This window comes from Mesorhizobium sp. CA14, from assembly GCF_020165195.1.
GTDB lineage: Bacteria > Pseudomonadota > Alphaproteobacteria > Rhizobiales > Rhizobiaceae > Mesorhizobium.
In genome coordinates this window covers 1-55,120 of record NZ_JAIUHR010000019.1, presented here as the reverse complement: position 1 = coordinate 55,120, position 55,120 = coordinate 1, and the positions used below count along the sequence as shown (strand labels likewise).

Genomic DNA, 55,120 nt, shown 5'->3' with positions numbered 1-55,120 from the left:
GCATCGACCGCCGCTTCCGTGGTCACCATCCCGGGCGAGAGCCTGAGCGTCGTGCCGCGGGCGTCGCAATAGAGCCGCTCGTTGCGCAGGGCTGCGATGATCCTCGCCGGTTCCACGCCTTGCGGCAGGCCGAGCATGACGCTGCCGCCGCGCTCACCAGCATCGAGCGGCGAACGCAGCGTCCAGCCATTGTCGAGCGCCGCGCCGATGATGCGCTCGACGAGCGCGGTGTTCTGCGCGCGGACGGCGTCGATGCCGGTCTTCTCCACCCATTCCAGTCCGGGCAGCGAGGCGATGCTGGCGAGGATCGCCGGCGTGCCATGGTCGAAGCGGCGCGCATCGTCTGCATAAGCGAAGGCATCGAGATCCCAGGAGAATGGGTTCGGCTGACTGAACCAGCCGCGCAGCTCCGGCCGGCAGGTCGCAAGCAATTCCGGCGCGACCTGCAACATGCCGGCGCCGGAGGAACCGCACAGCCATTTCAGCGAAGTCGAGACGACGAAATCGACCGGCGTGGCGGCAACCGAAAACGGCGCCACGCCAATGCCTTGCGTGACATCGACCCCGACGATGCTGCCCATGGCGCGGCCATGCGCGGCGAGCCGCCCGACATCGCAGCGATGCGAGGCCGTCGAGGTGACGAAGGTGATGAGCGCGAGCCCGACATCGTCCTGCCAGCGGTCAATGAAATCCTCGTCGCGCACCCAGCTCTCGCCCGGCCGCAGCGGTACGGTATCGAGCGCGAAGCCGAAGCGCTCGGCAAGGCCCGCAAGCAGGAAATGCAGGCTTGGGAAGCAATCGCCGGCAACCAGCAGACGCTTTCCCCCGAGGCGCTCGGCCGGCAGGCCGCCGATCAGGCTATAGAGCGCGGCCGTAACATTCTCGGCGGTGGTCAACGTGCCCTTCGGCGCCTCGATCAGCCGCGTCCAGGCATCGATGAAGCGCTGGCGTGCGGCCAGCGCGGCCGGCCATTGGCCGTCATCCTCTGCCGACCAGACCCCGGAAAATTCCGCCAGAGCGGCGGCCATTTGCTCGGCCTTGCCGGAGAAAGTGCCGATCGAATGATAGAGAAAATAGCCGGACATTTGCTGTCTCTCGCTCCCTTGTGATCATGTGATCACAAAACCGGGCAGGGATCAATCGGCAGCAGGGAAGAAACGCGGGGCGGTGACCAGGAAATGCGCAGTAATCTTTGGTCCACGAGACGCCGCCAAATCGCTGCGAAGATGGCCGACGCGCCTCCGGTTCAGGGCGCCTTGCCGAAGGCGGCGAAATCCACAGCGCGGGGCTCGGGCACGTCAGGACAGATCGCGCGCAAGGTCGCCTGGGTTGCCGTGATGTCGGCCACCACCTCGTCGCGCGCACGGACGAAATCTTTGTCCTTGAGCGCGGCGATGATCGCGGCATGCCTGCCTGAAGGTTCCATGGTGCCGGCGCGCATCAGCGGCGCGACGTGATTGGACAGGAGCCGCATATAAGGGCCGAAGCGCAGCCACAACGTCTCGATCAGCTGGAACAGCACGTCGGAGCCGGAGGCGCGGTAGATGGTGAAGTGAAACTGCTGGTTCTTGGCAATCAACTCATAGATGCTGCCGTCGCGGCCGATCGCCTGCTGGTCATCGGTGACCTTTTGCAGCGAGGCGATGTCGGCCGTGGTCAGGCGCGGCCCGCCAAGCTCGGCGGCCAGCCCTTCGACGGCAAGCCGCGCCCGGCAGAGGTCGTCGAGCCGCGCCCGCGTCACCACCGGCACGCAGGCCGAGCCGTTCTGCGATATCTCCAGCGCGTTCTCCGCCGCGAGCCGGCGCAAGGCTTCGCGCACCGGCATGTTCGAGGTGCCGAAAGCCTCGGCCAGCGAAGCGATGGTCAGCACCTGCCCGGGATCGAAGCTGCCGACCATCAAGGCATGGCGAAGCTGCTGGTAGACGCCATCCTGGACGGTGATGCGTCCCGATACGGGTTCGAAGCCCAGAGCCACGCTTTTGCTTTCCTTGGGTGCCGGCAAAGTCTATGTGCGAATACATACCGCTATAGCGGATATGATCATCTGATCACAGATTGTGGCGGTAGCCAAGCGGCTGGGAAATGCCTCTCGTAATACAATCGCTGAGCCAAATTAGCATTTGCTTGGGCGTTGGCGCTGCCCCTCATTGCCCTGCCGGGCATTTCTCCCCGTATAGAGACGGGGAGAAAGACGCGGGCCGCCACCGCGGCGTTTACCCTGCGCCGCTGGCGATTGGCGAAATCGGCGACGACCCGGCCGCCCCTCACTCCGGAATAACCGCCATCGCCTGTATTTCCACTTTGGCTCGATCCTCGACCAGCGCCACCACCTGCATGGCGGCCATCGCCGGAAAATGCCGGCCGATGACGGCCCGGTAGGCGTCGCCAATCCCCTTCAGATTGGCAAGATATTCGGCCTTGTCGGTGAAATACCAGGTCATCGAGGTGATGTGCTGCGGTTCGCCGCCTGCTTCGGCCAGCACCGCGACGACATTGGCAAGCGTCTGGCGCACCTGGCCGACGAAGTCGTCGGTCTCGAACTTGCATTCGGCGTTCCAGCCGACTTGGCCGCCGATGAACACCAGTCGCCCATGCGCCGCGACGCCATTGGCGTAGCCGATCGGTTTGGCCCAGCCTTCCGGCTGCAAAATGGTGTGCATGTCTAGCTCCCCCCGGGTTCAAATGCGATCCGCAAGAGCCTCACGCCGCTCCCATGACCTGCCTGGCGATCACCACCTTCTGCACGTCCGAGGCGCCCTCATAAATGCGCAGCGCCCGGACCTCGCGATAGAGGCTCTCGACGATGTGGCCCTTGCGCACGCCGTCGCCGCCATGCAGCTGCACGGCCTTGTCGATCACCTCCTGCGCCTTGTCGGTGGCGAAGAGCTTCGCCATCGCCGCCTCGCGTGTGACCCGCGCCGCGCCCATGTCCTTGGTCCAGGCGGCGCGGTAGATGAGGAGCGCCGCGGCGTCGACATCCAGCGCCATGTCGGCGAGGTGACCCTGCACCATCTGCAGCTCCGCCATCGGCGCGCCGAACAGCTTCCGCTCGGCCGCGCGTTTGACGCTCTCGTCCAGCGCCCGCCGCGCGAAACCGAGGGCCGCGGCGCCCACCGTCGAGCGGAAGATATCGAGCACCGACATGGCGATGCGGAAACCATCGCCGGGCTTGCCGATCAGGCCGGAAGCCGGAACGCGCACATTGTCGAAGGACAGCCGCGCCAGCGGATGCGGGGCGATCACCTCGAGCCGCTCGGCGATGCCAAGGCCCTTGGCGTCGCCCGGTACAATAAAGGCGGAAATCCCCTTGGCGCCCGGCCCCTCGCCGGTGCGGGCGAAGGCGACATAGAGATCGGCGATGCCGCCATTGGAAATCCAGGTCTTTTCGCCGGAAAGCACATAATTGCCGCCGTCGCGGAGAGCGGTCATCTCCATATTGGCGACGTCCGATCCCGAGCGCGGCTCCGACAGCGCGAAGGCCGAGATCGCCTGGCCAGCCCGCGTCTTCTCCAGCCATCGCTGCTGGTCCGGCGTGCCGAACAGCGTGATCGCGCCGGTCCCCAGCCCCTGCATGGCGAAGGCGAAGTCGGCCAGCCCGTCATGGCGCGCCAGCGTCTCGCGCGTGATACAGAGCGTGCGCACATCGAGCGGCGCTGGGTTGGCCGGGTCGAGCGCCGTCGGCTTCAGCCAGCCGTCCCGGCCAAACATCGCCACGAGGTCGCGACAGGCGGCGTCGACGTCATGGTGGTCGACGGGGAGGTTTTTCGCGCACCAGGCGTCGAGATTTTCGGCGAGCGCGCGGTGGCGGTCTTCGAAAAAGGGCCACGAGAGGAAGGTGCGGTCAGGCATGCTTGCCTCCGCTATTCTCAAAGGTTTCCGCTCTACGGCGCCCCCCTCTGGCCTGCCGGCCATCTCCCCCTCTAGGGGGGAGATCGGCTGTCATCGCCGCTTTCGCCAATCGCCAACGTTGCAAGGTGGGAGCCGGCGCCAAAGCTGCCAATCTCCCCCCTAGAGGGGGAGATGGCCGGAAGGCCAGAGGGGGGCGCTGTCCCGCCAGCGTCTCCAACACCACATCCATCCCTAATCCCCCTCGAACACCGGCGTTTCCTTGGCCACGAACGCCTTGTATGCCCGTTCGAAATCGCCGGTCTGCATGCAGATCGCCTGCGCCTGCGCTTCCGCCTCGATCGCCTGGTCGAGGCCCATCGACCATTCCTGGTTGAGCTGCGTCTTGGTGATGCCGTGCGCGAAGGTCGGGCCGGAAACGATGCGCGCCGCCATGTCGAGCGCGTCCGCCTCGAGCGCCGCCGGCTCGACCAGGCGATTGTAGAACCCCCAGCGCTCGCCTTCGGCAGCACTCATGGTGCGGCCCGTGTAGAGCAGCTCGGCCGCGCGGCCCTGGCCGATGATGCGCGGCAGGATCGCGCAAGCGCCCATGTCGCAGCCGGCAAGCCCGACGCGGGTGAACAGGAAGGCGGTCTTTGCCTCCGGCGTGGCGATGCGGATATCGGAGGCCATGGCGATGATCGCGCCGGCGCCGACCGCCACGCCGTCGACGGCGGAAATGATCGGCTTGCCGCAATTCAGCATCGCCTTGACGAAGTCGCCGGTCATGCGCGTAAAGGCAAGCAGTTGCTTCATGTCCATCTTGACCAGCGGCCCGATAATGTCGTGGACATCGCCGCCCGAGCAGAAATTGCCGCCATTGGGCAGGAACATCACGGCGTCGACATCCTCGGCATAGACGAGCTCGCGAAACGTGTCGCGCAGCTCGGCATAGCTGTCGAAGGTGAGCGGGTTCTTGCGCTCCGGCCGGTCGAGCCGGATTTTCGCGATCTTGCCTTCGACCTCCCAGAGGAAGTGTTTTGGCTTGAGCTTGGCCATGGCGTTCATTCGCGTCCCTCCCAATTGCTGCGGAACGATTTCAGCATGCCGGTCAGCCGACGCGCCTCGTCCTCGCTGACGGTGCCGAGAAGCTCGCCGACCCAATTCTCATGCGCGGCGGCGATCGCGGCGAAGGATTTCGAGCCTTCTTCGGTCAGACGCACCATCGAGGTGCGGCGGTCGCCATTGCGGCGCGCGCGTGTCACCAATCCTTCCGAAACCAGCCGGTCAACGATGCCCGTCACATTGCCGTTCGAGACAAGCAGGAAACGGGACAGGTCGCTCATCAGCATGCCTTCGGGCGAGCGGTAAAGCGCTGCCATCACGTCGAAGCGCGGCAGCGTGGTGTCGAACTCCTTCTTCAGCCGCTCGCGCAACTCGGCCTCGATGGTGCGCGAGGCGCGCAGCAGGCGGATCCACAGCCGCAGCCTCTCCTTGCCCGGCCCGGTGGAGGTCGGCCCCGCTACCATGTCTCGCCCCCTGAGACCGAGATCGCCTGCCCGGTGATCGATTGCGCGGCGTCGCTGCACAGCCACAGCACCGCCGACGCGACTTCCTCCGGCTGGATGAAACGCCCCTGCGGATTCGTCGCAGCAAGACCTGCACGAGCTTCCTCCGCCGAGCGGCCGGTCTTCTCGACGATGCGCTGGACCGACTCCTCCAGCATGTCGGTTTCAACGAATCCGGGGCAGACTGCATTCACCGTCACGCCCGACTTGGCGGTCTCGGCGGCCAAGGCCCGCATCAGTCCGACGACGCCATGCTTGGCGGCGACGTAAGGCGCGACATAGGCGTAGCCCTTCAGGCCGGCGGTCGAAGCGACGAAGACGATGCGACCTGTCTTCCGCGCCAGCATTCCGGCCAGCGCCGGCTTCACAGTCAGAAAGACTCCCGTAAGATTGACGTCGAGCGTGCGCTGCCAGTCGGTCAGTGACGTCTTGTGCGCCGGCGCGCTGACTGCCATGCCGGCATTGGCAATAACGATGTCGAACGGTCCGCGCGCGGCTTCCGCCTTATCGTGGAGAGCCGTCATCTCGGCTTCATTCGTAACATCCGCAGCGACAGGGAAGATCCGGTCGCTTTCCTTCGCCACCTCTGCGAGTGCTGCTTCGCGTCGCCCGCAGATGGTGACGTTGACGCCGGCTTCCGCCAGCGCCAGCGCGATCCCACGGCCGACGCCTGTACCGCCGCCGGTGACGAGGGCATGCCTGCCGGCAATTTCGCGCGCGGCGCTCATACCTTCAGCCCCGCCGCTGCTTCGCGCTCGGCCAGCCGGTAGATCTGGTCGCGTCCGCGCAGATAGGGATCCGGCCATTTGACGCCGCGGTCGCCGAGCGTCACCCCCGCATGCAGCGTCCAGTAGGGATCGGTGAGATGCGGCCTGGCCAGTGCCACCAGATCGGCGCGGCCGGCCATCAGGATCGAGTTGGCATGGTCCGGCTCATAGATGTTGCCGACCGCCATCGTCGCCATACCGACCTCGTTGCGGATGCGGTCGGAAAACGGCGTCTGGAACATGCGGCCATAGACCGGCTTGGCGGCGATGGTGGTCTGCCCGGCTGATACGTCGCAGAGATCGATGCCGGCCTGATGCAGCAGCCTGGCGATTTCGACCGCGGCGGCCGGCGTCACCCCTTCGATGCCGACCCAGTCATTGGCCGATATGCGCATCGAGATCGGCTTCTCGGCCGGCCACACCGCGCGCACCGCATGGAAGATCTCCAGCGGATAGCGCATGCGGTTTTCCAGCGAGCCGCCATAGTCGTCGGTGCGGCGGTTGGTCAACGGCGTGATGAAGGCCGACAGCAGGTAGCCATGCGCGGCATGGATCTCCAGCATGTCGAAGCCGCAGCGCTCGGCCATCTCCGCCGAGGCGACGAACTGGTCGCGGACCATGTCCATGTCGGCGCGGTCCATTGCCTTCGGCACCTGGTTTTGCGGCGACCATGGCACGGCCGACGGCGCCATCACAGGCCAGTTGCCGGAAGGCAGCGGCTCGTCTGTTCCCTCCCAGCCGAGGCGGGTCGAACCCTTGGCGCCGGAATGGCCGATCTGGGCGCAGATCTTTGCCTCGGTCTCGGCATGGACAAAATCGACCAGCCGCTTCCAGGCAATCTCGTGTTCGGGCTTGTAGAAACCGGGGCATCCGGGCGTGATGCGCCCTTCCGGGCTGACGCAGGTCATCTCGATATAGACCAGCCCCGCGCCGCCCTTGGCGCGCTCGGCATAGTGGGCGAAATGCCAGTCGGTCGGGCAGCCGTCAACCGCCTTGTACTGCGCCATCGGCGAGACGACGATGCGGTTGGTGAGTGCCATGTCGCGCAGCTTGAAGGGCGCGAACATCGGCGCGCGGCGTAAGCTGTTGCCGCCGGCGCCGGCCTTGCGCTGGAACCATTCCTCGGCGCCCGCCAGCCATTCGGCGTCGCGCAGGCGAAGGTTCTCGTGGCTGATGCGCTGCGAGCGGGTCAGCAGCGAATAGTTGAACTGAATTGGATCCAACCCGAGATATCGTTCGACTTCCTCGAACCATTCGAGCGAATTGCGCGCCGCCGATTGCAGCTTCAGCACCTCGGTGCGCCGCGCATCCTCATATTTGCGGAAGGCCGCTTCGAGGTCGGGCTCTGACTCGACATAATCGGCAAGCGCCACCGCGCTCTCCAGCGCCAGCTTGGTGCCGGAGCCGATCGAGAAATGCGCTGAAGCCGCCGCATCGCCCATCAGCGCCAGGTTCTTGTACGACCAGCGCTCGCACAGCACGCGCGGGAAGTTGATCCAGGCCGAACCTCTGATGTGGTTGGCGTTGGTCATCAGCGGATGGCCGCCCAGATGCTTTGCAAAAATGCGCTCGCAGACCGCGATCGATTCCTGTTGCGTCATCTGGCCGAAGCCGAACGCAGCCCAGGTCCGCTCGCTGCATTCGACGATGAAGGTCGCGGTCTCGCTGTCGAACTGGTAGGCATGCGCCCACACCCAGCCATGCTCCGTCTTCTCGAAGATAAAGGTGAAGGCATCGTCGAATTTCTGCGTGGTGCCCAGCCACACGAACTTGCATTTGCGGGTGTCGATATCGGGCTTGAAGACATCGGCGAAGGCGGCCCGGGATTTCGAGTTCAGCCCATCCGCCGCGACCACCAGGTCATGCGTTTCCATGAACGGTTTGGGATCGGATATCTCGGTCTCGAACATCATCTTGATGCCGAGCTCGCGCGCTCGGCGCTGCAGCAGGACCAAGAGCCGCTTGCGGCCGATGCCGCAGAAGCCGTGGCCGGAGGAGACCGTGCGCACCCCGTCATGGATAACGGCGATGTCGTCCCAATAGGCGAAATGCTTCTTGATCCAGACGGCGCTGACCGGATCGTTCCTGGTCAGGTTCTCCAGCGTCTCCGCCGACAAGACCACGCCCCAGCCGAACGTGTCGTCCGGTCGGTTGCGCTCATAGACCGTCACCTCATGCGCGGCATCGCGCAGCTTGAGCGAAATGGCAAAATAGAGTCCGGCTGGTCCGCCGCCGAGAACCGCAACCTTCATGTCTTGCGAATCTCCTCTAGAGCAATTCCAGGAAAAGTGCGTAGCGGTTTCCGTCCGGAATTGCGTGAAACGCTCTAAGGCATCGGGAACGCCGGCAGGCCGGCGACCCCAAAGTCAGTATCGCGCTGGTCCGCAATTATTTCAAGCTTAAAGTTTTATAATTGAATGATCTCGGCCGGCCTGTCGCTTGGTCGGATACTCTCCAAAGCACGTCTCCTGCAGCCGGCCCTTCCCTCACCGGTCCAATCCGGCTCTTCACGCCCCGGGCGTCGGCCGCAGCCAGTCCGGATCGATTTCCGGCAGCGGAATGGCGGCGAGCAGGTCGCGCGTGTAAGTCTCCTTCGGATTGTCGAATAAGGCGTCGGTGGCGCTGGCCTCGACGATCCTGCCCTCGCGCATGACGATGACCTGCTGGCAGAGCCGCCGGATCACCGATAGGTCATGGCTGATGAAGGCGACCGTCAGCCCCATCTCGGCCGCCAGCTTTTCCAGCAGCGTCAGGATCTGCGCCTGCGTCGAGACGTCGAGGCCGGAGACGATCTCGTCGGCCAGCACGAATTTCGGCGAGAGCGCCAGGGCCCGTGCGATGCCGACGCGCTGGCGCTGGCCGCCCGACAATTCGTGGCGATAGCGGCTGGCAAAATTCTGCGGCAGGCCGACGCGCTGCAGCGCTTCCGCGACGCGTTCCTTCAGCCGGTCGCCAAGCCCGTTCTGTCGCAAGGATGCGGCGATGATGTTGAAGATCGTATGCCGCGGATTGAGCGACGACATCGGGTCCTGGAAGATCATCTGCAGGTCGCGGCGCAGCGGCCTGAGCTCGGCTTCCGAAAGACGGCTGATGTCGCGCCCCTCGAAGCCGATGAAACCCGCGCTAGGTTCGAGCAGCCGGACCAGCGCGCGCCCGAGCGTCGACTTGCCGGAACCGGATTCGCCGACGATGCCGGTCACCGATCCTTTGGGCAGGTCGAAGTCCAGCCCCATGAGGATTTCAGCCAGCGGCGCGCGGCCGATCAACGGCTTGCGCGTCATGTCGGGCAGCGCCACCTTCAGCCCGCGCACGGAAAACAGCGGCTCAGCCATGGCCGGGCCTCCAGTCCTTGTCGGCGGCGGCGATCTCCACGGCCAATCCGGCAAGCACGCTTTCGTCCACCGGCTTCAGCGAGGCGTACGGGTCGGTGTAGCGCGGTGTCGCCGCCATCAACGCGCGTGTATAGGGGTGTTGCGGTGCCGCAAACAGCGCCTCGGTCTCGGCTTCCTCGACCACCTTGCCGGCGTAGAGCACCGACACTTTCTGGCTGATCTTGGCGACCACGCCGAGGTCGTGGGTGACGAACAGGATCGCCGTGCCATGATCGCGCTGCAGTTGCGCGATGAGCCGCAGGATCTGCTTCTGCACCGTCACGTCCAGCGCCGTCGTCGGCTCGTCGGCGACAATCAATCGGGGCTCCGCCGCGAAAGCCGCCGCGATCAGCACACGTTGGCGCATGCCGCCGGACAATTCATGCGGATAACTTTTCAGCACGCGCTCGGGATCGCGGATCTGCACCTCGTCGAGCAGCTGCCTGATGCGCTGGTCCGCCCTCTCGCCGCTCCAGCCGAGGATGCGCACCAGCCGATCGGTCATCTGTGTGCCGATGCGGCGCGACGGGTTGAGCGCGGTGAGCGGATCCTGTGGGATCAGCGCCGTGCGCGCGCCGATCAGGGTTCGCCGAGCCTTCGGATCGAGGCGGCCGAGGTCCTCGCCCTCGATCAGCATCTCGCCTTCGACGATGCGCACGCTCTTCGGCAGCACGCCGAGCACCGCTTTGCCGATCATCGTCTTGCCCGCGCCGCTTTCGCCGACCAGCGCGCTGACCTCGCCCGGCTGGACGGCGAGCGACACGGAGCGCAGCACGCGCTGGCCGTTGGGCAGCACGGCGCTCAAGCGGCGGATGTCGAGGCACGCGCTCATCGCAGCACCGGATCGAAGCGCGCCTTCAGCGCCTCGCCGAACTGGCTGAAGGAAAGCACGGTGAGGATCAGCGTGATCAGCGGAAACACCAGCACCCACCAGGCCTGATGGATCGACAGCCGGCCCTCGGCGATGATGCTGCCCCAGGTCGGATCGTCGGTCGAGATCGACAGGTTGACGAAGGAGAGGATCGCCTCGACGATGACGGCGATGCCCATTTCGAGCGACAGCAGCGCCACCACCGACGGCAGCACATTGGGCAGCACTTCGCGCAGCATAATTCCCATGCGGCCATAGCCCGCGATGCGCGCGCTCTCGACATAGTCCATGCGTGCCTGGCTCATCGCTTCGGCCCGGATCACCCGGCAGAAGCGCGTCCAGTCGATGATCGCGATGGCGAGGATGACGGAGCTCAGGCCGGTACCCAGCACCGCGACCAGAAGGATCGCGAACAGCACCGGCGGGAAGGCCATCCAGACATCGACGATGCGCGAGATGATGCGGTCGGGCCAGCCGCCGAAATACCCGGCGATCAGGCCGAGCGCGGAGCCGAGCAGGCACGCGGACGTCGCCGCCGCGAAGGCGACGATGAAGGCGATGCGGCCGCCGAAGATCAGCCGCGACAACAGATCACGTCCAAGGCTGTCGGTGCCGAGCCAATAGCCGGGTTCGGCCCCGTCCAGCCAGAAGGGCGGCAGGCGTTCCAGCATCAAATCCTGCGCCAGCGGATCCTGCGGTGCGATCAATGGCGCGAATATGGCCGCGAGCAGCGCCAGCAGAAGCCAGCCACCGGCCAGCCAAAGCCTTGGGCTCAAACCTCGCCCGGCGACACTTGCCTCATCCATGGCGCAGCCTCGGATTGAGCAGCGCATACGTCATGTCGACGGCGAGGTTGATCAGCACGAAGAGCAGCGCGAAGACCAGCACGATGCCCTGGATCAGCGGCAGGTCGCGGTCGATGACGGCGTCGATCGCCATATTGCCGAGGCCTTCATAGGAGAACAGCCGCTCGACGATGACGGTGCCGCCGATGAGGAAGGTGAACTGCACGCCGACAAGCGTCAGCGTCGGCAGCACCGCGTTCTTCAGCGCCTCGCGCAGGATGACCTGCGTCTCGGAAAAACCCTTCACGCGCGCCAGCACGACATAGTCGAGGTCGAGCACCTCCTTCAGCGATTGTTTCAAGAGCTGTGCGATGATCGCCGCCAGCGGCAGCGCCAGCGCGACGGCCGGCATCAGCATATGTTTGAGCAGGTCCCAGGTGAGATCGAAGCGCAGCCTGAGAATGCTCTCGGCCAGATAGAACTGGGTGGCGAAGGGCAAATCGAGCTGCGGCGACACGCGGCCGGAAATGTCGAAGACGGGCACCAGCACGCCGAACAGCAGGATCAACACCAGGCCCCAGAGGAAATCGGGAATGGAGAGCGTCGCGCCGCTGGCGATGTCGATACCCGCTTCGACCGCCGAGCCGCGCGAGCGCGCGCCGAGAATCGCGGCGGTGACGCCGATCGCGATCGCCATCAGCAGCGCCACGGTGGCCAGCTCCAGCGTCGCCGGCAGCCGGTTGAAGACCAGGCCGAGCACGTCCTGGCGCAATGATATTGACGTGCCGAAATTCCCATGCAGCACGCCGCCGAACCAGATGAAGAATTGCTGCACGATGCTCTTGTCGAGTCCATAGAGCGCGCGCAGCCGCGCGATGTCGTCATTGCTGGCGCCGGGCGGCAGCATCATGGCGATCGGATCGCCGGGCGCCACGCGGATGACGACGAAAACGACGACGGCGACGCCGAACAACGTCACCAGCATCGTCAACAGACGAACGAAGAATCTTTGCAGCAGCATGCGGGCGTAATCACTCTAACGAACTCTCCCTCATCCGGCCGCTTCGCGGTCACCTTCTCGCCGGTGGGGAGAAGAGGCTGGCTCAGCCGTCGGCGACCTCTTCTCCCCTCGGGGAGAAGGTGGCCCGAAGGGCCGGATGAGGGGCCCTGCCGGGCGAAGACCGGCAGGGGGCAAGGCCGATAATCAGGCCGGGGTCATCAGCGCCGGCAGCAGCGCGCCGGACACATGCTGCACGACATTGACCTTCTTCGAATGCACGATCGGTTGCGCATATTGGATCAGCGGCAGCACATAGGCCTGCTCGGCGATGTATTTGTCGACCGCCTTCCAGCCGGCGATGCGCTTGGTCTCGTCCTTCTCGCCCCACAGCGGGTTAATCATGTCGATCAGGTCCTGGCTGTCCCACACCGAATGCGGGCTCGGGCCGTACATGGCAAAGCCGGTCGAGGTGGTCGGGTCGCCGATCGAGTTGCCCCAGTTGTAGAAGGCGGCCGGCGCCAGCTTGTCGGCGGCGCGCAGCTCGTAATGCTTGGCGATCTCGTAGACCTCGATATTGGCCTCGATGCCGACCTTGCGCCACATGCCGACGATCGCCTGGATCATCTCGTAGTCCTTGGGCTTGAAGCCCTTGGTGGTCTGGATCGTGAACTTGACCGGCTTCTTGGGCGAATAGCCGGAGGCGGCGAGCAACTCCTTGGCCTTCTCCGGATTGTGCTCGACTTTGATCGATGGATCGAAGGCCGTGTATTCCGGCGTCTCCAGCGTGGCGATCGGCTGGCCGTAGCCGCGCAGCAGCCGCTTGACCAGAAGCTCCTTGTCCACTGCCATAACGGCGGCCTGGCGGACGTTCTTGTCCAGCATCGCCTCGATGTCATTGAAGAAGATCATGCCGATGTCGGAAACATTCTTGATCGAGCCGGCCAGCCCGTCCTTGGCGATCAGTCGGTCATATTCCTCATAGGGGATTTCAAGCGTCACCTGCGAGGAGCCGGATTCGATCTCGGCGACGCGGCTTGCGGCGTCTGTGACGAACTTGATCGTCACATTCTCGAAGGCCGGCTTGTTGCCCCAATAATGCGGGTTGGCCTTCAGCCGCAGGAACGCATTGCGCTCGAACTTGTCGACCATATAGGGACCGGTGCCGATCGGCGCCTTCTCGAAGCCTTCCGCGCCGACCTTCTCGTAATAGGTCTTCGGCATGATGTAGCCGGTCAGGAACGACATCCACTTGAAATAGACCGGGTCGAACTGCACGACGTCGCCGGTGATCTTGTTGCCGTCGATCTTGAAGTTGTTCACGTTCTTCCAGACGAACTGGATCGGATTGCCGGTCTTCTCGTCGCCGGCCCGCTGCAGCGACCACACCACGTCCTCCGGTGTGAAGGGCGAGCCGTCATGCCATTTCACGCCGTCCCGTACCGTCATCGTCACCTTGGTGCGGTCGTCGTTCCAGCCCCATTCGGTGAGCAGGCCGGGCGTGAAGGAAAGGTCCGGCTTCTGTCCGATGATCTGGTCGAACACCGATTGATAAAGGCCCTGAATGGTCGGGTTGACGGCTGAGGGGCCGGCCGTCGGATCCCAGGAGGGCAGGTTGACGTTGTAGGCGATGGTGAGTTCGTCCGCCGCCTTTGCCGCCCCCGGCAGGCCAAACGTGGCGGCACTGAGCGCCGCTGCGCCGTACCCAAGCAAGTCACGTCTGTTGATGGTCATGGTCGTTCCCCTTGTTGGTTGTCATTTGTCCGCGCGGCCTTTTCATTCGGTGGTGGGCAACCGCGCCTTGTCCATCCCGGATTTCTTCGGCTCAACTTCCTCCCAGCTGTTGGGCGAGCATGTAGCCCGAGCCCGCGCCCGTGCCGGCGCCGGGCCATGTCGCGGCGCCGGTGAGGTAAAGATTCGAGACCGGCGTGTTCCAGCGCGCGAAGCCCCGCGCCGGGCGGAGGAGGAAATTCTGCGCCACGTGATGGCTGCCGCAGATCTGGTCGCCGCCGACGAGGTTCGGATTCTCGCGCTCGAGGTCGAGCGGCGAGAAGATCGCACGGCCGAGGATTTTTTTGCGCAATCCCGGCGCATAGCTCTCGATGATGTCGAGCACGCGCTCGGCATAGGCGTCCTTGACCGCATCCCAGTGCGCGGGCGCGATCTTGCCCGCGGCATCGCCAAAGATCTCCGCCGGCAGCATGCGCACCTGCACCCACAGCACATGCTTGCCTGGCGGCGCGCGCGACGGATCGACCGCCGTCGGCTGACCGACGACCAGCACCGGCTGGTCAGGCAGCAGCCCGGCGATCGCCTGCTGATAGACGCGCGACATGGCGTCGAGCGACGGCGCCAGATGCACATAGGCGAACTGGCGAAGCTCAGCGCCGGCGCTCCAGTCGGGCAGGTCGTCCAGCGCGATATGGATCATCATCGTGCCCGGCGCATACCGGAATGTCTTCATCGCCGCATCGAAGCCGGCGTCGCCAGAACCGTTGGGCAGCAGCCCGCCTGCCAGCGCCTTGGGCGCGACGCCGGCAATGACCGCCTTGCTTGCGGCATGGGTTTCGCCGGATGCCAGCCGCACGCCTGTCGCCTGCTCGCCGGCCACCGTGATCTCCGACACCTCCGCGCCTGTTATGATCTTACCGCCGGCCGCCTTGAGCATGCCGGCAAGCGCCCGGATGATGGTATCGGCGCCGCCTTTGCCGAGCACCATGCCGAAACTCTGATTGGCCATCGATTCCAGGTAAGGAAACACGGCGCCGCCGGCGATGTCGGGCGCGAAATCGAGATGCATGCCCCAGGCTGCGAGTGTCGTGCGTACATGCGGCGTCTCGAAATTTTGCTCGAGCCACGCGCGCGGCGATGATAGCAGCAATCGTCCCGTGTCGAGCGCGCCGGCCAGGCCCTTCTTGCGCCAGATATTCCATGCGCTGCCGGCCAGCGCCCTTGCGCTCATCGGCGAGCCCAGCAGGCGGAACAGATGCTCGGCCTCGCCTGGAAAGGCGCCGACCAGTCGGCGCCATGCGGCTGCATCCGCCGCCGAGAAGGCGGCCAGCCGCGACGCCGTCTTTTCCAGGTCGCTGCTGACGCCGAACCACTTTCCGTCCGGGAAGGCGCTGGCGAAGCAGTCGGCCACGGGCGCGAATTCCAGCCCGTGGCATTTCAATTCATTTGCATATTTCCGGTGGAAGGCGGAGCCGGCGAAGAGGCTCAAATTCATCGCGCCGAAATCGTGCCGGAAGCCGGGAAGCGTGTATTCGGCGGTCCGTACCGCGCCGCCGATTGACTCGCTGCGTTCGAAAACCGCTATTTTCCAGCCTTTGAGCGCTAAATGCGCGGCGCATGCCAGACTGTTATGGCCCGCTCCGACAAAGATGGCGTCGAACTCGCTCACGCCCCGCCCCAAAATGCTTTATGCTTAAAGATAATTGCAGATGCATATGTTTTCGTCTAGTAGGTATATTAAGGCCCGCAACGAGCCTTGATGATCATGGACAAGAGGGAACGAAAGACCATGGACACGCAGAAACTCCTCGGCGAGGTCGCCAGCCAGCTGCTTTCGGGAGGAATCAAGGTGGTCGACCTGACGGCGCCGCTCGGGCCGAACACGCCGTTGATCAAGCTGCCGCCGGAACTCGCTGTCGACACGCCGAAGGTCGAGATCCACGCGATCTCCAAATACGACAAGAACGGCCCGTGGTGGGCCTGGAACTGGCTGAAGCTCGGCGAGCATTCGGGCACGCATTTCGACGCGCCGCAGCACTGGATCACCGGCAAGGACTATCCGGACGGCGCCACCGACACAATTCCGGCGCAGAATTTCATCGGCCCGGTCAACGTCATCGACTGCTCGAAAGAAGCGGCGGCGGACCACGACTTCCTGCTCACCGTCGACCACATCAAGGCCTGGGAAGCCGAGCATGGCGCGATCAACCCCGGCGAGTGGGTGGTGATGCGCACCGACTGGTACAAGCGCAACGGCTCGGAAGCGGAGTTCCTCAATGCCAACGAGACCGGCCCGCATACGCCGGGACCGACGGCCGAGGCCATCCAATTCCTGATCGCCAAGGACATCAAAGGCTGGGGCTCGGAGACGATCGGCACCGATGCCGGCAAGGCCGGCGGCATGGAGCCGCCATTCCCGGCGCACACGCTGATGCACAAGGCCAACCGCTATGGCCTGGCCAGCCTCTGCAATCTCGACCAACTGCCCCCGAAAGGCGCGATCCTGATTGCCGCCCCGCTCAAGATAGAGCACGGCACCGGCAGCCCGATCCGCGCATTGGCGCTGGTGCCGGGCAAGTAAGGCGAGGTGGCGGTCTTCGGGAGAAGATCATGCTCGAGGGCAATGGAGTGATGGAGTCGAGGCGGCCGTTCTGTAGCGTTAGCACTCTACGGCGCCCCCCTCTGTCCTGCCGGACTGTCCGGCAGAACAGAGGGGGGCGCGAAGGAACGCGGCTTAGCCTGATTGGCCTCCCGTCATCCGGGGGCGCCCAATGACCGCCCCCGATCACATCATCGTCGGCAGCGGCATCAACGCCCTGGTCTGCGCGGCGATGCTTGGCGCCAAGGGCGCCAAGGTGCTCGTGCTCGAGCGCAACGACCGCATCGGCGGCTGTATGCGCACCGAGGAGATCACGGCGCCAGGCTTCGTCCATGACGTGATGGCCACGACCTTCGTGCTGTTCATCACCTCGCCGGCCTTTGCCGCGCTCGGCAAGGACCTTGCACGACATGGGCTGGAGTTCTGCCACATCGCCAACCCGACAGGCGTGCTCACGCCCGACGGCAGCCATGTCGTGCTCACCACCGACCGTGCCGCCAACATCGCGGCGCTCAACCGGATCGCCTCCGGCGACGGCGATCGCCACGGCACCGATGTCGGCGATATCGAGCGCAATGCGGGGCTGCTCTTCGGCCTGCTCGGCGGCGCGCTCTGGTCCTATACGACGACGAAGCTCATCGCCGGCGAGGCCTGGCGGCGCGGCCCGCGCGATCTGGCCGCCTTCATGGGCGAGGCGCTGGTGCCCGCGCGCGGCTGGCTGGAAACGACCTACACTTCCGACCTTCTCCGTGCGCTCTGGGCGCCCTGGGTGCTGCATGCCGGGCTTGGACCGGAAGACGCCTTCTCCGGCCAGATCGCCAAGGTCATCGCCTTCGCGTTGGAGGCTGCCGGCGCGCCCATAGTCAAGGGCGGCGCGAAAAACCTGCTCGCCGCTTTCGAGGCGCTGATCAGGGAACGCGGCGGCGAGATCCGCGTCAACGCCGACGTCGCCTCGGTCGTCCAGAGCGGTGGCCGCGTCTCCGGCGTGCAGCTCGCTTCCGGCGAGACGTTGAACGCCGAGAAGAGCGTCATCTGCTCGGTCACGCCAACGCAACTCTACGGTCGCCTGCTCGGCGACGCGGCTCCAAAGCGCGGCGTCGAAGCGACGCGCGTCTATCGCTACGGCAAGGGCAATTTCCAGATCCATTACGCGCTGGACAAGCCGCCCGCGTGGCGCGGCGAGGGCTTGGACAAGGTGGCGCTGCTGCATCTGACGCCGGGTTTGGATGGCGTGTCGAAGGCCTGCAACGAGGCACTGCGCGGCCTGCTGCCCGAAGTGCCGACCATCTGCGTCGGCCAGCCGCATGCGATCGACCCGTCGCGCTGCCCCGAGGGCAAGGCGATCCTCTGGCTTCAGCTTCCGGAAGCGCCGCGCCACCTCAGGGGTGATGCCGCCGGCAAGCTCGAAGCGCCCGCCGACGGCGGCTGGTCCGAAGCGCTGCGCGAAGCCTATGCCGACCGCGTCGAGGCGATCCTCGCCAACCACATCGCCGGTTTCCGCGAGAGCGTGATCGCGCGCCGTGCCTATTCGCCGGCCGATCTCGAGGCGATGAACATCAATCTTGTCGGCGGCGATCCCTATGGCGGCTCGTCCACCATCGACCAGTCGTTCCTGTGGCGGCCGTTCAAGGCGAGCCGCAACCACGAGACCGGCATCAAAGGCCTTTACCATATCGGCGCTTCCACGCATCCAGGCGCCGGCCTCGGCGGCGGCTCCGGCTTCCTGCTGGCGGGGAGGCTGTGATGGAACAGAAGCTTCCGGAAAAGCGCCAGCGCATCTCGACCCTCGGCCAGATCGGCCTGCAGCAATTCGCGCCCTATCTGATGAACCGCATCATGGGCCGCTACAACGCCACTTTGCGTGACGACTTCCGCAAGCAGGGCCTGACCATTCAGCAGGTGCGGACGCTCGCCGTGCTCTCGGTCACCGACGGCGTCACCGTCAACGACCTCTCGGTCTATACGGTGATCGAGCAGTCGACCTTGAGCCGCACGCTCGACACGCTGGAAGGCCAGGGCCTGGTGCGGCGCGAGCAAGGCGTCACCGACAGCCGCATCCGCCATGTGTTCCTGACCGATGAGGGCCGCGCGCTGTTCACCCGCGCCTGGCCGGCCATGCATGATGCGTTCGAGGCGATGTTCGACGGTGTCGACGATGCCGAATATGCCGCGCTGATCGCGATCCTGCAGAAGATGCTGAAGAACATCCGCAAGCACGACATCTGAGTTGACATACGCGCCGCCTGATTGCGGCAACGGAAGGAGGCAGAGATGGCCGAACGGTCTTTTGCCAAGGAAGTCGAAAAGCTGAGGCTTGGCGCCGGCGAGGAATTCGCCGGCGAGGGCATCCTCGCCATCACCAAGGCACTGTTGCAGTGCGGCGTCGGCTATGTCGGCGGCTACCAGGGCGCGCCGATCAGCCATCTGATGGATGTGCTGGCCGATGCGCAAGACATCCTCGGCGAGCTCGGCGTGCATTTCGAAGCGAGCGCCTCCGAGGCCACTGCCACCGCCATGCTCGCCGCCTCCGTGCACTACCCGATCCGCGGTGCTGCCACGTTCAAGTCGACGGTCGGCACCAATGTCGCATCCGACGCGCTTGCAAACCTGGCGTCCGGCGGCGTGACCGGCGGCGCGCTGATCATCGTCGGCGAGGACTATGGCGAAGGCTCCTCCATCATGCAGGAGCGCAGCCACGCCTTTGCCATGAAGAGCCAGGTCTGGCTGCTCGACCCGCGCCCGAACCTGCCGTCGATCGTCAAGGCGGTCGAGGACGGCTTCGAGCTGTCGGAGGTGTCGAATACGCCGGTGATGCTGCAGGTGCGCATCCGCTGCTGCCACGTCCACGGCCACTTCATCGCCAAGGACAACAAGCGCCCGCCTATGTCGGTGGCCGATGCGCTGTCCGCGCCGCGCCGCGACACGGGCCGCATCGTGCTGCCGCCCGCTTCATTTCTGCATGAGAAGGAGAAGATCGCCAAGCGCTGGCCGGCGGCGGTGGAGTTCATCAAGAGCCGCAAGATCAACGAGATGTTCGGGCCGGACCACGGCTCGGTCGGCATCGTCATGCAGGGCGGCATGTATAATTCGGTCGTCCGCGCGCTGCAGCGGCTCGGCCTTGCCGACACCTATGGCGACACCGACGTGCCGCTTTATGTGCTGAACGCCGTCTATCCGCTGGTCGACGACGAGTTCCTCGCCTTCTGCGAAGGCAAGCAGGCGGTGCTGGTGGTCGAGGAGGGCCAGCCCAATTATATCGAGCAGGCCTTTGCCGCGATGCTGCACAAGGCGGGCCGCGGCACGAAGCTGGTCGGCAAGGAGCATCTGCCGATGGCCGGCGAATATACCGGGCAGGTCATGCTCGACGGCATCGGCTCCTTCCTGCGCGCCAACGCCCCGCACCTGCTGCCTGGCGAAGTCCGCGCGCCGAACAAGTTGGGCGAAGGGGTCGACACGGCCGACCTTATCAATGTCGTTCCCGGCCGGCCGCCGGGCTTCTGTATCGGCTGTCCCGAGCGGCCGATCTTCGCCGCGACGAAGCTGGTCGAGCAGGAGCTCGGCAAGCACCACATCGCCTCCGACATCGGCTGCCATCTGTTCTCGATCATGCCGCCCTTCGAGCTCGGCGCCACCACCATGGGCTATGGGCTGGGGCCGGCCTCGGCTTCGGCGTTCAACTCGCCCGATGCCAAGCGCCGGTCGATCTCCTTCGTCGGCGACGGCGGCTTCTGGCACAACGGCCTGACCTCCTCGATCGGCAATGCCGTCTTCAATAAGAATGACGGCGTCATCGTCATCGTCGACAATTTCTATTCGGCCGCCACCGGCGGGCAGGACATCCTGTCCTCGCGCGCCTCAAACCGCACCAAGTCGACCAAGCATCCGATCGATGAAGCGGTGAAAGGCATGGGCGTCAAATGGCTGCGCCACATCGACCGCACCTATGATGTCGGCAAGATGCGCGACACGTTGCGCGATGCGCTGACCACCGAGGAGAAGGGTCCGAAGGTCATCGTCGCCTCGTCCGAATGCATGCTCAACCGCCAGCGCCGCGAAAAGCCGCTGGTCGACAAGGCGATCAAGGGCGGCGAGCGCGTGGTGAAGCCGAAATTCGGCGTCGACGAGGACATCTGCACGGGCGACCACGCCTGCATGCGGCTGTCCGGCTGCCCGTCTCTGTCGGTCAAGTCGCTCGACGATCCGCTGCGCGACGATCCGGTCGCCTCGATCGACCAGAATTGCGTCGGCTGCGGCAATTGCGGCGAGGTGGCGGATGCCGCCGTGCTTTGCCCGTCCTTCTACCGCGCCGATGTCGTCCACAATCCCGGGCGCTGGGACCGTTTCGTGGAAAGCGCGCGGCGCGCCGTGATCGGTCTTTTGCAGCGTCGCCGGGAGAGCCGCCGCTTGATGTTCGCCGATGCTTGACCAGGCCTCTCCCCTGCGCCCGAAGGCGGGAGCCTCTGACGACGAGCAGGTGATAAAGCTCGCCGTGCTCGCGGTCGGCGGCCAGGGCGGCGGCGTGCTTGCCGACTGGATCACCGACGTCGCCGAGCGCAACGGCTACATCGCGCAATCGACCTCGGTGGCCGGCGTCGCGCAGCGCACCGGCGCCACGATCTATTACATCGAGATGGCCCGCGACACCGGCCGGCTGCCGGTCTTCGCGCTGTCGCCGTCGCAGGGCGACGTCGACATATTGATCGCCGCCGAATTGATGGAGGCCGGCCGTGCCATCATCCGCGGTTTCGTCACGCCTGAGCGCACCACGCTGATCACGTCCTCGCACCGCATCGCCGCCGTCTCGGAAAAGATCGAGCCAGGCGACGGCCGCGCCTCGTCGGAAAAAGTGCATGCGACGGCGCAAGCGGCGGCCAGGCGCTTCATCGCCTTCGACATGGAAAAGATTGCCGCCGACAACGGCACGATGATCTCGGCCAGCCTGCTCGGCGCGCTGGCCGGCTCCGACGCGCTGCCCTTCACCCGGGAAAGCTACGAGAAGGCGATCGGCGCCGGCGGTCGTGGCGTCAAGCCGAGCCTCGCCGCCTTCGGCGCTGCTTACGATCGCGCGCGCGGGATTGCGGCAGCGCCGGCCGACGATAAGAGGGCGAAGCCGGCCGCGGCCGAACCCAAGTCGACGGCGAAGGTCAGCGGACCGGAAACCCTCCTCAAGGGCTGGCAGGAGCTTGCTGGTCGCGTCGCGGCGCTCCCGGAGCCCGTGCGCGACATGGTCGAGCGCGGGCTGAAGAAGGTCGTCGATTACCAGGACATCGCCTACGGTGGCGAATACCTCGACCGGTTGGGCAGAGCGGTGGCGCTGGACAATGCGGAGCGCGGCTACGCGCTGTCGATCGCCGCAGCAAAGCACCTCGCCAACGCTATGTGCTATGACGACATGATCCGCGTCGCGGATTTGAAGACACGCTCGACGCGAGACAAGCGGGTGCGCAAGGAGGTCGGTGTCAGGGAAGGTTCGGTCCTGCAGGTCACCGAATATTTCCATCCGCGCATCGAGGAATTCTGCGGCACCTTGCCGGTGGGGCTCGGCAGCTACATCGAGAACCGACCAAAACTCGCCGCCTTCCTGGACCGCCGCATCAATCGCGGCCGCCGCATCCGCACCGACAGTTTCACCGGCTTCGCCATGCTGTGGTTCGTCGGCGGCCTGCGCCGCTGGCGCCGCCGCCTGCTGCGCCACAAGGTCGAGGTCGAGCATCTGGAGCGCTGGTACGGCCTAGCGCTGAGCCATGCTCAACAAGACTACGCTTTGGCCACCGAAATCCTCAACTGCCGCCGCCTGATCAAGGGCTACAGCGACACCCATGCCCGCGCCCAGTCGAAATTCGACCGCGTGCTCTCGGCGCTATCCATGCTCGAGGGCAGGGAGGACGCCGCCGACTGGATCCGCCGCCTGTGCGAGGCGGCGCTGAAGGACGAGAAAGGCGACATGCTGGACGGCGCGTTGAAGACCGTGGCGACGCTCAACGGCGTCCTATAGCTCTGCCATCAAGTTTTGCACAGGACTTGCCAGGCCCTGTATTGACGAACGGGTTATTTCTTTTCACTAATCACAAACTCTTTACGCGAAAGGAGTCGGTCGCAACGATCCTTCTCTTGTCGGGCGCTTAGCCAGACATCCTGTTATTGTGGGCGTTTATCGGTATGAACAAGCCCGAGGAGGCCATCTCTCGTCGCCTTCGCTCCTCGCCTGCGGCCGATGCCCTCCTCGAACTAGTTCATACCTCTCAAAGGTAAAGAGTGCTTGATTACCGAATTGGGCCGATGGTTTTCTGATCTAAACCTGGAGTTGCTGCGGGTAACGCGGCCTTCAAAATTTCTATTTTTATGTGGAGGGGCTCGCGAAACAAGGCCCAAGGCGCGTGCTGCCAATCTTAGGGATTATATACTGCGTGTAAGACCTTTTCGAACCCCTCACACTATTGTTTTGGCCGAAGAGGCTACCCAGCTATACCGTGATACGGCTTACGACGATTTGATAACGTTTGAAGAGGACATTGCCAGAATTGCTGCCGTTGTGCTCGTGATAGCGGAGAGCGCGGGATCACTTGCCGAACTGGGTGCTTTTACTGCCAATGACACTATCCGAGAGTCGTTGCGGGTGGTTATTCCGCGCCATCATGAAACCGCCGAGTCTTTTGTCAGATACGGTCCCATTCAGCGTTTAAAGAATGAAAAAAGAGGAAAACTTGGCGTTTATCCCTGGACGGTTCATGCAAAAGGCGGACTCAATGTAAGTTCGATAAGGCCGCACTATGGAAGCCTAGTTAGCTTCATTCGGGATAACTTAGATAACACTCCAATCTCCATTCCATACAAAAACTTAAATGAATCGCGATTATTCTACATAGTTTACTGGATAATATATGTAAGCGTTGCAATTACTCCATCTCTCTTGTATGAGTGCGTTCGAATAATTGAGCCAACCGCAGATGACAAACAGATAAGAAACAAGGTTTACTGTCTGCAGCTTGCAAAATGGATTGAAAGGTATTCGTATTCCGACAACGATTACTTCTTTACGAGGTTCAGCGATGAACCATTTGTATATCGATACAAAGCCGGTTTCGCAGATACCTCAAATATTCGGCGAAAATTGGCTGTGGCTGATGCGCTTAAAAAAATCCATCCTATCCCACGCTATGTCTCAAGGATAGCCAATGAAGCGAGAGGTTTGGCTACATGAGCCTAATCTTGGAGTTAGCGGAGGCCACCGGCTTAAGCGGTAGTGACATTGAGCGCGTGATTCGTACGGCGCCAGCTCGTTATAAAGTTTATCCAATAAAAAAACGAAACGGAGGATTTCGGATAATAGCGCAGCCATCTCGAGAATTGAAGGTAATACAGCATTATATCTTAAAAGAGAAACTTAAAGACTTTCCTGTCCATGACTGTGCTATGGCCTATGAGAAGGGAAGAAACATATTTGAAAACGCCACGTCCCATACGATGGCGCGTGTGCTGATGAAGTTAGATTTCAAGGATTTCTTCCCGTCAATTAAGGTGAGAGACTGGGAGCGGTTTTTAGCTGCGTCTAGCCTAGATGCTATTCCGTTAAACGAGATCGGTCTGTATTCTAAGTTATTATTTTGGGGAGAAAAAAAGGTCAACAGTTGCTAGGTGTCTTTCAATTGGGGCGCCGACTTCTCCAAAAGTTTCTAACATCCTCTTATATGATTTCGATGCTGCCATGTCTGAAAAGGCGAATTCCTTGGGCATCTCATACACGCGGTATGCAGACGACATTACCATTTCTGGAAATAGGTCGGACGAAATATTGTTACTGGAAAAGGAAGCCAAGAGTATTATAAGAAGAATGGCGCACCCGAAGCTGACGTTCAATGACGCGAAGCGTGGAATTTACGCTAGGGGTCGGCGTCAGATGGTGACAGGCCTAATAGTTACTCCTCAGGCCGTTGTTTCCATCGGGAGAGAAAGAAAACGGGCGATTTCCTCGCTTCTTCATAGGTCGTCATTAGGCCAACTCGATAGTGATAGGCGTAGCTTGTTGAAGGGACTTCTTGGGTTCTGTGCTGCCAACGAACCCGATTTCATTGGGCGTCTCCGTAATAAATACGGGAACGACGCTGTCGCTGCGGCTATGAAGTTTCATGCTCCAAAGAGAGCAAGAGTTCAGGCTCCCCAACCGTCTGATCTCTTCTGAGCAGCGACGACAGTAGCGACGCTAAACGAAGGCGCCGCCTGCTAACGAAGACGTGATCTGCACCGCTCCGACGGAATTCGGCCCTGTCCTCCGTTTCACGGAGGCAGGGACAAATTTACGGAGACAACGCATGTTCGCAAAATACTTTCTGCCTCTCGCCATGGCTGCCGGCACGCTGATGCTGCCCAGTGTCGGCTCGCAGGCCATGCCGATGGCCAAGCCCGATGCTGCGCCGCTGCCCATCGAAACCGTCGGCTGGCGCTGCGGTCCCGGCTGGCACGTGAACCGCTGGGGCAATTGCGTGCCCAACGGCCGCCGGTTCATCCGGCCCGTGCGCCATTGGCATCCTGGCTTCTGGGCGCATCACCGCTGGCACCCCGGCTATTGGAGCTGGTGATCCGTCGAGAGGATCGACGCCCCGCGCCGGAAACGGCGCGGGCGTTTTTTGTTAAGCTCCCATGCAGTTCATTCGGTGGGCCTTCGCGCCAGCGATCGTGATTGGCCGAAGCCTCTCAGCCTCGTCATCCACGGGTCTGCGCTGCGTCGCTTCGCTCCCGCTCCCGCTCCGCCCATGGATGACCAACTGACTGGCGCCGGAGCCTATCCCTGACAGGCAAGTCGAGGCTCACGCCACCAAGTCCCGCATCGGCTTCACCGCAGCAGACTCCGGAAACACCTTGTCGCCGAGCACCGCCGGCGACAGCCCGAACTGGTCGGCCAGCAGCCCCTTCAGCACCGCGCGCACATCGCTGGTCGGCGTCAGGTCGCGGCCTTCGTAGAGCTGCGCCGGCTTAAGTCCCGGCCAGTCGGCGACGACGCGGCCGCCCTTAATCGCGCCGCCGGCCAGAAGCACCACCGTGCCGGTGCCGTGATCGGTGCCGACAGTGCCGTTGATGCGCGCCGTGCGGCCGAACTCGGTGATGGCGACGACCGCCGTGCCCTTCCAACGCTCGCCGAGTCCCTTCTCGAACTCCTCGAAGGCGCCGTCGAGGCCGCCGAGCAGGTTGGCGAGCCGGCCGGTGGCGCCGCCTTCGTTGACATGCGTGTCCCAGCCGTCGAAGGCGAGCGCTGCGATGCGCGGCCCGTCATCGGCCGCCATCAGCCTTGCGGCGCCTTGCGCCGACTGCCGCATGCCGGCGGCGTTGTCGAGGCCGCCCTTAGGCTTCATCGTCTTGCCGTCGAGTTGGTCGCCCAGCGCCATGCGGTCGGCGTCGAGCCCTTTCTGAAGTGCGGCCGCCAGCACAGGATCGCGATGGTTGTAGAGGTCGAGCACCCGCTCGGCCAAGGCGTCGCCGGGCGTCGGCAGCGCCTGCGGCGCCCAGCCGAGCACCGGGGCGCCGCCGCGGATCACCAGCGGCGTCGAAGGCCCGACTGCCAGCCCACCGAGCTTTGCCACGCGCTCGCCCGCCGGCAGGCTGGCCAACGCCCGGTTGAGCCAGCCGGTCGCGGCGTTGCCGGGGCCCGGCAGGCCGCTTTCCAGCACGTCCTGCCCGTCGAAATGCGAGCGGTCGCGGTAGCCGGTCGCCGCCGCATGCACGACCGCCGCCCGGCCCGCCTTGAACAGGCGCGCAAACACCGGCATCGCCGGGTTGACGGCGAAGAAACCGTCAAGCGGCAATGCCGGGTTGGCGCCTGAGAGCGAAAGCGCGATATCGCCATGCAGGCCGGCATAATCCGGATCGCCGACCGGACCGACCGTCGACAGCCCGTCCAGCGCGCCGCGCAGCACGATGACGATCAGGCGGGGGTCGCGATTGTCGGCCGCGCGGGCAAAGCGCGGCAGATAGGCCCAGGCAAACAGCGCGCCGCCGCTCATCAGCACCGCGCGGCGGGACAGGCTGGGGGTTTCGCAAAGAAGGCTCATGGCCGCATCTCCATCACTGTTACCGGCGCTGGAATTACCGGCGCTGGAATTCCGGCGCCATCAACAGCAGCGCCAGGCCTTGCTGCTTGGACTCCGCGCGTGAAATCGCCTGTCGTGTCTCGGCCGAGGCGGACGTGCCGATCAGCGACGCCAGCATCTCGTCGGGATCGCCGATATCGTCCGCCTGCTTCGCCGCCTGCCAGGCGATGTCCAGCCGCGTCTTGAGGCCCTCGGCCGAGGCCCATGCATCCGTTTGGTCGGAAAAGCCGTTCGGCCCCGGCGGTCGCCACAGCGGCTCGCCGAGCATGTTCAGCCAGCCGAGCGATCGTTGCGGTTCGTTGCCGGCGGTGGCGCCGACCGCCCGCCGCAGCGCCACGACATAGTCCGAGGGCGAGCGCAGCTTCGTGAGCGGCGTCGACCAGGTTTCGGGCATGTCGATCAGCGTCAACGCGATCGAGCGCAGGTCGCCGTCGGTCTTAGTGAAGACCGTGGCCAGACGGGCGACGGCTGCCGGGGGCGGATCGTCCGCGATGAAATGCCGGGCAAGTTTGCTGGCGATGTGCTGCGCGGTGGCCGGGTGGCGGGCAATGTCGTTGAGCGCCGCCTCTGCCTGGCCCATGCCGCCGTCGGGATAGGTCTTGCCGAGCAGCACCGCCTGGCCCGGCTGGTGCGCATTGGCGTTGAAGACGAAGCTTCCCGGCTCTCCCAGCCGCCCCTCGCGCCCGGCCATCGTCCAGCCGGTCAGCATGGCGGCGAAACTGGTGACGTCGCCCTGGGCATAGCCGCTGCCGACGCCCAGCGTGTGCAGCTCCAGGATCTCGCGAGCGAGATTCTCGTTGAGGCCCCGTCCGCGCCGCTTGCCGGCGCGGGAATCGGGGCCGATGGACTGCCGGTTGTCGAGATAGAACAGCATGGCCGGATGGTGCTCGACGGCCAAAAGCATGTCGGCGAAGCGGCCGAGCACGAAGGGCCGGATCGCCTCGCGCTCGAAGGCCCCGGCGCAGGCCCGCACGACCGGCGCCTTGGCGACGGAGACGCAGAAATGGTTCGACCAGAAACCGACCAGGCGCTCCACAAAGCCGGGCGCCGCCGTGAGCGCCTTGTCGAACCGGGCCTGCGCCTCGTCGCGATAGATATCGGCCTCGACACGCGGCACCGCGGGTTTGGTTTTTGCCACCGCCGGGCCGGCTGGATCATCCGCTGCCATCGGCTGCGTGACGGCAGCCGCCCTCTCGTCGCGCGCCGCCTTGCGCTCCATGGCTGCCGCCATGCTGGCCTGGATCGCCGCAGTGCTGTCCAGCAGCCCGGCATTCCGTGGGTCGTCGGGGGAAATGAGCGCGATGTCCTGCTGCTTGAGCTCGGCCTTGAGATAGCCGCGCGGATCGGCGGCGATTTTTCCGAAATCGTCGCCGGGTTTTGCGCCGAGGCCGAAGCGGTGGAGCGCCACCAGCGCCGGATCAGGCGGCACGGACTTTGAAACCGGTGTGGCCAACGAAGCCTCCGTCCGAGCCCGACGCAGATCGCGCCGGGCGACATGTTGCATGATCGCAAGAGCGCTCATGACGCCGGCCGCAGCACCGGCGTCATGAGCAGGTCATCACCAGCGGCGCCAGTGGTGCCAGCGGTGGTAAGGATGCCAGGCCGGGCCGATATAGACGCGCGGCCCGCCCCAGTAATAATAACCGGGGTAGATCACGCGGCGGTTGGGGACGCAGCGGCCCCAATAGTTGGGATGCCAGCCCGGGCCGCAGCCCCAGGCGACATGCTCGATAAGCGCCGGCGAGGATGCAAGCGGTGCGATCGGCATCGCCGAGGCGGCGCTTGCGGCGGTCGTTCCGCCGATGGCGAGCGCTGCTGCGAGCGAATATTTCGTCAGACTGTTCATCAGATACTCCCGAGAGTTTCGAGGTTGAAGAGAACCCTGCCCGCCGCCGAAGGCGGCCGCAGGCCTGTCCCTCTTTCCCTTGAACGGAGCGCGGTCGCCCTTTCCGTCGCCGCTTATGGCGATTTTTTTTCAGGCGGCGGCTGCCGGCCGGCGCGTCGCAACAAGGCATCCGCCAGCAGCCGGCGGTCCTCCGGCGAGCCCGATGCGGCAAATTCGATGATGCGCTGCTCCAGCCTGGTGCGAACAGTAAGATCGGCATTGCGCGCCCGCTCCAGGGCGGCGGCAAGCGCATTGGTGTCGAGAGTCGGCTGTTGCAGAAGGTTCGCCGCCTCGCGCCGCGCGGCCTGTCCGTCGAGGATCACGTCCCGCGACTCCCGGCGCACCTCGCGCAACGCCTGGCGGAAGACCTTGCGGTCGGCCGCCGGCAACCTGCCGCCGGCCGATTCCAGCGAATAGCCCGGATTGGACTTGCCGATCAGCCAGCCCGCTCCGCCCGCGAGCGCGCCGATCAGAAAGACATTGAGCACCAGGGATGCCGCGACAAGACGGGGGTTCATAGATCCTCCTCGGTTTGGTCGGCATCGGGGCCGGCGTCGCCGAAAGACGTCGCATTGGCGTCCATCACATAATGATCGGGCTGGATATCCGGGCTGACGACGGTCACCAATGCCAGTCCGGCCACGGCGCCAGCCAGCCCGGCGCCCGCAAGCCCGAAGCCCAGCCACCAGAACCGCCGGCGGCGCTCCTGCCTGACCTCGGTCGCGGCGCGGGCAACGATCATGCGATGCAGTGTCGGGCCGGGTGCTTCGACCCGATGCCGGTCGAGCATGGCGTCGAGCCTGCCGGCGCGCGCCAGGATGGCGAGGCCTTGCTCGGTCTCGGCAAACAGCATCGCTGCGGCCTGATCGGCCGGCGGCCAGCGGTGCAAGGCGCTGCCATAGGCATCCGCCAGCGCGGCGAAGCGCTTGGCATCCATCGGCCCTTCCGTTCTCTTCTCAGCCATCCCGTTCCCCCTTCCGCCGTTCCGACATGGCCCCCCACGTCCTGGGCCGCGAAGCCGGCAATGCCCTTGCTGTCTCAGTCATCGCCATCGTCTCCAACGAGCATGGCCTGCAAAGCGCGCCGGCCGCGCGCGAGCAAGCTTTCCAGCGCATCGACGCTGACTTGCATGGCGCCGGCGGCCTCGACGTTGGACAGCTCCTGATAATACACCAACACGATCGCCTCGCGCTGGCGCGGCGCGATGCGCTGCAGCGCCTGGTTGACCTTGCGCTCTTCGTCGCCCGGCATGGCATCGGGAAGCGGCGCCTCGTCCGCCACCTCCGGCAGCTCGTCGATCGTTCGTTCGCGCCGGCGCCGCAGCCGGTCGTAGCAGAGGTTGAGCGCCACCCGGTGGATCCAGGTGTCGAAGCGTGCGTGCCCCTGGCGCCAGCCCGATGCGTGGCGCCAGATGCGCACGAAAGTCTCCTGGGCGACGTCCTCGGCCTCCGCCGGGTCGCCGAGCATCCTTGTGGCCAGGGCCAGGATGCGCGGCAGCTTGCGCGCCACCATCGCCTGCACGGCGGCGGGGTCGCCGGCGCCGATGCGGCGTACCAGTTCCTCGTCCGGATCGGCGCCCATCAACAGGGGCGCTCCCATGTGTCATTGCGCGGCATAACCTCGTGGTCATTGCTCCTCATTGGGAGCGGTTTTGTGGCCTGGCCTCTCGTCGGCGCTGAGCACGCCGTCGCTATTCTTGTCGAGCCTGGCGAAGCGCTTGGCGAGGAAGGCGTCGAGCTCGCCCTTGTCGACGAAGCCGTCCTTGTTGGTGTCCATGCCCGCGAAGGATTTGGCAGGATCGGCCTTGGCCTTGCGCGCGGTCTGGAAAGCGGTCCATTCGGCGAGGCTGACCTTGCTGTCATTGTCGCTGTCGGCCCGCGTGAACGCCTTTTCCCGACGCGCCTCGAACTTTTCCAGCGTCAGGCCGGACTTGGTGAGGTCGGACTTGGCGGCCGGAGCCGAGGTGCTCGGCGCCGTCTGGGCCGGGGCAGGGGCCGTTGTCTGGGCAACCGCGGCAGCGGTCTGCAGGCCAAGGGCAACGACGAATAGGGTGGGGCGGATCATGCTCTCGTCTCCGGTTGGACGTGGCCATTGGCGGCCACGCTTCAGCCATTGAACGCGAGGCAAAGCAAAATCCGTCGGTCCTTTTTCGACCGGACGACAAGCCTACCGGATCCGACGCAGCCGGATCGAAGGATTCCTAAGGGCAGAAGGCGACGACTATCTCGGCTGGTCGACCGCCACCAGCTGGTCCTGCTTGAAGCCTGCATGCTGCGGCGTCCAGACGTCGCCCTCGCGGTTGAACCAGTGGCACAGATACGTGCCGGAAGCCGCCCCGTCGCTGACAGTCATTTCCGGGCCTCCGGATTTCAGCCTGACGACGTCTCCGGTCTTGAAACTATTGGGCATTTCGACCTCCCATGCTGACAAAGGGAGTTTCCCACCAACAGCTACTCCCGACAATGGCCGAGATGCGCCGATGACGTGGTGCAGGGCTGCGAAGGCGTGAAAATGATGCCGCTTGTGAGACACGCCGGTAGCACGGAAGGCGTGGCCGAATCATTTCGGGGCCTTGGAGCCGAAGCGCGCGGCCCGATAGCTCCTTGGGTTCAATCGGTGTCGCGCTGTGGGGCCGGCGGCTGTGCCGATTGGCTGTCTTCTCCGGCCGGGCGGACGGTCATGGACCTCTCATCGGGCCACAAAGCTTGTGCCTTCATCACCGCTGCCAAAAGATTGTCGGCTTCAACGCTTCCGATTTCAGTTAGAAGCGGGCTGTTGCCCCCACCTCCGAAATCGACGTGATAGACCGTCCAACTCCTCATGGCATTTCCGACAAACTACGTCTTGGCACAGGCACGCGGATGGAAGCCCGGCTCGCGTTTGTGGTTAGGATTTGAGGTCCGCAAGCCGGGCATGCACCGACCGATAGGGCGGGGGGCTTGGGGGTTATCAGCCGGTGCGATCGCGAGACTGTCTGATTTGCCTGCAAGCCCACAATCGACCGAGGTCCATCCTGACGAGCGCAATGGTCCGAAAGGACAAAAGATATAGCCCCTTATTCCGTTAGGGCAGATTCCCCCGCCGGTGATCTTTTGTCATCTGTCCCATTTCCAATGGTTCACGGGCAGACCGCTCACCGCCCGGCCTCCGGTAACTATTTGGTTCTCGTGGAGAAATTTTGGTGCCGCTTGCGTGACTCGAACACGCGACCCCATCATTACGAAACAGCTTTCCGGCTTTTACAAGGGTTATCAGCACCGCGCAAACCGTATCATTTCCCCGGTTTGCCTTTTGCATCTGATAGCACCAATTCCCGCCCGTTCGCATAAATCTGATGGCAATGTGTTGGCAGACGTTGACAATTTGCAAACGCAAGCCTATTCGTGGTGCATATCAACCGTTTGCATATCAACAATGAGGTCTAGCCATGCTTGATACCATCCGCAAGCCGCCGAGTGCCGAGGAAGGGCTTTCCGTTGACGTTGACGCCGCCGCATTTCGACACGCCCTGGCGGCCCTTCTGCCGTACTGCGAGCCGCGCAATACTATCCCGATTCTCGGGTGTGTTACCCTGTCCATGGACGCGGACGCGGAACGCCTCGGCGTCTCGCTGTTCGACATCGACCTAGCGATTGAAACCAGCGTGCCGGCCGCCGGGATGGGCGAGGCCTTCGCGGTGCCGCTGCGCACCCTGGCGGGCTTCATGAAGGGCGCGGACGGCGCCACGGTACAAATCCGCAAGGCGCCCGCCGAGGCCCGCGTGTCGTTCGCCTGTGGCGATTTCACCGCCGCCGTTATCCCGATGCCTGCCGAGGATGCACCGCGCCTAAATGGGCCGAACTTCTCCGACGTTGGCTTCCGCCGCGTCCCGCTCGCCGAGGGCGTCATGTCGTGGCTTCTCGGCCTCACCATGCCGTTTATATCGACTGAGGAAACCCGCTACTACCTCAACGGCGTCGCCTTTGAATTCAGCTTTAACGATGACGGCATGGTGAGGGCTATTGCCACGGACGGCCACCGCCTCGGCTCTCGCCAGGCCAAGACGGTCGCCAACATCGTGAGCCGTCCGACTGTCATCATCCCGCGAGCCGCTATCAAGGCTGTCGCCCACCTCGCCGCCGGCAAAGAGGTCGTTCTTTCCGTTGATGACATCAGGGCGGAATTCGCCTTCGGCGACTTCACCATCCGCACGAAGGTTATCGACGGCACCTTCCCGGATTGGCGCCGGGTTGTGCCGCGAGGTCCGTTCAAGCACTTCGAACTTGACGCCGGCAAGATCCTGAAACTGCACCGGGCGACGTCCGGTATGCGCGGCGAGCGAAACAACGCTGTGAAGGTCCAGCCATGCGAAGGCGGCATTTCAGCCACCGCAACGAACCCGGACTATGGCACCGTTTCCGCCGTGTTCCATGGCGAGGCGCCCGAGGGTGTTGAGGCCTTCGGGTTGAACGGCCGATATTTCGCGGACATGGCAAAGGCCTTCGGAACGAAGCGAATCGAAATCGGCTTCACCGGGGCAGGCGACCCGCTGTTGATCAAGGGGCCGGACGGTCAGGCCGGCGAGTTCGCCGTGCTCATGCCGATGCGCGTCTAGCATGCGTGCGCCTGTAAAAATGTGCCCGCGCTGCTACCGCATGGTGCACCGGGCTCGATCCCGGTGTGACGGCTGCGGCGCCGGGCTTACAGCCAAGGGGCGCGCGGCGGCGGTCGCCGAGCGCCAGGCCGTCTTGCAGGCCGATTGTGACGCCTTCAACCGGCGGCACTCGGTCGGTGACACAATCCGCGTGTGGACGGGTCCGCGCGAGGGTGAGCCCATTGAGCGCGTCACCAAGGGGCCGGCCTACATTCTCGGCGGCCACACCGCTGTCGTTTACGTCTCGGGCGGCGGCGGCTGCATTGCCCTTAGTCATGTTGAGAGTCATGAGCAAATCTGATCGCCCCGAAGCTACTGGCGCCGCCGGCACCTCTTGGAATGATCCGAAGGTGCCAGGGCTTCGCCTTCGCTATTTATCGACCAAGGCCGTGTTTTATCTGTCCTACCGAAACAAGGTAGGGAAGCAACGAGCCTACAAGATCGGCGATTTCCGATACGTCACCCTCACGGAAGCTCGGACCCAAGCGAAAGACGTTCTGGCCCGCGTCGCCAGGGGCGAAGACCCCGCCGGGGAGAAGGCCGAGCTTGAGGCGCGGCCTACGATGGTCGAGCTTCGCGACAAGCATCTGGAATATTCCGAGGACCGCAACAAGCCAGGCTATCGGAAAGACAATGAGGGTTTTTGGAACAACCATATTCTGCCGCACTTCGGCCCCGGCAAGGCCGTGGCGGACGTAACGGAGGCCGAGGTCGAGGCATTGCATTTCAAGATGCGGAAGACGCCGAGCGCAGCGAACCGCGTCGCCGCCCTGCTTTCAAAGGCCTTCAACCTTTCCGAAAAATGGGGCTGGCGCCCGCGCAAATCTAACCCGGTCCATGTCGAGCGGTACAAAGAGCACAAGCGTAAGCGCGTGCCCCAGGCCGACGAGGCCTTCCGGTTGCTGCAAGCGATCAATGCGCTATGGGAACCGAATCCCTTTTTCGCGGGCTTGGTCGAGCTTCTGTGTTTCACCGGCGCTCGCCGAAACGAAATCCAGACCGCTAAACGCGAGTGGGTGAAGCCGGACGGCCTGCACCTGCCGGACTCCAAGACAGGCGAAAAGATTGTGCCGCTGTCCGCCCTGGCGCGCGAGGTCATCGCGAAGATCCCCGAGGTGAAGGGCAACCCGTACCTCATACCGGGACGCCACGGACACGGGCATCTAGTTAATGTCACCAAGCCGTGGAAAGCCCTTATGAAGGCCGCCGGCATCACGGAAAAGCTAGTGCCGCACGACCTACGCCGGTTCTTCGCCTCGGCCGGCCTGTCCGCCGGATTGGAGCTTTCGCAGGTCGGCAATCTGCTAGGCCACATGGATAGCCAGACGACTAAGCGCTACGCCTACCTTCTCACCGGCGCGGCTCAACAGATGGCGGACACGGCGGCGGAATCGGTCAAAACGATCATGACCGGCGGCGGCAAGGTTGCGGTATTGCGGCGTTGAACCGAAAATATGCAAAATGTATAGTGAGCGAATGAGCACCGCCGCCGACGACAAACGCGAATTTGAACTGCTTTTCCAGCAATCCGGGCTGGAACAGAAACAGCTTGCCGGGCTTCTCGGAAAGACCTCCGTACAGGTCAACCGCTGGCTTACGGACCGCGTGGACAGCGGCGCCCCGCCCTTCTACGCGATCAATTTTTTGAGGGCCTATCTGATGCTTCCGGCCTCGGCTCGCGCCCATCTGCCGGCGCGGGTCATTGCATACCCGAAGAAAGCGGCTTAGAGGTCAACCATGAGCGGAAAAGCCTTCATCAAGATCGGCGGCAAATGGCGTGAATTAGACATTAGCCAGGCTGAGGCTCACGCCCTTTTCGGCAGTTTGGAACGCAACAAATCGTTCGCGTTGAAAATGGCCTTTCTGGCGCTGATAATTGGTCCTGGGCTGATAGGTCTAAAGCTATTAGCCCCGTATCTGTAAGGCCGCCTAAGCCGAGCGCAAAACGCGCAAGATAGATTCCCACCAATAGATAACGAAGCCCACAGCGGCGCCGCCGAGGGCTGTTCCGGCGATGCCGGAAACGAACAGTGCGCCGATGCCGCGTTGCTTCCATTGCTTCACTTCGTCCGTGATCGCCTTGGAGTCCTTAACGTCCGCCTTCATGATGGCTACCTCGGCGCGAAGGTCGCCGACCTCGCCCACCATTTCGTCAAGGCGCCGATGCACGGTTGCACGGTGCGCGGTGGCTTGATCGTCCGCCTGCGCTATCGCCTTCTCGATGCCCTCAAGCTTGCCTAGCAATATGCCAAGCGTCCGCTCTACCCCGTCCTGAGACATCGCCCTACGGCTCCCCGTTCCATTTGCGCGTACCGTCCACCTGGGCGGTGCACACCTTGAGCGCGGACTCGTTGACGTCGCCGCGCGCGACAAAGTCTTCGGTCTTCACCGGCCCGCCGGCCTTGCGCCAGGCGGGCGGAACCGGGGCGATCAACTCCGCCGGCACCCTTTCTTTGACAGTCACGTATTTGACGATCACTTCCGGCTTAGTGGTCGTACAGCCGGCGCAAATCGTCAGGAACAGGAGTGTCGAGGTAAGAGCGAACGGTTTCATTGTTGCCTTTCAGATCGGCCCGCGCCGTGGTTTTTTCGGTCAAGGCGGAATTTGCAGCGGCTAGCTTCTGCATCAGTTCCGCAGAGATCTTGTCGTTGAGCGCGTCTTGCTTCTGCATGCGGTCTATGGTGTCCGCGCTCACCTTGTTTGCCTCGACCGCCTTGTCGAGATTGGCTTGCACCCGCGCGGTTTCCGCCTTCGCCGCGATGGCGTCGCCTCGATACCAAGCAGCGGCGCCGAAGAGCGCCAGGAAGGCGAGCAGCACCAAGACATCAACGGCGAGTTTGATCTTTGCCATCATGACAGCCACCAAATCAGGAAGCCCGCGATTACCGCGAGCGATGCTGCACCCACCATGCGAAGCACCATGTCGATTGCCGGGATAAAAACGGCCTTGAGGTTTTCCATTAGTTTGGCCTCACCGGCAGGCCGGTTGCCGGCATGGACTCGCAAAGCTCGGCCTCGCCGATGCGGGTTGCATCCCCGTTCTTGCGGCGATTGTCCAAGCCCTGCACGAACTGGCCGCCCGACTTGTTGAAGGCGGTTTGCGCCTCGCAAGCGGCATAGAAGTTGCGGGCTCGGGCGAACCCGGCGGCGCTGGACCCGCAAAGGCCGGTCCGCTTCTCGGTCGAGCCGACGCCGAAGTTATAAGCGCCGGAAATCATGGACGCCTGAAGCGAAATCGGCAGGGTATCGAAGCCGGCGATGCAGCGGGTGAGCGGCTTGTAATAGTCATTGACGACGCGCACGATCAGGATTCGGTAGCAGTCTTCCTTTGTGAAGCGCATGCCGGCGGTGACGGGCTTGCCGTTGATGAGCGTGTCGCCGTGGCAAATGTCATAGCGCTTCGAAAAGCGGTCCCAATGCGCGGACAGCACAAGGCCTTCCCAAGGGATGATGTTCGCGTCGACCGCGAGCCTTACCGCCGCCGGGATCGGCTCTTCGCCTGGCGCCGAAACCATGTACCGACCGCCGACCAGAGACGCCACAGCCATGACGGTCGCGATTGCTTTGTACGCGCGTGCGCTCGCCCTGCTTGCCATTGCTTTCGTGCTCCTGAAATCTTCTGTTGAGGGATCAGCCGAGCGATGCCGGCGGCGACCGAAAGCGCGCCGGTGATCGCTGCGAACGCGGGCGTCGAAATCGGCACGTAGCCGTAGAGGAACGGCCAGGCCTGTTCGGCGCCGTACAGAAGCACGGACGCCACGGCGAAGCCGTTGAGCCGGATAGCCCAAGAATGCCGGGCGACCTTGCGCCAGTTATCGACCAGCCTCATTGCGCCGCCCCGTCGCTCGGGACATCGATAATGAAGCCGTCGGTCGGCGCCGTGGGCTCAACCGGCTCGGCCGGCGCGTCCGGGTCGATCTTGTCGTCGTCCGTGGGCTTGGTTTTCTTGACGCCGGCCGGAACGTCTTTCTGCTTTTCGGCGAATAGCTCGGCCTCAATCGCGGTCGTGTAGCCCTCGCTCGGGCCGTACCGGTGCGTCGCCGTCTTGATCCGCCATTCCGCCGGGATGTACGGCCGGAAGCTGGACAGGATAAGCTTTGCCTCGGCCTGCACGGTCGGGTCGCCGCCGATGTCACAAGAGAACGAAGCTTTGCCGCGAGCGCTCTTGTTCTTGTAGGCGTCCGCCGCCGCTTGGGCCTCGGCTTCGTTATGATAGCTATAGCGGAGGTCGTGGTAAGGTTCTTGCCCCGACGTGGCTTCCTTCGTCTCGCCGGTGCGAATGTCCGTCCAGTAGGCCCGGACGCCTCCCTTATCGCCCTCGCCGTTGTCTTCGTCTTCCGGCAGGTCGATGATGGACTCGCCTTCGGTTTGCCCGCTGGCGGTGTCCCCGGCGTCCCCTGCAGCCGCTTGCGCCGAGGAACCGCCGCCGCCTTCGTCAAGCCCGCCGGCCTCGCCCGCTTCGTCTCGGGCCGAATACTTGAACGACCATTTGATGCAATCCGCTTCGGTAAGCGTGACCTGGGGAAGCGATTCCCCGGTGACGCTCTTCCCGGTGCCGCGCTTCGCCACCGCGAGCTTACCGGCCACGGGCCGGGCGACGCCGTCATGCATGCCCGCGAGCCGCGTCGCAAAGGCCATGTCCGACTCGTTGCGCTGATCGATATGGCGCATGACGATGCCGGACAGCGCCGGATCAATCTTGGCCTCATAGCCATTCCGGCCGGCGATTTCTTGCATGATCGCCCCGACCGTCTTCTGATGATAGCTTTCGGTTTTCGGGGTGCGGAACGACTTCGGCATCTTCGCCGAGCGGCCGGTTACGCGAAGTGTCCGGGGCGGCGACGAGACTTCCAAATCGTCAATGAGGTACGGCCCGAATAACGTCGCCTGGCCCTCGCGGTAGCCGAGGGTTACGGTGATGGTGGACCCGATGAGCGGGAGCGCGGCAACGGCGCCGTCGCTCCACCTGGCGCGGTCGTCAAGCTCGATAGTCACGCGGTCCGATTTGTCTTCGGCTTCGTCATGACACTCGACCGAGAGAAGCCGGTCGGCGAGGCCGCCGGTGATGTCCGCGCCATCGGAAGAGAAGGAAGCAAACGGGGTCATAGCTAACCCCAAATCCGAATTATCGGGGTAGCTTGCGGGCGCGGAAGATCCGGCAGATTGACAAGAGTTCCGGCCGGCAGCACCGGCCCGAGCTTCGCCAAGCCTTGGTTCGCGTCATAGACCCGTTCGACGGCAAGCGGCTGCTGGCCCTTCTCATAGAAGCGCCAGCAAATTTCATCGACCATGTCGCCGTCGCTGGCGCGGTAAATGTTCATCTGCCACCTGTTTGCAATTCGCAAACACAATAGCCGAACCTACCGCGTCGCCGTACCCACGATACTTAGAAAATGCCCCCATCGGCACCGTAGCTCTTAAGATCAAGGTTGAATTCTTGCTTTCGAGGGGCGCCGTTGTCCCAAAAGATGGTTTGCGTTTCGGACACGTTTTCGATGTAGAACAGTCCGAATATTCGGCCTAGACCGGAAACCAGCATTTGCGGCGCGCCCGTCTTCGCGATGGCACGCATCGCCTCGACCTGGCCCCATCCGCCCCGGAAGTGCGGGTAAATCGTCCCGCTCAAGGCGAACGTGGTTTGACCTGGCCCGATGAACTGCGCGGCTGGCTCGCGGCCGATACGCTCTTGCGCAACCCATCGGAATTCGTCGCTTCGCTCAAGCGATTGGTAAGCCGCCGTTGAAAGGCTGAAACGGAACGGCCCGAGGCCCATCATTGTAGACATCGCATCAATCCGAAAGGCTCGATTGAATGTTGGCTTGCTGCCGGGCCTGGGCCGCGCCGATGGCGCGCGTAACCATTTGCTGCGCCTCGGCCGGGGTCATGCCCTGCACGTTCACGGTGATGCCGCCCACGTTGAGCGGCGCATTGATCTGTTGCGGCTCATGCACGGTGAGCGGTTCCGCTATCTGTATGCTAGCCGCCTTGACGGTGCCGGCGTCGACTTCGTCAGTCTTCGTTGGCGAGCCCTGCTTGGTCACCTCGCTCAACGGCTTCATGAGGTCGCGGATAGTTGCGGACAGCGAGCCCATATCCGCCGGTTTCTGGCCCGACACGAAGGGCGCCGAGGGCGGCGGGGGAGTTTCTACCTTCGGCGGCACAAGCGCGCCCACAGCGGCCCCTGCGCGAGTGGCCGGCGCGTTCGGCCCTTCGGGAAGCTTGGCCGCGTTTATGTCAATGCCGAGTTTGGTTTTGATGACATCGGGAAGCCAGCCGACTAGGTCGTTGACGGCGCCTTTCAGCCAGGCCACCACGTCCGCCCACTTCGATTTGAGGCCATCCCAAATGGATTGCACCATGGCGACGCCGGCATCGTAGAGCTTGCCCGCGATCCCTTGGATGTACGCCACCGCTGAGGCGAAGAGCCCTTTGACGTAATCCCAAAATTCGCCGAACCACTTCGCGATTTTATCCCAATTCTGGTAGATCAGGTACGCGGCGGCGGCGATGGCGGCGACCGCCGCCAGTATCCAACCCACGGGCGTCGCCATGATCGTGATACCCAGGGTGACGAAAGCCGCCGTGACCGCCGTAAGAGCGGTGATGAGCGGCGCCGCCGTCCAGGCCCCGAGCACTAGCAGCGTGGCGTTCATCGGCCCGCCCACGAAGTCCACAACGGGTTTGATCGCCGCCAGGAAAGACGAGAAACCTTCGGCCATGCCGGCGATATGTTGCCGGATCTCTGATGCGGGATTCATGAGGTCGCGAAGCACATTCGCGAACGCCTTGACCCAATCCGAGATTGATTGCCGGACAAGGCCCGCGTTGGCGTCAAACCATTTCGTGGTCGCCTCGATAACCTCATTGAGGACCGGCAGAAGCTGGACCCCGAGAAAGAGCTTCAGGCCTTCGAAACGGATCAAGAGGGCGTCAAGGTTGTCGCCGAATTCATCGGCGGCGGCGGCGGCCCGCGCACTCATGACGCTACCGGTAAGCCGGGCCTGATGCCTCATTTCGGCCAGGCCTTCCGAACCATCGGAAAGCATTTTGACCATATCGACGCCGGACTTGCCGAACAGCTTAAACGCCAGGGCGTTGCGGCGAAGCGGGTCTTTGATCTTTGCCAGGGCCGTGAAGGTGTCATTAAGAACGGCCTCGGTCGACCGCATCTTGCCCTTGGTATCCTTCAACGGAACGCCGAGGGCGCGGAAGCTCTTCGCCATCTGCTTATTGCCTTTGACGGCTTCCGAGGCGTTGATCCCGAGCTTCTGAATGCCCTTGGTCAGGGTTTCGTTTTCGATGCCGCTCATTTTAGCGGCGAAGCGGTATTCCTGCAGCGCCTCGACCCCGATGCCGAGCTTGAATGAGGCTTCGCCTATCTCGCTGCCGAGGTCCGACGCGCTCTTCGCCAGGGCGAAGGCGCCAGCGACGGCACCCGAGGCGCCGAGGCCGAGAAGGGCCACGAAGGAAGACAATCGAGCGGTTGTGCGGGTCAACCCGTTCCCGAGGCCGATAAGGCTTTTCCCGAGGCGGTTGACGGATGCGCCGATGCGGTCGAAACCCAAGCGCGTGCCGAGCGCGGCGAGGCGCGCTTGTATCCGCTTAATCGGCCCGGTGATGCGGTCGATCAGCGATAGCTTTACGGTGGCTTCCGCCGTGGGCTTCCCGGCCATTTACGTTTTCGCTTTGCCAGCGCGAGCGGCGGCGAGGCCCCGCCACATCACGAGTTCCGAAAGGTCTAGTTCCCAAAGTTCGGACGGCGGCCAGTGAAAGATCACGGCGATATCCGCCATGAGGTTAGAGACGGATTCGAGCGTTAGGCCGCTCGCTTCCGCCTCCCCATAAAACCCTCAATGATCTTGCCGAGCGCGTCGATATCCTCGGCGTCCAGTTCATCGAACGCCTCGGGCGGCCAGCCAGCGAGGCGGCAAATGATGAAAGCCGTTTTGTCCAGGTCCGAGTCCTGGCGGTCCATGTCCCGAATGTCCTTGCCCTTGATCCGGCGTAAGATGGCTTCCGTGACTTCGCGCCCTTCAATGGTGATGGGCTCAACCAGGGGGTGCCGCTTCTGCTTACGAATATCGGTCGTCATGGTTCATGCTTCCTTAGAGGCCGATTGCGGTTCGCTGAGTGGCAAGCTGATCGATGCCGCCAATCTTGCGAACCATGTTGATGATGTCGATTTCCACGTACTCGACATCCAACTGGCGGAAGCGGAAGTAATCGAGTTCGTAGGTAAGCGTCTTGGTGGACTTGCTGCCAGGCTTCCACTCGCTGAATTCGGTTTCGGTCAGCATGCCTCGCATGTTGACGACCACGGCCTCGGCGGCCGAGCCCTGGGCCTGCACGGCGCCGCGCGCGACCAAGGCGATGCCATCCACGCCGATAAGGCTGATGATGGCCGGATCGTAATCGGAAAGGATGATGGACGCGGTGAGCGCTTCCATGCCCAATTCCAATTTCTTCGGGCCATCCATGCCGCCGGCCCTGTGTTCTTCGGTCGTGAGCGCGATCTTGGGAAGCGTGATGCTGTCACACCGGCCGGCGTAGCTGTTACCGTCCGAATACAGATTGAACGCCTTAAGCTGGCGCGGCAGCGCAAAAGTGGGGGTGCTCATTGCACAAGATCCTCAAGGAAGTCGTTGACGATGCGCGACCGGAAAATGACGTGCTCGGCCGGGTACGGCGGCGTGAATTCGATGTTGAACCACACCTTGCCCTCGGAAATAGAAGCCGGGGAATTGAGGTCCGGGTCGGCGTAGCACCGGCCGCCGATAAGCGCGCCCATCGCAACCAGGCTGCGAATGTAGGCGTTCACGGACTCCTCAACGTCATCAATGTACGTCTTGGTGATGTTTCGATCCACGGCCCAAAGGTGAGCGCGAAGAATGGAGTCATTGATGATATCCGCCGTGCGAACCACGGACAGGAACGCGAATTTCGGGTCGCTGGACAGCGTGCGGTTGCCCCAAAGGCGGAAACCGTCTTCGCGGATGATCGTTGCGACGTTGCCTTCGTTGAGAAGGTTTGCGCGGCTATTCGCGTCACCCAGGGCGAAGTCGATTGCCCGGTCGGTGCCCACAATGCCGTTGATGTTCTGGTTTGACGGCGACCACCAGAATCCGCGGTCATTGTCGATCTTGGCGATAAGGCCGGCAACCGCCGAGGAAGCCGGTTCGCTGTTGACGTTGGCGCCGCGCGGAACCTTCACGCCAGGGTCGACCACGTAAACTCGTTTTGAGCCGAAGTCGTCGGCATAGGTGATCGCGGCGGGATCGTTCGTGTTCGGGCCGTCCGCGATGATGACGGCCTTAAGGCGTTCCGCGATGCCGATAAGCTCGGCCACAACAGCGTTCGCGGTGGCGCCGAGAGTGACCGGCGAGGCGGCGCCAGCGAGGCCCGCTGATGCAGCGAACGAGAAGACCGGAGCAACGCTGTAGCGACCGGCCTTGGTGATCGTGATCGTGGTGAGTTGTCCGCCGGCAACGGTAAAGGTGCCCTCGGCGCCCGAGCCGGTTCCGCCGGTGAAGGCAAGGGCAAATGTGCCGTTGGCGCCGCCGTTTCCTGGGGTGATGGCGCCATGGCCGGCGATGCCAACCGGGCGCTCGCCGGTGAAGCCAGGGGCGATCAGAATACGCGGGGTCACGCCAACGGCCGATTGCGCCTCAAGGGCCTTGTAACAGCCCTCAAGCACATTCGCGAGGGTTTCGCCATCGTCCGCGCCTTCCTCGACACGGCAAACCACGATAACCGCCCCGATCTGTTGAAGGATGAGGTCGACCGCGTTCGGCAGGGTGCCGAGGCGGGTCTTAGCGACCGAGGTGTCCAGCTTCGCGGCCTCGGCGCGGCTACCCGCTATCAGCACGGGCGTATTCAGCGGGAACGCCAGGGCGTCCGCGTCCGGGGCGGTGCCGACAACGAAGATGACCGAAGAGCGGACGGTGCGAATGGGGCGGGGGCCGTCATCGATTTCGATAAGCTCGACGCCGTGCAAGAATTGAGTGCCAGCCATAATTGCAATCTCCGAATGTCAACGCTTTCATAGGCCAGCGTTGACGTTTCGCAAACGAAGGATGTTGCGTTTACCGCCGGGGCGACGGCTTCACTGGCCCGGCCACCCGGCCTCGATATCCACCGCGTCCAAGGCCTCGATATCTGGCGCCGCCATGATACTGGCCGACAACGCCCTGGCGCGGCTGAAACAGGCTTGCACATGGCGGCCGACCGCGATGCCGATAGCCTTCATGGTGGCCGCGTCCAGCGTTACCCATACGCCGGGCTGAGCCTCCCAATCGATGCTTTCCAATTCGGGGTCGTTCTGGAAAAGCGATACTGCCCCGGTGATCTTGGCTTGGCTATTCGCGTCGGTCCGAACCGACGCGCCGTTGATGACGACCCCGCCGTTCTCAATCGTCCAACGTTTGTCGGCGAGCGCTGCAAGCTTGTTAGCGCGGACAGCTTCGAAGGGGAGGTCGGAAACAACGTATTTCGCCGTTGCCGTGGTTTCCGTGACGCCCCATTCATCAATCGGTGAAAGTATGCGCGTCTGCTTTTCGGCGTCAAACGGCGGGGGCTCGTCAATGATCTTTCGTCCGAACCCCATGGCGACAAGTTCATCGGCCGTCAATGGCCGCGCGGTTTCTGGCGTATCGCCGGTAAGCCAGCCGGGATTACTCTTGACAGCCCGAGAGCCATCAGGAAGAACGACCAAGAATTGCATAATTTAGTTCTCCTTTACGGGGTGAGGTGTATTAGGTGACGCTATTTAAGATGTTTCGAATATTTACCCGCAAAAGCTCTCAACCCGATCAGCATGGCGGGCCAATTGTGTTCAAGCGCGCGGATCGCGTTAAACGGGTGATCGTAAGGACGGACCCGAAGCGATATGAAACGGTCTATGGAACTGTTATCGACCATGTAGGCCGCACCATCAAAGTAAGGTTCGATGATGGGACCGAATACCATGGTGCAGATTATCCTTTCGAAGCAATTGATCGTAAGATGCACTTCCCTGAACCTATCGCTTATCAAAATCCCGATCCGAACGATTGGGGATGGGCGCGGATAAACGAGTGGTCAACGAAGCCATGGAAGGTTAAACGCCAAAACGGACACGGGTAGCGTTAAACACGGCTGTCAACTCTGCTTGGTTTAGCGCTCGACCTTCCCAAATCATAAAGCCGGCCATCCGTGATCCGTTCGGCAAGGGCACGGTGCCGTTGGCGCGGGAACCAATCTGCATGGTGACCGCCGCATTGGATGCCGAGGGCGAGTTAAGCGTAGCCGTAGCTGTCTCATAGGCGCCGTTGATCGCCAGAATGTTTCCTGTAGCTCCGCCCGAGCTATCGAACGAATTCGCCAAGAAACACCATCCGCCGGTCGGGATACTGGCGGCGGTCGCGTTGTTGATGATTTGCGTGCTATTGTTGTGCACGATGGTCGCGAGTTTGCCGCTACCGTTCATGCCCACGGCAAAGCCTGGCGATACGCTATTGCCGTTCGTCCCGATGAACCCCGCCGAGGTCGAGGCGGCATACCAAATCCATGTGGCCACCGTCCATTGTGCGCCTGCCTTGTGAAAGTTGTTCATCCAGCCTTCGTTCGCTGAATCGTAAGTGAGATAGTCGCCGCCGTCGAAGGAAAGAAATTCGGCGCTTGATCGGGCGTTAGCCGTTCCATTGATGGTCGGGTCGCTGCCCTCGGCGCCTACTGTGACACCCCGGAAAAAGTCGTATCCACCTCCCGACAGATCCAGCCACTTCGTAGACCCGGTCGGCAGAGAGGCGGCGGCGCCTGCATCAAGGCATAGTCTGAGATTGCTGGTGAGGCCGAGTTTATCAAGTTGCTGGTAGAGGTTCAGCAACATGACCTCTTTCCAGACACCGCTAGAACGCGTGTAAACCTGCTTGGCAGGCTTCCACAGACCGGCGTCTTTCACGTAGGGCGTGCTCTCTTTCCAGATGGCGGAATCGTTCACGTAAAGCATCGCTTACACCTGCATATGCACGTCGCCATCGACTCCACCGGCGGGGGCCGAAGTGGAGATCGTAAGCGACCTCGCCGCCATCGTTCCGACCGATGTCTTGAGGGCATAGCGAGGGTCCAAAAGGGCCGTGTAGTTTCCCATGTGAACAAGTTCATAGGCAGCGGCGCCCATGGACCAGCCGCCGACTTTCCACTTGTTGTCGGTGTCGATACCGAAGTTGGCGGCATAGCCACCGTTCCTATTGAATGAAATGAAGGTAGCGCCGGTATTGATAGAATTGATCGTCAGGCCGGCCGTGCCAACAGCGGGACCGCCGTTGACGCCAATGGCCTGACCGTTCGGCGGATTTGACACGAGGCCCGCACTGAATGTTTGTAAGGCGGCCCATGTGTTTGCCGCCGCCTTCAAGAGGGCGATACACCGTTGAGCGAAAGCCGTAGTAGCCAATTGGGTCGTGTTGGTGGCGTCGGCCGCCGTAGGGGCTGTGGGCGCGCCCGTAAGGGCCGGACTTGCCAGCGGCGCTTTGGCCGCCAGTGCGGCGGTCATAGTTGCGGCGAAATTAGCATCGTTGCCCAGCGCCGTCGCTAGTTCCGCCAGAGTGTCGAGCGCGGCGGGTGCCGCCCCCACGAAGTCGGCGAAATTGGCCTTCACCCATTGCGTCGTGGCGATGCGGGTCGAGTTGTCGTTACCGGCCGGCGTCGGTGCCGTGGGCGCCCCGGAAAGGGCGGCATTGAGTAGCGGGGCCTTGAGCACCAAGGCCGAGAGAACGGCGGCGACGTCCACGTCCACGGCCTGTAGCGCGGCTATCAGGCGGGCCACGTCATGTGAAAGGTTGTTGCCACCGCTCGGCAGCGGATAGTTACGATTCGGGGTTGCGGCGTCGATGGTCATTGGTCAACCTCAAATCGAGAATGCGCGAAGGTCGGACACCGCCGGACGAGCCGCCGGGGAACCGGTGAGCGTAAGACGGATACGGCCCTGAATCGCGGTCAGGCCTGTCGTTCGGAAAGTCCGCTCAAAGGTGCCATCCGCCAGCACCGTCGCGGACGCCTGCGGCAACAGTTGCCAATTATCGTCAGCCTTGTCGTAGTGAACGGTAAGGGCCGAGCCTGCCGGCAGCTTGGTTTTCATTACCGCATCGAGGCGGATCAAGTTCCCCATCGTGAACGCGTCGCTGATATAGACGCCGTTGGCCTGCATCGTGCCTTTGATCGCGAGCACGTCGCGCCCCATGATGGGCGAAACCTTATCGGTGCCCGTTAGGATGGCGCGCAAGGCGGCGTTGCCGGTGAAGAACGATTGCCGCTCCCACACCTGGCCGGGCTCGATCCGCACCGGCGTTTCGCCCACGGGCTCGATTTCGAACACGACCCGGGTGTCGCCGGTCGGCAAGAACACCTGTGCTTCCGCGATGAAATCAGACAGCGAAATTGCGGTGACGGTGCCGAGGGCGATAGTCTTGGACACCGGGTCGAACTTCGCCGCGTTGAGGCGGAAAGTCAGGTCTTCGTCTTGGTGCGCCGTCCAGGTCGTCGCATTCGAGGAACTGAAACGAACGCCGATGGTGTAGGGCTGCGCGCCAATCCATTCCTGCCGGGCCGCATCGAAGCCGCCGCGTGCTGCATAGGAAACAGAATGGTTCGGGTCATTCGTCTTGAGCACGAAGGCGGTTTCAACGCCGGCCGGAACGAAGACCGGGGGATCAAAGGTGAACTTGTGCCAGGTTCCGATAATCGCCGAGTGCATATCGGTTTCGGTCTGCGCGATGACATCGGTCGTCGGGTAGCCGTTATCCATGGTCACGATTTCGCAGAGCACGGGCTGCGAGGTGTTGCCGATGGCGCAAAACTTGACCTCGATAGAGGCGATATGCCGGCCCTCGCCGAACATGAAGGATTGCGCCACCGGATCAGTGTTCCCTTGGCCGCCACGGCCACCGGGTCCGTTGCCGCTACCGCCGCCGCCGCCGCCTGTGCTACGCGGTGGCGGATCGCGGAACCGCTGTACGGTCGTTATTTGTTGGCTAGTGTTGATCTCGATACGGCCTTGGCCTGTGAACTCGGCGGCGGCGCTGTCACCGCCAGCGCCCACGGCTGCGACGTGCTTGGTGCCCGAGGGCACATTCGCCGGAATACTGAAGGTGCCCACGACCTTGCCGTTGACATCGGCAGCGATGGGGCCAGCCGGCGTAACGTCGATACCGTCAAAGGTGAGCTTTTGCAGGATTTCGCCCGCGCCGAAGCCGTCGATTTCGAAAGCAACGTTGATCTGCCGAAGGAAGTAGGCGGTGACCTCGCGCGTGGACGTGATGACTTCCACATTGGTGACGCGCGTCCGGTTCCCTTGGCCGAACACCTGAGTGACGGGCGAAAGCGATACGTCTTGGGTTTCGGTCCAGAAATCTTGCGAGGGCGTCAGATACATTTTCGCGGGAAGAGGCGCGAATGACTGATAGGGGTTGATCTTGGTGCAACCCGTCACCGCCTCTTGCAAAATAAGCGGCTCTTCCGTGTAGGTCAGGCATGCCGGCGCCGCCATTGAGAAGGCTTGGAAGCTTGGGATAATCGGGATCTGGAATGAGCCATTGAACACGGCCCCGTTCTGCGCCTCGCCGGCATCGCGGTAGCGGTCGTCGTTGAGCGGGTCCACGAACACGCCCTTTTTCGCCACCGGCTCACGCGCAGAAATATCCATTTGCAGGCGCGCCAGCGCTATCAAGTCGATGGCGTCGACAAGGCGGTCATACATTCGTTGCAGTTGCCAGAACGGAAGCGACCGCGTGCCGTTGTTGATGATGGCAGGCGTTCCGAACCAGTCGTTTTCAACGACGCAAAGCGCCAGCAACGTGGCCGGGGGCGCTGGCGGCTGCGGTTGCTCAACGGCGGGAATGCCCTTGAGGTAAACGATATTCCCGTCCCTATCGAGACAGATGAGGTCGTGACGCGGAAGATTGAAGTTGTAGCTTACAAAGACGTTGCCGCCGGTAACGCCGCCGGAAATGGTGATGCCGGTAGGTGTGACAACTGAGGGCACCACGGCGTCAAGGTATCGATAGGTGATGTCGTAGGAACTGCCTGGCGCCGGCTCCGCGCCGCCTGGCGACCAATCGATACGGTCGCCGTTGCGCGTGTAGCTGGCGGGCGAGGCGTAGGTCGTGGCGCCTTGCTTCACAAGCGAGATCGAGACAACGCCGGTGTGCCCGAGAAGGTCGGTCGTGTTCGCCACCGCGCCGCGAACGATGGTTTCGGTAACTTCCTTCGTCACGATGACCGAAGCGACCGAATTGATCGGCGAGCGATTAAGCGCGATTACGGCGGTGCCGGTGCCGCCGTCATCGAACGTATGCGGCTCCGAGGCGATGTTGAGAATGTCCGGCTCTTCGGGTTGGCCGAAGCGCGTTGCAGTGTTGCGGGTCCGCTTGTACCCCAGGATATTGGCGGTGCCTTCCTCGATTGAGAACCATTGTTTGCCATCGGCGAGACCGAGCGCCGTTACACGGCACCCGCGAGCGATATAGTTTTCGTGGGCGTCATAGTCTTGAGCCGCCATCGCGGCGTTAAAGCCGGACAGGGAAGGCGGGGGCGTTTGGTCGACAACGAACCCGTCGCGGATCTGGTAGACGCGGTACAGGGCGCCAGTCTGGCCGTCGCCATCCCATCCCCACACAAGCGAGAGCTCTTCGCGTGCCGCGCCAGGCTCGCCGTAAGAAACAATCGCTTCCTCATGCAGGCCGAGCAAGGACTCGTCTTCCTCATGCGTCACAACCGTTTGCAAAACGCGAACGCCGACGACGACGTCACCCACAATCGGCAGGCCCGCAAATGTGGCCTCGCCGACCGGCCGGATATCGCCGCGCACGTAGACCTCGCCGGCCGCCAAAGTCGTATCGCCGGTGAACGGGTCCACGATGATTTCGCAACCCTTGCGGCGGTCGCCGTCGCTGGCAATCATGTTGCCGATATTCGTTCGCTTCCTCGCCTCGATTGAGAACGCTTCATTGAACTCGGCGCCCTGCGCAAACTTGCGCTCGCGCATCAACACGCGCTCGCGCGGCGGACTCGCTTGCGAACGGTCATAGATATCGGCCAGGTCGGGACGGCTCGCCTTGTCGAAGATCAGATATTGTTCGTTCGCCATTTTCAGATTTCCAATTCGATGGTGACGTGCTGGCGGACTGTCCGCCGGAAGGTGAAGTCGACCGGGGCGGCGCCGATCTTCATGTCGGCGAGGTCAAAGCCGGCCTCAACTGCGATCTCCCCCGGCTCGAGCCAAAGCTTGCCCGGCTTTGCGGTGTCAGCGTTGTGGGCGCGAAAAATCAGACCCACGGTAGCGCAATGCTCGCCCTCGCTATCGCCGAAGTCGGTTCGCGCCTCGACCTGAAAGAACACCGTTCCGGGTGCCGCGTCATGGTTCGCAGTCACGTTGCGAACGGCGACAGGCCGGCGGTAGCCGATGACGAGGCCGGCGGCGTCATAGAAGGCCACGTAAACGGACAGGCTGGACAGCAGAAACGATTTGAAGGCGCTGGCATCGGTAACGCCGTTCCATGAAATGCCGGGCGCCGTCCACGGGAAGGTGCCCCATCCGAGAACGTCGCCGACCGTCACGTTGACGCCGAGGGCTTCGCGTTCTTCCGGGGTTGCCAAGATGCTGGCGGTGATGTCTTCGCCGTGGCTCCACTTCACGGTTCCACCGTCAAGACGAATGCCGCTGTCGTCGCCCCAAAGGGACTCGCCCCATTTCTGTTCACCCCATTCGAGGGCGCGGACATTGTAGCCGTGCCAGCCACGAATGAACGCCGAGCGGGCGGGGTCCGAAATGCCGACCAGATATTCGGCGTCACGAAGCACGGGCAATTCAGCTTCAGGCACCAAGCCCATGGCGACCTGATAGCGGTTCCACTTCCGGCGTCGCTCGTTTTGATCCTCGATTGCTGGCGAGGTGTAGCCGAGCCAGGACAACGCGGCGAGGACGGCTGCAGGGGTGCCCCGGACACGCTGCCACGGGATGCCGGCGGCGATGATTTGGGCATCGGTTTCGAAATATTCTGAAATCGGGCCAAGACCGTATTCCGCCACAACCCAGGGCGAGAAGGCGGCGGGGATGACGCCGTATTTGAGGCCCGCAATACTATCAATGATCGCGCCGAAATCGGGCGTCCTATCCAACGACATGGATAGAGCGCGCTCAAATGGCGAGGCGTTCTTTGGGAGAAGGTGCAGCGCCGTCACCGCGACCTCCCCGCGAGGTTCACGGTGATGGTTCCAAGCGTGGCCGCTTGGTTGTCATTCTCAATGACTGGAGCCGCCGGGGTGACGACCTCGACTTTGGCGACGCCGGGTATATGGACGCGAGCCGAAATCCAAGACGGATTCAGGTCGAAGCCGATTCCGCCTTCGTCAAAGAACGCTGCCCGAATGAGCGTTTCCATGCTGCCAATGATCGCGGCCGGCGCGTTCGGCAGAAGCCATACATTCAAGACAATGTTCTGCGGCGCCTGGGTGGCCGACACAACCTCGATAACGTCATTGATGGAACGGGCGTCGGGCGCCGTCACCGCTGCCTCTACAGCGGCCAGCATGGCGGCATCAGGCACACCGCCGTTGACAAGAGAAAGCAGCGCGACGCGAAGCTTCGGGCCGCCGTCAACTTGATAGACCGCGACATCTTTTACGCGGACATCAGCGGTACGGGCGAGGAACTTGTAGCGCTCTTCCGGCCCGCCGGTGGACCGGCCTTGAATCGCCAGGATGGTGCGGCTTCGCAGCGCCGCGTCCGTCTCGCCGACCAAGCGAAGGACATCATAGAAAGCGGCGAGGTGATCGAGGTCCGAGCCGGCGGCGAAGAACAGAAGGTTGGCTTTCGCAGCATCGTTGACGCGCTCGCGCAACACAAGGTCTTGATACGACGACGCCTCAATTACTTTGATTGCGGGGTCGCTTTCCAGCAACGCGGAATAGTCGGGGTCAAGCTCAACAAGTTTGTTGATCGTAGCTTGCCGAATCTCTTCGTAGGAGAGGGTCGCAATAACCGCCGGGACGGGGAGTCCTTCAAGCGTATATTGCGCCTCGCTCATTTGATGACAATTCCGCTAAGTGTGATGATCTTTCCGTCCGGCAAATATTCGCCGGTTAGCCCGAATTCTATAACGCCGTCGCCGAGTGGATTAAACGAAGCTTCCCGCAATCGTAGGCGCGGCTCCCATCGGGTGATTGCCTCGGCGAGGGCCATATAGAGGTCGACCGCGAAATCCGAATTGACGGGGTTGTCTACAAGGTTCGGAAGATCCGAACCGTAGTCGCGGCGCATCACCCGCGTGCCTATGCGGGTCGAAAGAATGTCCGTGATAGATTGCTTGAGGTGCGCAAGGCCTTCAAGCGGCTTGCCGGTGAGGGCGTCCATTCCAAGCATAGCGGTTCCCCTTACGCCACCGGGCCGGTGTTCGCGCCGCCGGGCTCAACGCCGGTGTGTTCGTGCAGATACGAAATATCCTTGCCGTTGTGGGTGAGCGTGGCGGACTCTATGTCGATGGCCCCAGGTGCCTTAATTTTGATAGCGCCGCCGCTGGCGTGTATCGAGGCCCCGCCGCCGATGTTGAGGGCGTAGCTGCCGCCCTCGGCGACGTCCATCTTATAGGCCTTGGCTTCATGGTCATACTCAACCACCGTGCCGTCCGGGTATATCGTCCGGTGAATGTTGCCCTTGTCCGCCGCTTGCTTCGCCTGGGTGGCGATAGAGCCCACAATGATGCCTTGAGAGGGGTCGCCAGAGGGCGAGACGATTACCACCTGTTCGCCCACGTCGAGGCTGTCATAGGTCCGCGTTTCGCCAGCCCGAGCGCTGGTAAATGGTAGCCAGTCGCTTTCGAATTTGCCCGCCTTCACGCGGTAACGGGCTTTCGCGTGGTCGACCTGCGAAACCTTGCCCACAAGGACCGAATTCGAAACCCGTCGCTCAAGATCCGTGATGTCCTTTTCGCGACGCTCAAGCATCGGGCATCACTCCCGTTACATCGGTGTAATCGGGCTCATGGCCGGGGCCGGTATCGGGATCATAGCCGAGCATGACGGTCGTCGGCCGGCGGCCCTCGACCTCTATCAGTTGCGTATAATAGACGACATCGAAGGTAAGGACGGCGGTCCACAACGCGACCTCGGCAGTCTCGGCGAAGGCGATAACGGTCGAGTTGATCGTGCACCACTCAACCAGATTGCCAAGCGTGGGGTTTGCGTGAAGCCAGTTTTCAACCTCAAGCGCGCAATCGTCTACGGCCTCGGCGCCGTCATCACCGACCGCGTAGCACTCAACCATGAGCTTGAGAAAGCGCCGCCTCACCCCGCCATCGTGGCGATAGTCCGGGTCGATGACATCGTCGCCGCTATAGACCACAACCACGGGCATGATGCGCGCGTCGGCGGGAAAGTCTCGGCTGTTGTAGACGCGGGCCTTTGCCGCCGTAGGGAACACCGGCGGCGTGCTGGCGTCCGACGTCGCGAGCAAGTTGACGGCGGCGGCGCGGATGAGCTTTCGCGGATGCGGTGCCGAGGCCATCGCCTATTTCTTTCGCAGATGCAGCTTTGTGTTCTTGGACGAGTCCGCAAAGGTGTCGATGACGCGGAAAGAGCCCTGGCCCGCTATCGTCACTTCGTCATCCGGCAAAGGATCAAAGCCGAGGTCCGCGTTGCGAACGTCCAGCACCGGAATTCGGGACGTGGTGGACACCTTGCCGCCGGCATGAAGCTCGGCGTGTTCCCAATCGAAGATTGCGATCAGGTCGGACTTGATTTCGCCAGTCTCGGCGCGCCTGTAGATGACGGCCACGGCCTCGCCGAACGTATCCCGAACTATGCCGGTCATATCGTCTAGGAGGCCGTGCCAATCCATGGGAGTAAGCCGCCGGATTAACCGGCGGCGGTCGCCTTGGCGGTGAGCAGCATTTCCGGCCGCGTGCAGATGTACAGCGGATAGGAATAGACCTCGGGGCGAACCCAGAAGTTGCGCTTCTCGTCGCGGATTATCATCGCGTAGAGCGGCCGGCCGATGGTGTTGACCATGTCGAACGCTTCACCTGGCGCAAATGCCTTCTGGAAGACATCGGGCGCGTTGAGGGGGAAGAACTTGCACTTGGTCGACTTGATGCCAAGGCCGGCCTTGGTGCCAGGCGCTGCGTCGTCGCTGAAATCGTCCGTGCCGCGATAGTTGATGAACAGGATGCCGCCGTAATCGAAGACGGCGTAAGAGCCCGCGTTGAACACGCTCTGAGTGGCAGCGCCGAAGGCGCGGGCAAGCGTCTGCGCCTGAGAGGTGTTCAAGTAGATCTCACGAACGCTCTTATGCCCGGTGAGCTTGTCGAAGAACGCGTCGCCGGCCAGGCCGACCACTCGGGTGCCGATTGTCCAGGCGCCGCGCGCCGCCTTCATCATGATACGGATGACGCCCCGGCACTTCTGTTCGATGTCCGTGCCGGCAGTGTCCAGCGCGAAGTCGATTTCCTCGGGCTCGTCAATGCCCCATTCATCGAACCAATCCACGATCACGCTGCCGTCAGCGTCCAGAACCTTGCCCTGCAGCGCGCCAAGCTGCATGTTTTCCCAGGTCAGTTCGACGTCGCCGATAAGACGCTGTTCGAACCGCCCAACATAGGAAATCATGGTTTCGAGGTCCGACTCGGTGCCGAACGCGCGGACGTTGGAAATCTCCGATGCGCGGATGGTGTGGCCCTTGGCGATACGGCTGGTATCGTACTTGCGGATCGAGCGGCCGTCGCGCTTGCCCTCTTCCAGCGGCGCGCCGCGTTCCGAGGTCTGAATGATGTTCAGCACGTTGCCGGCGCGGCGCTCGACCGAGACGTGTTCCGTCGCAATCGGAACGTCCGTGAACAGGTTCATGGACCCGATCAGGTTCGGCTTGAATTCGTAGTCTTCAAGCGCCACGGTCATAGAGACGGCGGAAAACGCGTCGTCGTTGAAGATATCCATATGCATAGGTGCGGTTCCTCGTTTTCCCCGTCGCCGTGCTTAGCGAACGGTGATTCCTTTTGCTTCGAGCGCGGCGATTGCGGCGGCCTTGGCCGGCGCCGAAATGCCGACCGGCCAGACCAGTTCGAAGTCGGCAACCTCGGACTCGCGGACGGTAAGAACCGCCTTCTGATCGGCCGTGGTGGCGTCGACATCGCCGAAGAGAATGGCGGCGGCATCCTGCGAACCGTCACCGGCGGCGGGGTCCAGCTTCTTGTATTTCTTGGTGCCGGCGCCGACCGTGATGGTGAAGCCGTCACCCGCAACCATCGGCGTCGCGCCGACCGTGATGGTGAAGCCAAGGTCGTCGGCATAGGCGGCGCCGGTCTGGCCGGACTTGACCTTGAAGCCGTCAGGGTCCGTCACGTCGAACTTGGTGGCAGCGGTGAAATCCACCTTGTAAACGCCAGGCTTCGCGCCCTCGGCGGTCGTGACCGCCGAAATGGTAGCGTTACCGGTGTTGCCGCCATTGGCAGCGGCTACGGCGGCGCCGACCACGACCTGGCCGAGCACGGTTCCGTTGAGATACTTGACGCCGCTGGCGAGCACGCCGACCGCACGCGAGCGCATGCCGCCGGTTTCGCCAGCGGATTCGCTGATGATATGAGCGCCGGCCCGGCGGGTATCGTAGAGAACGGTAGACATTGCGGAAATCTCCTGTTGCCGCGCTTAGTGGCGCTTGAGTGCCTTTTTCCACGCGGAAGACTTGCCGGCCGCGTCGAGCGCCTTGCTCGTTTCGGCCTTCGCCTTCGGGGTCGCGATTGCCGAGACGTTTTCGCCGTCGCCGGCCGCCGCCGCGTCCAGAACCTTGGAGCGGGCATCGGCCACGCTCATTTTCGTTTTGATGGCTTCCGCCACGTTGAAGGTGACGCCGAGGCGGTCGGCCTGGGCAGCGATGGCGGCGAGGCCTTCGCAACGCGCCGTCTCGGCGCTGAGAAGCTTTTCCACTTCCTGGGCGGCGGCCGAGGGGTCCGCTGCAGGGGCAGGCGTCGGGGCCGGGGC

General features: G+C 63.1%; 61 protein-coding genes and 1 pseudogene (1 of these 62 cut by a window edge). 14 read left to right on the top strand and 48 right to left on the bottom strand.

Annotation, left to right across the window (positions count from 1 at the left end):
• From LB565_RS19485 to LB565_RS19420, 14 genes are all read right to left on the bottom strand, one after another.
• Positions 1-1,085, bottom strand: the 5' portion of a protein-coding gene (locus tag LB565_RS19485; RefSeq protein WP_224586777.1) for an aminotransferase class V-fold PLP-dependent enzyme. The gene continues 55 nt to the left of window position 1, outside the view; only the first 1,085 of its 1,140 coding nucleotides appear in the window; its start codon is at positions 1,083-1,085; its stop codon lies beyond the left edge, outside the window.
• 161 nt (positions 1,086-1,246) lie between these two features.
• Entirely contained in the window at positions 1,247-1,975 is a 729-nt protein-coding gene (locus LB565_RS19480) for a GntR family transcriptional regulator (protein WP_224586775.1), read from the bottom strand.
• Positions 1,976-2,264: 289 nt separating this feature from the next.
• The gene (locus LB565_RS19475; protein ID WP_224586774.1) at positions 2,265-2,660 is read right to left on the bottom strand and encodes a RidA family protein; all 396 of its coding nucleotides are present in this window, start codon (positions 2,658-2,660) and stop codon (positions 2,265-2,267) included.
• Between the two features lie 40 nt (positions 2,661-2,700).
• A complete protein-coding gene (locus LB565_RS19470; RefSeq protein WP_224586773.1) occupies positions 2,701-3,849 on the bottom strand; it encodes an acyl-CoA dehydrogenase family protein in 1,149 nt (382 codons plus the stop codon).
• Between the two features lie 231 nt (positions 3,850-4,080).
• The gene (locus LB565_RS19465) at positions 4,081-4,893 is read right to left on the bottom strand and encodes an enoyl-CoA hydratase family protein (protein ID WP_224586772.1); all 813 of its coding nucleotides are present in this window, start codon (positions 4,891-4,893) and stop codon (positions 4,081-4,083) included.
• Positions 4,890-5,354, bottom strand: a complete 465-nt coding sequence (locus tag LB565_RS19460) for a MarR family winged helix-turn-helix transcriptional regulator (protein WP_040986048.1) — start codon at positions 5,352-5,354, stop codon at positions 4,890-4,892. Before LB565_RS19460 ends, LB565_RS19465 begins: the two co-directional genes overlap by 4 nt.
• Positions 5,348-6,121, bottom strand: coding sequence for an SDR family NAD(P)-dependent oxidoreductase (locus LB565_RS19455; protein WP_224586771.1), 774 nt, complete (start codon positions 6,119-6,121; stop codon positions 5,348-5,350). Before LB565_RS19455 ends, LB565_RS19460 begins: the two co-directional genes overlap by 7 nt.
• Positions 6,118-8,412 (bottom strand): bifunctional salicylyl-CoA 5-hydroxylase/oxidoreductase, encoded by a 2,295-nt coding sequence (locus LB565_RS19450; protein ID WP_224586770.1) that lies wholly within the window; start codon positions 8,410-8,412, stop codon positions 6,118-6,120. Before LB565_RS19450 ends, LB565_RS19455 begins: the two co-directional genes overlap by 4 nt.
• 255 nt (positions 8,413-8,667) lie before the next feature.
• A complete protein-coding gene (locus tag LB565_RS19445) occupies positions 8,668-9,492 on the bottom strand; it encodes an ATP-binding cassette domain-containing protein (RefSeq protein ID WP_224586769.1) in 825 nt (274 codons plus the stop codon).
• Positions 9,485-10,363, bottom strand: coding sequence for an ABC transporter ATP-binding protein (locus LB565_RS19440; RefSeq protein ID WP_224586768.1), 879 nt, complete (start codon positions 10,361-10,363; stop codon positions 9,485-9,487). The genes LB565_RS19445 and LB565_RS19440 overlap by 8 nt, the downstream gene beginning before the upstream one ends.
• Positions 10,360-11,208 (bottom strand): ABC transporter permease, encoded by an 849-nt coding sequence (locus LB565_RS19435; protein WP_224586767.1) that lies wholly within the window; start codon positions 11,206-11,208, stop codon positions 10,360-10,362. The genes LB565_RS19440 and LB565_RS19435 overlap by 4 nt, the downstream gene beginning before the upstream one ends.
• Positions 11,201-12,208: an ABC transporter permease gene (locus LB565_RS19430; protein ID WP_224586766.1), complete on the bottom strand. Its 1,008-nt coding sequence runs from the start codon at positions 12,206-12,208 to the stop codon at positions 11,201-11,203. The genes LB565_RS19435 and LB565_RS19430 overlap by 8 nt, the downstream gene beginning before the upstream one ends.
• A 183-nt stretch (positions 12,209-12,391) precedes the next feature.
• Positions 12,392-13,918 carry an ABC transporter substrate-binding protein gene (locus LB565_RS19425; protein ID WP_224586765.1) on the bottom strand — a complete coding sequence of 509 codons (1,527 nt, stop codon included), beginning with the start codon at positions 13,916-13,918 and terminating at the stop codon, positions 12,392-12,394.
• A gap of 91 nt (positions 13,919-14,009) precedes the next feature.
• On the bottom strand, positions 14,010-15,584 hold the full coding sequence (locus LB565_RS19420; protein ID WP_224586764.1) for a phytoene desaturase family protein: 1,575 nt from the start codon (positions 15,582-15,584) through the stop codon (positions 14,010-14,012).
• A gap of 120 nt (positions 15,585-15,704) precedes the next feature.
• Here LB565_RS19420 and LB565_RS19415 point away from each other — a divergent pair, with 120 nt between their 5' ends.
• The 9 genes from LB565_RS19415 (at position 15,705) to LB565_RS19380 (ending at position 25,090) form a co-directional block, all read left to right on the top strand.
• Complete coding sequence (locus LB565_RS19415; RefSeq protein WP_224586763.1) at positions 15,705-16,496, top strand: cyclase family protein; 792 nt, start codon at positions 15,705-15,707, stop codon at positions 16,494-16,496.
• 190 nt (positions 16,497-16,686) lie between these two features.
• Entirely contained in the window at positions 16,687-18,258 is a 1,572-nt protein-coding gene (locus tag LB565_RS19410) for a phytoene desaturase family protein (RefSeq protein ID WP_224586762.1), read from the top strand.
• Complete coding sequence (locus LB565_RS19405) at positions 18,258-18,740, top strand: MarR family winged helix-turn-helix transcriptional regulator (protein WP_224514196.1); 483 nt, start codon at positions 18,258-18,260, stop codon at positions 18,738-18,740. The genes LB565_RS19410 and LB565_RS19405 overlap by 1 nt, the downstream gene beginning before the upstream one ends.
• A 45-nt stretch (positions 18,741-18,785) precedes the next feature.
• Entirely contained in the window at positions 18,786-20,939 is a 2,154-nt protein-coding gene (locus LB565_RS19400; protein WP_224586761.1) for an indolepyruvate ferredoxin oxidoreductase subunit alpha, read from the top strand.
• The gene (locus LB565_RS19395; protein WP_224586760.1) at positions 20,932-22,509 is read left to right on the top strand and encodes an indolepyruvate oxidoreductase subunit beta family protein; all 1,578 of its coding nucleotides are present in this window, start codon (positions 20,932-20,934) and stop codon (positions 22,507-22,509) included. Before LB565_RS19400 ends, LB565_RS19395 begins: the two co-directional genes overlap by 8 nt.
• A 264-nt stretch (positions 22,510-22,773) precedes the next feature.
• The gene (locus tag LB565_RS19390; RefSeq protein ID WP_224586759.1) at positions 22,774-23,715 is read left to right on the top strand and encodes a retron St85 family effector protein; all 942 of its coding nucleotides are present in this window, start codon (positions 22,774-22,776) and stop codon (positions 23,713-23,715) included.
• Positions 23,712-24,149 (top strand): reverse transcriptase domain-containing protein, encoded by a 438-nt coding sequence (locus LB565_RS29870; RefSeq protein ID WP_263488552.1) that lies wholly within the window; start codon positions 23,712-23,714, stop codon positions 24,147-24,149. The genes LB565_RS19390 and LB565_RS29870 overlap by 4 nt, the downstream gene beginning before the upstream one ends.
• The gene (locus LB565_RS30055) at positions 24,103-24,693 is read left to right on the top strand and encodes a reverse transcriptase domain-containing protein (protein WP_411970672.1); all 591 of its coding nucleotides are present in this window, start codon (positions 24,103-24,105) and stop codon (positions 24,691-24,693) included. Before LB565_RS29870 ends, LB565_RS30055 begins: the two co-directional genes overlap by 47 nt.
• A gap of 130 nt (positions 24,694-24,823) precedes the next feature.
• Positions 24,824-25,090: a GCG_CRPN prefix-to-repeats domain-containing protein gene (locus LB565_RS19380; protein WP_224586758.1), complete on the top strand. Its 267-nt coding sequence runs from the start codon at positions 24,824-24,826 to the stop codon at positions 25,088-25,090.
• Positions 25,091-25,318: 228 nt separating this feature from the next.
• Here the strand turns inward: LB565_RS19380 and LB565_RS19375 are convergent, their stop codons facing one another.
• The 8 genes from LB565_RS19375 to LB565_RS19340 form a co-directional block, all read right to left on the bottom strand.
• The gene (locus LB565_RS19375) at positions 25,319-26,557 is read right to left on the bottom strand and encodes a DUF1501 domain-containing protein (RefSeq protein WP_224586757.1); all 1,239 of its coding nucleotides are present in this window, start codon (positions 26,555-26,557) and stop codon (positions 25,319-25,321) included.
• Between the two features lie 34 nt (positions 26,558-26,591).
• Positions 26,592-28,049 (bottom strand): DUF1800 family protein, encoded by a 1,458-nt coding sequence (locus tag LB565_RS19370; protein WP_224586756.1) that lies wholly within the window; start codon positions 28,047-28,049, stop codon positions 26,592-26,594.
• A gap of 105 nt (positions 28,050-28,154) precedes the next feature.
• Entirely contained in the window at positions 28,155-28,442 is a 288-nt protein-coding gene (locus LB565_RS19365; protein ID WP_224586755.1) for a GCG_CRPN prefix-to-repeats domain-containing protein, read from the bottom strand.
• A 113-nt stretch (positions 28,443-28,555) separates the two neighbouring features.
• Positions 28,556-28,999 (bottom strand): periplasmic heavy metal sensor, encoded by a 444-nt coding sequence (locus LB565_RS19360; protein ID WP_224586754.1) that lies wholly within the window; start codon positions 28,997-28,999, stop codon positions 28,556-28,558.
• The gene (locus LB565_RS19355; RefSeq protein ID WP_224586753.1) at positions 28,996-29,445 is read right to left on the bottom strand and encodes a hypothetical protein; all 450 of its coding nucleotides are present in this window, start codon (positions 29,443-29,445) and stop codon (positions 28,996-28,998) included. Before LB565_RS19355 ends, LB565_RS19360 begins: the two co-directional genes overlap by 4 nt.
• Positions 29,446-29,519: 74 nt before the next feature.
• The gene (locus LB565_RS19350; protein WP_224586865.1) at positions 29,520-30,062 is read right to left on the bottom strand and encodes an RNA polymerase sigma factor; all 543 of its coding nucleotides are present in this window, start codon (positions 30,060-30,062) and stop codon (positions 29,520-29,522) included.
• A 45-nt stretch (positions 30,063-30,107) separates the two neighbouring features.
• Complete coding sequence (locus tag LB565_RS19345) at positions 30,108-30,545, bottom strand: EF-hand domain-containing protein (RefSeq protein ID WP_224586752.1); 438 nt, start codon at positions 30,543-30,545, stop codon at positions 30,108-30,110.
• A gap of 156 nt (positions 30,546-30,701) precedes the next feature.
• Positions 30,702-30,890 (bottom strand): YodC family protein, encoded by a 189-nt coding sequence (locus LB565_RS19340; RefSeq protein ID WP_095766010.1) that lies wholly within the window; start codon positions 30,888-30,890, stop codon positions 30,702-30,704.
• Between the two features lie 1,018 nt (positions 30,891-31,908).
• Between LB565_RS19340 and LB565_RS19335 the strand changes: the two genes are divergently transcribed.
• The 4 genes from LB565_RS19335 (at position 31,909) to LB565_RS19320 (ending at position 35,037) form a co-directional block, all read left to right on the top strand.
• Positions 31,909-33,075, top strand: coding sequence for a DNA polymerase III subunit beta (locus LB565_RS19335; RefSeq protein ID WP_224586751.1), 1,167 nt, complete (start codon positions 31,909-31,911; stop codon positions 33,073-33,075).
• 326 nt (positions 33,076-33,401) lie between these two features.
• On the top strand, positions 33,402-34,559 hold the full coding sequence (locus LB565_RS19330; protein WP_224586750.1) for a site-specific integrase: 1,158 nt from the start codon (positions 33,402-33,404) through the stop codon (positions 34,557-34,559).
• A 31-nt stretch (positions 34,560-34,590) separates the two neighbouring features.
• Positions 34,591-34,842, top strand: a complete 252-nt coding sequence (locus LB565_RS19325) for a hypothetical protein (protein ID WP_224586748.1) — start codon at positions 34,591-34,593, stop codon at positions 34,840-34,842.
• Positions 34,843-34,851: 9 nt separating this feature from the next.
• Positions 34,852-35,037 carry a hypothetical protein gene (locus tag LB565_RS19320; protein ID WP_224586746.1) on the top strand — a complete coding sequence of 62 codons (186 nt, stop codon included), beginning with the start codon at positions 34,852-34,854 and terminating at the stop codon, positions 35,035-35,037.
• Positions 35,038-35,043: 6 nt separating this feature from the next.
• On the opposite strand, the gene LB565_RS19315 is transcribed toward LB565_RS19320, so the two are convergent.
• The 14 genes from LB565_RS19315 to LB565_RS19250 all read right to left on the bottom strand — a co-directional run bounded on the left by LB565_RS19315 (position 35,044) and on the right by LB565_RS19250 (position 43,835).
• Entirely contained in the window at positions 35,044-35,394 is a 351-nt protein-coding gene (locus tag LB565_RS19315; protein WP_224586744.1) for a DUF1515 family protein, read from the bottom strand.
• 4 nt (positions 35,395-35,398) lie between these two features.
• The gene (locus tag LB565_RS19310) at positions 35,399-35,593 is read right to left on the bottom strand and encodes a hypothetical protein (protein ID WP_224586742.1); all 195 of its coding nucleotides are present in this window, start codon (positions 35,591-35,593) and stop codon (positions 35,399-35,401) included.
• Positions 35,594-35,600: 7 nt separating this feature from the next.
• Positions 35,601-35,969: a hypothetical protein gene (locus LB565_RS19305; RefSeq protein WP_224586740.1), complete on the bottom strand. Its 369-nt coding sequence runs from the start codon at positions 35,967-35,969 to the stop codon at positions 35,601-35,603.
• 106 nt (positions 35,970-36,075) lie between these two features.
• Positions 36,076-36,630: a glycoside hydrolase family protein gene (locus tag LB565_RS19300; RefSeq protein ID WP_224586738.1), complete on the bottom strand. Its 555-nt coding sequence runs from the start codon at positions 36,628-36,630 to the stop codon at positions 36,076-36,078.
• On the bottom strand, positions 36,588-36,944 hold the full coding sequence (locus LB565_RS19295; protein WP_224586735.1) for a hypothetical protein: 357 nt from the start codon (positions 36,942-36,944) through the stop codon (positions 36,588-36,590). Before LB565_RS19295 ends, LB565_RS19300 begins: the two co-directional genes overlap by 43 nt.
• Positions 36,941-38,221, bottom strand: a complete 1,281-nt coding sequence (locus tag LB565_RS19290; protein WP_224586733.1) for a contractile injection system protein, VgrG/Pvc8 family — start codon at positions 38,219-38,221, stop codon at positions 36,941-36,943. The genes LB565_RS19295 and LB565_RS19290 overlap by 4 nt, the downstream gene beginning before the upstream one ends.
• Positions 38,222-38,223: 2 nt before the next feature.
• Entirely contained in the window at positions 38,224-38,436 is a 213-nt protein-coding gene (locus LB565_RS19285) for a tail protein X (protein ID WP_127255545.1), read from the bottom strand.
• Positions 38,437-38,501: 65 nt separating this feature from the next.
• On the bottom strand, positions 38,502-38,900 hold the full coding sequence (locus LB565_RS19280; protein WP_224586731.1) for a phage tail protein: 399 nt from the start codon (positions 38,898-38,900) through the stop codon (positions 38,502-38,504).
• Positions 38,901-38,904: 4 nt separating this feature from the next.
• Positions 38,905-40,788, bottom strand: coding sequence for a phage tail tape measure protein (locus LB565_RS19275; RefSeq protein ID WP_224586729.1), 1,884 nt, complete (start codon positions 40,786-40,788; stop codon positions 38,905-38,907).
• Positions 40,789-40,908 (bottom strand): GpE family phage tail protein, encoded by a 120-nt coding sequence (locus LB565_RS19270; RefSeq protein WP_127255541.1) that lies wholly within the window; start codon positions 40,906-40,908, stop codon positions 40,789-40,791.
• Between the two features lie 23 nt (positions 40,909-40,931).
• Entirely contained in the window at positions 40,932-41,207 is a 276-nt protein-coding gene (locus LB565_RS19265) for a phage tail assembly protein (protein WP_224586727.1), read from the bottom strand.
• Positions 41,208-41,220: 13 nt separating this feature from the next.
• Positions 41,221-41,733 (bottom strand): phage major tail tube protein, encoded by a 513-nt coding sequence (locus tag LB565_RS19260; RefSeq protein ID WP_224586726.1) that lies wholly within the window; start codon positions 41,731-41,733, stop codon positions 41,221-41,223.
• Positions 41,730-43,127 (bottom strand): phage tail sheath subtilisin-like domain-containing protein, encoded by a 1,398-nt coding sequence (locus LB565_RS19255; RefSeq protein WP_224586725.1) that lies wholly within the window; start codon positions 43,125-43,127, stop codon positions 41,730-41,732. Before LB565_RS19255 ends, LB565_RS19260 begins: the two co-directional genes overlap by 4 nt.
• 90 nt (positions 43,128-43,217) lie before the next feature.
• Positions 43,218-43,835, bottom strand: a complete 618-nt coding sequence (locus LB565_RS19250) for a DUF4376 domain-containing protein (protein ID WP_224586719.1) — start codon at positions 43,833-43,835, stop codon at positions 43,218-43,220.
• A 35-nt stretch (positions 43,836-43,870) separates the two neighbouring features.
• Between LB565_RS19250 and LB565_RS19245 the strand changes: the two genes are divergently transcribed.
• Positions 43,871-44,236, top strand: coding sequence for a hypothetical protein (locus LB565_RS19245; RefSeq protein WP_224586718.1), 366 nt, complete (start codon positions 43,871-43,873; stop codon positions 44,234-44,236).
• Here the strand turns inward: LB565_RS19245 and LB565_RS19240 are convergent.
• The 12 genes and pseudogenes from LB565_RS19240 to LB565_RS19185 form a co-directional block, all read right to left on the bottom strand.
• On the bottom strand, positions 44,211-45,101 hold the full coding sequence (locus tag LB565_RS19240) for a LamG domain-containing protein (protein ID WP_224586717.1): 891 nt from the start codon (positions 45,099-45,101) through the stop codon (positions 44,211-44,213). The genes LB565_RS19245 and LB565_RS19240 overlap by 26 nt on opposite strands.
• Positions 45,102-45,104: 3 nt before the next feature.
• Positions 45,105-45,992, bottom strand: coding sequence for a hypothetical protein (locus tag LB565_RS19235; RefSeq protein WP_224586716.1), 888 nt, complete (start codon positions 45,990-45,992; stop codon positions 45,105-45,107).
• A 9-nt stretch (positions 45,993-46,001) separates the two neighbouring features.
• Complete coding sequence (locus tag LB565_RS19230; protein WP_224586715.1) at positions 46,002-49,238, bottom strand: DUF4815 domain-containing protein; 3,237 nt, start codon at positions 49,236-49,238, stop codon at positions 46,002-46,004.
• Positions 49,239-49,240: 2 nt separating this feature from the next.
• Complete coding sequence (locus LB565_RS19225; protein WP_224586714.1) at positions 49,241-50,332, bottom strand: phage tail protein; 1,092 nt, start codon at positions 50,330-50,332, stop codon at positions 49,241-49,243.
• The gene (locus LB565_RS19220; RefSeq protein ID WP_224586712.1) at positions 50,329-51,177 is read right to left on the bottom strand and encodes a baseplate J/gp47 family protein; all 849 of its coding nucleotides are present in this window, start codon (positions 51,175-51,177) and stop codon (positions 50,329-50,331) included. Before LB565_RS19220 ends, LB565_RS19225 begins: the two co-directional genes overlap by 4 nt.
• The gene (locus tag LB565_RS19215; protein WP_224586710.1) at positions 51,174-51,503 is read right to left on the bottom strand and encodes a GPW/gp25 family protein; all 330 of its coding nucleotides are present in this window, start codon (positions 51,501-51,503) and stop codon (positions 51,174-51,176) included. Before LB565_RS19215 ends, LB565_RS19220 begins: the two co-directional genes overlap by 4 nt.
• A 20-nt stretch (positions 51,504-51,523) precedes the next feature.
• Positions 51,524-52,093 (bottom strand): phage baseplate assembly protein V, encoded by a 570-nt coding sequence (locus LB565_RS19210; RefSeq protein ID WP_224586707.1) that lies wholly within the window; start codon positions 52,091-52,093, stop codon positions 51,524-51,526.
• Positions 52,086-52,652, bottom strand: a complete 567-nt coding sequence (locus LB565_RS19205) for a hypothetical protein (RefSeq protein ID WP_224586705.1) — start codon at positions 52,650-52,652, stop codon at positions 52,086-52,088. The genes LB565_RS19210 and LB565_RS19205 overlap by 8 nt, the downstream gene beginning before the upstream one ends.
• Before the next feature lie 3 nt (positions 52,653-52,655).
• On the bottom strand, positions 52,656-52,985 hold the full coding sequence (locus tag LB565_RS19200; RefSeq protein WP_224586703.1) for a hypothetical protein: 330 nt from the start codon (positions 52,983-52,985) through the stop codon (positions 52,656-52,658).
• A 17-nt stretch (positions 52,986-53,002) separates the two neighbouring features.
• Entirely contained in the window at positions 53,003-54,085 is a 1,083-nt protein-coding gene (locus LB565_RS19195; protein WP_224586701.1) for a major capsid protein, read from the bottom strand.
• Between the two features lie 33 nt (positions 54,086-54,118).
• Complete coding sequence (locus tag LB565_RS19190) at positions 54,119-54,763, bottom strand: head decoration protein (protein WP_224586700.1); 645 nt, start codon at positions 54,761-54,763, stop codon at positions 54,119-54,121.
• Positions 54,764-54,787: 24 nt separating this feature from the next.
• Positions 54,788-55,120, bottom strand: a pseudogene (locus LB565_RS19185) (hypothetical protein); the annotation flags it as partial.

Coding starts and splice junctions, on each gene's coding strand:
- LB565_RS19475 (WP_224586774.1), bottom strand. CDS start 2,660: ATGCACACCATTTTGCAGCCGGAAGGCTGGGCCAAACCGATCGGCTAC.
- LB565_RS19470 (WP_224586773.1), bottom strand. CDS start 3,849: ATGCCTGACCGCACCTTCCTCTCGTGGCCCTTTTTCGAAGACCGCCAC.
- LB565_RS19465 (WP_224586772.1), bottom strand. CDS start 4,893: ATGAACGCCATGGCCAAGCTCAAGCCAAAACACTTCCTCTGGGAGGTC.
- LB565_RS19460 (WP_040986048.1), bottom strand. CDS start 5,354: ATGGTAGCGGGGCCGACCTCCACCGGGCCGGGCAAGGAGAGGCTGCGG.
- LB565_RS19455 (WP_224586771.1), bottom strand. CDS start 6,121: ATGAGCGCCGCGCGCGAAATTGCCGGCAGGCATGCCCTCGTCACCGGC.
- LB565_RS19450 (WP_224586770.1), bottom strand. CDS start 8,412: ATGAAGGTTGCGGTTCTCGGCGGCGGACCAGCCGGACTCTATTTTGCC.
- LB565_RS19445 (WP_224586769.1), bottom strand. CDS start 9,492: ATGGCTGAGCCGCTGTTTTCCGTGCGCGGGCTGAAGGTGGCGCTGCCC.
- LB565_RS19440 (WP_224586768.1), bottom strand. CDS start 10,363: ATGAGCGCGTGCCTCGACATCCGCCGCTTGAGCGCCGTGCTGCCCAAC.
- LB565_RS19435 (WP_224586767.1), bottom strand. CDS start 11,208: ATGGATGAGGCAAGTGTCGCCGGGCGAGGTTTGAGCCCAAGGCTTTGG.
- LB565_RS19430 (WP_224586766.1), bottom strand. CDS start 12,208: ATGCTGCTGCAAAGATTCTTCGTTCGTCTGTTGACGATGCTGGTGACG.
- LB565_RS19425 (WP_224586765.1), bottom strand. CDS start 13,918: ATGACCATCAACAGACGTGACTTGCTTGGGTACGGCGCAGCGGCGCTC.
- LB565_RS19415 (WP_224586763.1), top strand. CDS start 15,705: ATGGACACGCAGAAACTCCTCGGCGAGGTCGCCAGCCAGCTGCTTTCG.
- LB565_RS19410 (WP_224586762.1), top strand. CDS start 16,687: ATGACCGCCCCCGATCACATCATCGTCGGCAGCGGCATCAACGCCCTG.
- LB565_RS19405 (WP_224514196.1), top strand. CDS start 18,258: ATGGAACAGAAGCTTCCGGAAAAGCGCCAGCGCATCTCGACCCTCGGC.
- LB565_RS19400 (WP_224586761.1), top strand. CDS start 18,786: ATGGCCGAACGGTCTTTTGCCAAGGAAGTCGAAAAGCTGAGGCTTGGC.
- LB565_RS19395 (WP_224586760.1), top strand. CDS start 20,932: ATGCTTGACCAGGCCTCTCCCCTGCGCCCGAAGGCGGGAGCCTCTGAC.
- LB565_RS29870 (WP_263488552.1), top strand. CDS start 23,712: ATGAGCCTAATCTTGGAGTTAGCGGAGGCCACCGGCTTAAGCGGTAGT.
- LB565_RS19380 (WP_224586758.1), top strand. CDS start 24,824: ATGTTCGCAAAATACTTTCTGCCTCTCGCCATGGCTGCCGGCACGCTG.
- LB565_RS19375 (WP_224586757.1), bottom strand. CDS start 26,557: ATGAGCCTTCTTTGCGAAACCCCCAGCCTGTCCCGCCGCGCGGTGCTG.
- LB565_RS19365 (WP_224586755.1), bottom strand. CDS start 28,442: ATGAACAGTCTGACGAAATATTCGCTCGCAGCAGCGCTCGCCATCGGC.
- LB565_RS19360 (WP_224586754.1), bottom strand. CDS start 28,999: ATGAACCCCCGTCTTGTCGCGGCATCCCTGGTGCTCAATGTCTTTCTG.
- LB565_RS19355 (WP_224586753.1), bottom strand. CDS start 29,445: ATGGCTGAGAAGAGAACGGAAGGGCCGATGGATGCCAAGCGCTTCGCC.
- LB565_RS19350 (WP_224586865.1), bottom strand. CDS start 30,062: ATGGGCGCCGATCCGGACGAGGAACTGGTACGCCGCATCGGCGCCGGC.
- LB565_RS19345 (WP_224586752.1), bottom strand. CDS start 30,545: ATGATCCGCCCCACCCTATTCGTCGTTGCCCTTGGCCTGCAGACCGCT.
- LB565_RS19340 (WP_095766010.1), bottom strand. CDS start 30,890: ATGCCCAATAGTTTCAAGACCGGAGACGTCGTCAGGCTGAAATCCGGA.
- LB565_RS19335 (WP_224586751.1), top strand. CDS start 31,909: ATGCTTGATACCATCCGCAAGCCGCCGAGTGCCGAGGAAGGGCTTTCC.
- LB565_RS19330 (WP_224586750.1), top strand. CDS start 33,402: ATGAGCAAATCTGATCGCCCCGAAGCTACTGGCGCCGCCGGCACCTCT.
- LB565_RS19325 (WP_224586748.1), top strand. CDS start 34,591: ATGAGCACCGCCGCCGACGACAAACGCGAATTTGAACTGCTTTTCCAG.
- LB565_RS19320 (WP_224586746.1), top strand. CDS start 34,852: ATGAGCGGAAAAGCCTTCATCAAGATCGGCGGCAAATGGCGTGAATTA.
- LB565_RS19315 (WP_224586744.1), bottom strand. CDS start 35,394: ATGTCTCAGGACGGGGTAGAGCGGACGCTTGGCATATTGCTAGGCAAG.
- LB565_RS19305 (WP_224586740.1), bottom strand. CDS start 35,969: ATGATGGCAAAGATCAAACTCGCCGTTGATGTCTTGGTGCTGCTCGCC.
- LB565_RS19300 (WP_224586738.1), bottom strand. CDS start 36,630: ATGGTTTCGGCGCCAGGCGAAGAGCCGATCCCGGCGGCGGTAAGGCTC.
- LB565_RS19295 (WP_224586735.1), bottom strand. CDS start 36,944: ATGAGGCTGGTCGATAACTGGCGCAAGGTCGCCCGGCATTCTTGGGCT.
- LB565_RS19290 (WP_224586733.1), bottom strand. CDS start 38,221: ATGACCCCGTTTGCTTCCTTCTCTTCCGATGGCGCGGACATCACCGGC.
- LB565_RS19285 (WP_127255545.1), bottom strand. CDS start 38,436: ATGAACATTTACCGCGCCAGCGACGGCGACATGGTCGATGAAATTTGC.
- LB565_RS19280 (WP_224586731.1), bottom strand. CDS start 38,900: ATGTCTACAATGATGGGCCTCGGGCCGTTCCGTTTCAGCCTTTCAACG.
- LB565_RS19275 (WP_224586729.1), bottom strand. CDS start 40,788: ATGGCCGGGAAGCCCACGGCGGAAGCCACCGTAAAGCTATCGCTGATC.
- LB565_RS19270 (WP_127255541.1), bottom strand. CDS start 40,908: ATGGCGGATATCGCCGTGATCTTTCACTGGCCGCCGTCCGAACTTTGG.
- LB565_RS19265 (WP_224586727.1), bottom strand. CDS start 41,207: ATGACGACCGATATTCGTAAGCAGAAGCGGCACCCCCTGGTTGAGCCC.
- LB565_RS19260 (WP_224586726.1), bottom strand. CDS start 41,733: ATGAGCACCCCCACTTTTGCGCTGCCGCGCCAGCTTAAGGCGTTCAAT.
- LB565_RS19255 (WP_224586725.1), bottom strand. CDS start 43,127: ATGGCTGGCACTCAATTCTTGCACGGCGTCGAGCTTATCGAAATCGAT.
- LB565_RS19250 (WP_224586719.1), bottom strand. CDS start 43,835: ATGCAATTCTTGGTCGTTCTTCCTGATGGCTCTCGGGCTGTCAAGAGT.
- LB565_RS19240 (WP_224586717.1), bottom strand. CDS start 45,101: ATGCTTTACGTGAACGATTCCGCCATCTGGAAAGAGAGCACGCCCTAC.
- LB565_RS19235 (WP_224586716.1), bottom strand. CDS start 45,992: ATGACCATCGACGCCGCAACCCCGAATCGTAACTATCCGCTGCCGAGC.
- LB565_RS19230 (WP_224586715.1), bottom strand. CDS start 49,238: ATGGCGAACGAACAATATCTGATCTTCGACAAGGCGAGCCGTCCCGAC.
- LB565_RS19220 (WP_224586712.1), bottom strand. CDS start 51,177: ATGAGCGAGGCGCAATATACGCTTGAAGGACTCCCCGTCCCGGCGGTT.
- LB565_RS19215 (WP_224586710.1), bottom strand. CDS start 51,503: ATGGACGCCCTCACCGGCAAGCCGCTTGAAGGCCTTGCGCACCTCAAG.
- LB565_RS19210 (WP_224586707.1), bottom strand. CDS start 52,093: ATGCTTGAGCGTCGCGAAAAGGACATCACGGATCTTGAGCGACGGGTT.
- LB565_RS19205 (WP_224586705.1), bottom strand. CDS start 52,652: ATGGCCTCGGCACCGCATCCGCGAAAGCTCATCCGCGCCGCCGCCGTC.
- LB565_RS19200 (WP_224586703.1), bottom strand. CDS start 52,985: ATGGATTGGCACGGCCTCCTAGACGATATGACCGGCATAGTTCGGGAT.
- LB565_RS19195 (WP_224586701.1), bottom strand. CDS start 54,085: ATGCATATGGATATCTTCAACGACGACGCGTTTTCCGCCGTCTCTATG.
- LB565_RS19190 (WP_224586700.1), bottom strand. CDS start 54,763: ATGTCTACCGTTCTCTACGATACCCGCCGGGCCGGCGCTCATATCATC.